Source organism: Burkholderia anthina (assembly GCF_001547525.1).
GTDB lineage: Bacteria > Pseudomonadota > Gammaproteobacteria > Burkholderiales > Burkholderiaceae > Burkholderia > Burkholderia semiarida.
Window position 1 is genome coordinate 1,025,821 of record NZ_LNJP01000003.1, and the last position, 55,508, is coordinate 1,081,328.

The window sequence follows — 55,508 nt, forward strand, 5'->3', positions numbered from 1 at the left end:
CGCGCGCGACCCGCCTTCGGGATCGTCGACCTTCTTCACGTCGAGCCGGAAATTGATCGCGCTGATGATGCCGTCGCCGAACTTCTCGTGAACGAGCGCCTTCAGCGTCGTGCCGTACACCTGCAGCATTTCGTAGAAACGGTAGATGGTCGGGTCGGTCGGCACGCGATCGTCGATGCTGCCGCGCAGCGGGATCGTCTGCAGCAGCAGCACCGCGTCGTCGTCGAGGCCGAGCTTGTCGGCGACGATGCGCGCCGCGTTGGCCGGCAGCGCATGCTGGCCGAGCAGCGCGGCCGTGACGAACGCCTCGCTCAGGCCCGTGCCTTCGGTGAGCTGCGCGAACGACAGGTTCTTGCGCGCCTTCGCGAGGACGACGGTTTCCGCCAGCGCGTGGCGCGCCGTCTGACTGTGCTGGGACTGGATCATGGCAATTCCTCGTAGTGGTGTGGGAGCAGGAGCGATTCAGGCCGCGACGGGCAGCGTCGCGGGGGTGGCGCGGACGCCGGGATGGTCCGCAAGGGACACGAACCGGCCGCTCGCGCCGTCGTAGGCGTCGATGCAGCCCGACTCGATGTCGTAGACCCAGCCGTGCAGCGCGAGACGCCCTTGCTCCAGCGCGAGCCGCACGGCGGGGTGCGTTTTCAGGTTGGCCAGTTGCGCGACGACGTTCTCGCGCACCATCGCGTCGATCCGCTCGCGCTCGCTGCGATGCGTGCGCGCCTCGTTCACGACCCGCGCCGAATCGGCATGGCGCAGCCAGTGGCCGACGGCCGGCATGTGATCCATGCACTGGCACGTCGCGATCGCGGTCATCGCGCCGCAATCGGAATGCCCGCAGATCACGACGTCGGTCACGCGCAGCGCGGCGACCGCATATTCGACCGACGCCGACACGCCGCCCGGCTCCGGGCCGTACGACGGCACGATGTTGCCCGCATTGCGGATCACGAACAGGTCGCCCGGCTCGCGCTGCGTGACGAGCTCGGGCACGAGCCGGCTGTCCGAGCAGGAGATGAACAGCGCCCGCGGGTGCTGGCTGCGCGCGAGGTCGCGGAACAGCGCGGCGCGCGCCGGATACGCGTCGCGCTGGAACTTCAGGAAACCTTCGATGATGTCCTTCATCGCGTGTTCTCCGGTGCGGGTGGAATCGATGAAGGGCAGGTTACGCCGTGCTTCCGATAACGTAAAAGACTGTTTTATGATCCACCGGATAAGCAGGACTTATAGGAACCGCCATGCTGCTGCGTCACATCCACTACTTCCTGGCCGTCGCCGAACACCGCAGCTTCACGCGCGCGGCCGCCGCGCTGCACGTGTCGCAGCCTGCGCTGTCGCAGCAGATCCGCCAGCGCGAGGACACGCTCGGCGCGCAACTGTTCGACCGCACCGGCCGCGTCACGCGGCTGACCGATGCCGGCGGCGTTTATTTCCGCTATGCGCGGCAGGCGCTGCACGATCTCGCGGAAGGCCGGCGTGCGATTCACGACGTGCAGGATCTGAGCCGCGGCTCGCTGCGCGTCGCGGTCACGCCGACCTTCACGAGCTATCTCGTCGGGCCGCTCGTCGAGGCGTTTCACGGCCGCTATCCGGACGTGTCGCTATCGGTGCGCGAGATGTCGCAGGAGCGCATCGAGGCGCAGCTCGTCGACGGCGAGCTCGATGTCGGCATTGCATTCGACGAGGTGCAGACAGCCGATATCGACGCGCAAACGCTACTGGTCGAAACGCTGGCGCTCGTCGTGAACCGCGGGCACGCGCTCGGCGGCAGACGCGAGGTCGGCCTGCGCATGCTGCACGACGCGCCGCTCGTGCTGCTCACCGCGGAATTCGCGACGCGCACGCAGATCGACCGCTATTTCCGCGCGCACGACGTGCAGCCGCGCGTGCTGATGGAAGCGAATTCTCTCGGTGCGGTGATCGAGATCGTGCGCCGCACGAACCTCGCCACGCTGCTGCCCGCGACGATCGCCGTCGAGCACGACGATCTCGTCGCGCTCGCGCTGGACCCGGCGGTATTGCGGCGCACGGCCGTGCTGTTGCAACGCAGGGGCGCGTATCGGAGTGCGGCCGCGCGCGCGTTCGTCGAGCTAGCGCTCGAGCACGCGGCGGAAAGATCGAAGGGGAAAGGCGATGCGCGTGCGACGCGCAAAAAATGACCGGTTGAATGCCGGTCATGCGGGACGAAAGACAACGCTGTCCCGCGTGACGTCGAAACGACGCGAGAAGCGCGTCAGTTGTACCCGAGGATCGCCACTGCCGCGATCTCCGGCCGATCGATCGTATTGCCGACGAGCGACATCGTCGGCTCCTGCAGCACGGACTGATACGAGGTCGCGCGCGCATCTTCCGGCATACCCGCGTCGTCGGCGGCCGGTTCGCCGAACGTGGCGTCGAAGCCGCTATCGAGCGCCGTTTGCTGTTGCGAAAAAGTCATCTCCACTCCTTTGCGTTGATGGGTCATCGATATTTCAGGGCCCGCTTCGACGCCGCCGCGCGCACGGATTCCCCGTCATGCGCCGCCTCGGACCGCGCAAGCTGTGCCCGTGTGCGCCGCGTGATGTGGATCACCGCGAACACGACCGGCGCGATCAGCAGCCCTTCCGCCAGTTCGGGATCGACCGGCAGGTTCATCACGTGCAGCGCCTTGAACGCCGCCGTCGCGAGCGACAACACGTAGTACGAAATGGCGGCCACCGACAGCCCTTCGACCGCGTGCTGCAAATGAAGCTGGTTGCGCGCGGTGCGCTCCATGCCGGCCAGCAGGCGCGTGACGTCCTTTTCCTGAGCGAGATTCACGCGGGTGCGCAGCAGGTCGACCGCACGCGCGATTCGCGCGGCGATCTGCTCGTGGCGCGCCCACACGCTGCGGCACGTTTCCATCGCCGGCGCGAAGCGCCGCTCCATGAATTCAGCGATCGTCGGCATCCCTTCGATACGCTCCTCGCGCAGCTCCTGGATGCGCGCCAGCACGAGCTTTTCGTATGCGCGCGACGCGCTGAAGCGCGCCCCCGATCCGGACAACGATTCGACGCGCACCGCGAGATGCGTGAGCCTGACGAGCAGCGCCGCGTCGTCGCCGTCGGCGCCGCTCGCGTCCATCCGCTGCATCAACGCATGCAGCGCCGCATGGATCTCGTCGAGCTCGCGGCTCATCCGGCGCGCGACGGGTAACGCGAGCAGCGCCATCATCCGGTAGGTTTCGATTTCGTACAGGCGCTGCAGCAGGCGGCCGCCCTGCTCCTCGCGGAAATCCTCGTCGACGACGAGAAAGCGCATGAAGCCGTCGTCGCGTACGTGCCAGTCGCAGAACACCTTGCCGCCGCCGAGCACGTGGCTGCCGACGAGCGCGGGCCCGTCGATCCAGCGCCGCAGGTCGCCGCACACACGCTGCGCGGCATCGCCCGACAGCAGTTCCATCCGCACCGCGACGAAGCGGATGCCCGCCAGCCGCGCGAACCACGCAGCCGGAATGCCGGTGATCGCGAGATCGTCGAAATAGCCGGCGTCGCGACGCGGCGCGACGAACGTGAAGGTCGAGAATTCGGTGTGGCGCTCCCACTTCAGGTGCCAGCCGCACGGCGACTGCACCGCGTGGTGCGTCGCGCCTTCGTGCGGCGCGTCGATGCCCGTGTCGCGGCACAGCGCGTGCAGCAGCGTTTCGTGGATGTCGGGCTGGCCGTCCGCATAGATCGCGTAATGCGTGAGCGATACGGCTTCGGCGAGCCGCAGGAACGGCCGCGCATGCAATTCCGCGGCCAGTGCGGCGCGCAACGGATGGTCCATCATCGATTCACCACGCTTCCCTGTTCGGTCCCGCACGCCGGATCGTCCGGCCCGAGCGCCGCGCCTCGTCGGGCGAAGCGCCAGCGTGATCGCACTATGGCAGACACACAGCAACAATAAAAACGCATAATGCTGATCGTTACGTTCAGTTTTCCTGATACCCCATGAAGATGCTCGATCACGACGTGCTGGCCACCGTCGTCGCCGTCGCGGAAACCGGCAACATGACCCGCGCGGCCGAGGCCGTGAACCGCTCGCAGTCGGCCGTGAGCATGCAGATCAAGAGCCTGGAGGACGCGATCGGCCGGCCGCTGTTCGTGCGCAAGCCGCGCAGCATCGTGCTGACGCGCGAAGGCGAGGTGCTGCTGGGATTCGCCAGACGAATGCTGGCGCTGCGTGACGAGGCATGGGCGGCCGTGGTGCGGCCGGAAGTGACCGGCAAGGTCGTGATCGGCGTGCCGGACGACTATGCGTCGTCGCTGCTGCCATCGGTGCTGAAGAAATTCTCCGCGACCTACCCGAAGGTCGAGATTCAGGTGATGGGGCTGCCGAGCAGCGCGCTCGCGCCGCTGATCAAGGAGGGCACCGTCGATCTCGTGTGCGGGACGCGCATCAAGGGGCTGTCGGGCGATTTCATCCGCCACGAGCCGATGGCGTGGGCCGCGATGACGAACGGGCCGCGCGTGTGGGAGGAGCGGCCGCTGCCGATCGCGGTGTTCATGCCGGGCAGCGTCGCGCGCGAGAACGCCATCCGCAGCCTCGAACGCGCGAAAGTGCCGTACCGCACGTCGTATGAAAGCCCGAGCCTGCTCGGGCTGCTCAGCATGGTGGAGGCCGGCCTCGCGGTCGCGCCGCTCGCGCGCTGCGCGATTCCCGCGCAACTGTCGATGCTCGGCCGCTCGCACGGGCTGCCCGATCTGCCGCCGCTCGAGCTGATCCTCGCGCGCAGCACCAAGTCGAAACGGCCGCCGTGCGACTTCCTCGCGGAACAGCTGATGGAAGACCTGCAACGGCAGACCGGGCAGACCGGCGACGCCTGAGCCCGCCGGCGCTCGCTCGCCGCGGGCTCAGCCGTGGCCCGTCGCGCCATGTCCGGCCGCACGCAACGCCGCGTTGACGATGCCGGCCACCGTGTCCACGAGCGCTTCGAGCGTGTCGCCGTGCACGTGCCGCCCTGCCGGCGGAACGTGCTCGCTGCGCCGGCCGCCCCACTGCGAGCCGGCCGTGACCGACAGCGTCGCGCTGAACCGCTGGCCGTGTCGCCGGCCGAAGATGCCGATGCGCCGCTCGGCCACATAAGCCTGTTCGGGAAGAAACAACCGGATCTCGACCGCGACTTGATCGGGGTCGGCCGCATTCGCATCCCCGTCCGCATCGAACGCCGGTGCGAGTGACTTGACGATGCGAAACGTCACGTGGGAATCCCACGCGGCGAGCGGCCCGCCGGCCGCATCGACGCGTTCGGCGTCGACCGACCACTGATGGCGATCGGGCACGCGAATCGCCTGGCGCAGCAGCACGTCCGCCGCGCGAACCGTCACCATCAATTGCCGGGCAAGCTGCCTGCCCGACGGCAACGCCGCAGCGTGCGCGCGACGGGCGGCCGGGCGCGCGATACGCACTTCTTCCGTAAGGTACATGGGCCCTCCCTGTTCAGGGGTAGCGCCGCGTTCGACGCAGCGCACAAACGGCCGCCGTTGCCGACCGGCGGACAGCACGCCGGCCGGCGAATCGGCGGCGGATTAACCGAGCAATCGGCGTTCCCGGCTCAGCGGGCGGCGGGCGGAACGCGCATCGAACGCGGGAAAGGGATGAATGAAGGTCATGGCGCGGACGGAAGCCGTCCCGGCTGTTCGACACGTCCCCAGCTTAGAAGCGACCGTATAAAAGCCGTGCAAAAAAACGGGGCAGTCGTGCAAAAAATGGCATGCCGCGCGACGGACGGATCCTGCTGTTTTACGAGCCGGCCTGCCGCGCGGCGCTGCCGACGTTCGACAGGGGCAAGGCGGATACGACGGGCAATCGAGTCGACATCCGATCAGCCGTTTGGCGGACTCGGCCCGCCGGGGGCGCGGCGATATGCTGGGCGCTTTCCACTCGTCGCCCGCAGCCATGACCGTTCAGCGTGTCGATCTCAGTCACGTCCTGCCATACGAGACGATGTACTTGGACGATCGGCTCACGGTCGATCGAAACGATCTGGATATCGCCGCGTGCCTCGGCGTGGACGGCGACGTGCCGGACGAACTGCTGGTTTCGCTGTGTGGTGCGCCTGCCGGGTCGGACGTTCAGGTGTATCTCGATAGCACGAATCGACTGACGTTCTCCGTGACGCATCCAGGACTCATCCGATCCGAGAACCGCGTATCCGTGCTTCAAACCCACGAAGCGTCCATACTGGAACTTGGGATCATCGATCTCGTCGATAACGCTGTCGTCGGGCTCGGCGCGGCGATGCTGTGGCGAATCGTCAGGGCATGTGATAGGTTGAAGATCGCGCGGATCAGCGCATTCGCAATAGGCGGCCGCAAAGCACCACCCGAACCCGGCGGGCCTCGGCTCTGCGGATATTACGCGTGGCCGCGGTTTGGTTTCGATGCGCCCATTCCCGGCACGCATGGCGACGAGGCTGCACTGTTCCAGTACTTCCAGGGATATCCGGTCGGCTTGGCCGACGGATCGCTTCGGTCTCTGCATGCGCTTTACGCGACGCGATCCGGACGAGACTTCTGGCGGGCGGCCGGATCGCATCGCGTGATGACATTCAACGTTGCGCCTCATGGCGCGTCAGTACTGGCACTGCAACGATACCTGATCGAAAAAGGGATATACGGATGACTCGGAAACACCGTCCAATTGCCGGCTTTCGGATTGTGAAGCCCACGGCCGGACGCGGTCGCGCGCCGAACACCCATCTTCCCATTCGCTTCTCGCAGTTCAAGCAGCTCATCCACGCGCTCATCACGCACGAACGTCATGACGGACACTCGCAGGCGTCAAATACGGCTACCGTCGCGCCCGATACACTGCCGGCCCTCCACTCGCCCGCGCCGCCGCAACGAAAAGTCTTCGACGTGGGGCCGATCGACCGGTCGAAGAGCACGCTGAGCGTCATCTCGATAGCCGACGCCGAAGCGCGTTGCCGCCGGGAAACGCTCCTGCACTTCGGGTTGGATCCGGACCTGTAACGCGTCGCAAGCCCCGGGCAGCCGCCTCCCCCTGCCACCACGCGACAACCGCGCCGGTCCGCGCGAGGTGGCTTTGTCCGCCCGCAGGCACAGGACGGCCGCGAGCCTTTCATCGGCGTGACAATGCGTGTGATCGACACGAGCCGCTGGACCCGGCGAGCGTCGCCATGCGCGCCCCGTCAACCATGACAGGTCGACAGCCGGCGATCCGCCGATACACTGTGACCCACCCCGACGGCCTCGATCGCACTCACCCATGCCGGCCGTCGGCTTCGATTGCGCACGGCCCTCCCGCTTCCCGCCCGCGCACCTTCCGCACGCTTTCCAAGGAGTTGCACTTGAAGCCCTGGCGCCATGCGCTGTTCGCCTTCGCCGGCCTCGCGGCCGCCGCGCCGTCTCACGCCCATCCCGTTTGCACCGTCGTCGCCGACGCCGACACCGGCACGGTGCTCGTGCAGCAGGGCGACTGCACGACCCGCGTGACGCCTGCATCGACGTTCAAGGTCGCAATCGGCCTGATGGGCTTCGACGCCGGCGTGCTGAAGGACGAGCACACGCCCACGCTCCACTTCCACACCGGCTACCCCGACTGGGGCGGTGCGCCGTGGCGCGAGCCGACCGACCCGGCACGCTGGATGAAGCTGTCGATCTTCTGGTATTCGGAGCAGGTCGCGCAGGCGCTCGGGCACGCACGCTTCCAGCAGTACACGAGCGCGTTCGCCTACGGCAACGCCGACGTCACCAGCAACGACGGCGAACGCCCCGGCGTGATGGGCGCGTGGGTCAATTCGTCGCTGCGCATCTCGCCGCTCGAACAGATCGCGTTCATGCGCGGGATCGCACGACGGACGCTGCCCGTCAGCGCGCACGCGTACGACATGACCGCGCGCATCACGCTGATCGACACGCAGCCGGGCGGCTGGACGGTGCACGGCAAGACCGGCACCGGCTCGCCGGGTATCGAGTACGACGCCGCGCACGCATACGGCTGGTTTGTCGGCTGGGCGACGAAGGGTGCGCGCACGCTGGTGTTCGCGAACCTGATCCAGGACGACGAGCGGCAGACGCCGAACGCCGGCCTGCGCTCGCGCGACACGTTCCTCGCGGCGCTGCCGACGCTGGCCGAACCGGCCCGGCCGCAATGAGCACCGCCCCCCGCAACGCCCGCATCGACCTGCTGCGCGGCGTCTCGATCCTGCTCGTCCTGCTGCATCACTTCAACATCGCGTATTCGCTGCGCGACACCGCACTCGCGCGCGTGCTCGGCTGGGACACGATCCATGCGATCGCGCGCAACGGCAACTACGGCGTGACGATGTTCTTCACGATCTCGGGCTACCTGATCACGTCGAACGCGCGCCGCCGCTGGGGCAGCCTCGGCGCGCTCGACGTGCGCGCGTTCTACGTGTCACGGGTCGCCCGGATCGTTCCGTGCCTGCTTCTGCTGCTCGCGCTCGTCAACGGCCTCGCGGCGGCCGGCGTGCCGATCTTCACGAACCATGCGCCGCAGGGCATCGCCGTGTCGTACTGGCTCGTGAATCTGGCGTCGCTCACGTTCTGGATGAACGTGCTGATCGGCGCGTACGGATGGGTCAACTACGCGCTCGGCGTGCTGTGGTCGCTGTCGGTCGAAGAGGTGTTCTATCTGTCGTTCCCGCTGCTGTGCATGGCGCTGCGCCGCGACACGCGGTTGTTCGCGTTCTGGCTGCTGATTGCCGCGATCGGTCCCGTGTACCGCTACACGCATCAGGGTGACGAAGCCGGCTTCCTCTATGCGTACTTCGCATGCTTCGACGGCATCGCGATCGGCTGCTGCACCGCGCTGCTGGCTGCACGCGCGCGATGGCGGTCGCTTGCGGCCGCGTCCGTGCAATGGCTCGCCGCCACACTGATGACTGCGCTCTATCTCGCGTGGCCGATCGCCGAAAGCCATGTGTTCGGCGTGTCCGCCATGGCGCTCGGCACGGCCATACTGCTGATCGGCGCGCATGCGGAACCTACATCGGCTCACGGCCGCATGCTCGCGCCGCTGCGCTGGAGCGGCCGGCTCAGCTATGAGCTGTATCTGTTCCATTTGATCGTGCTCGGCGCGCTGCGCACGTTCTGGCCGCCGTCTGCCACGCATGGCGACGGCAAGCTGGCGCTGCTCGTCGCCTATCTGGCGCTGTCGGCCGGCGTGAGCGCGGTCGTCGCACACGGCTACGCGACGCCGCTCGATCGCTTCATCAAGCGGGTCGCGTCGCGGCCCGGGGTGCAGGTAACGGACAGCGCGCGTGTCTAGCGCGTGACCATATCGCTGGTATCGCCGACACGACACCGGCGACCTGACCACAAGCACTGCTTACGACGCGTCGACCCATCCAGAGGCACGAACCGGATATGACGGCACGATGAATGGAAACTGGAAGAATCGGTATGGCCGCTGCAAGGATGCGGCGCCACGCCGCGGCCAGCTCAGCCGGCGTATTCGGCGGCGGCGCAGCGCACGGTGACGATGCGTGCCGGCGGAAGATTGGCCCAGACGATCCGGCTGTCGCACGCGACGAATCCCGGATCGCCGAGCGGATGACGGCCGGGCGGGCGCAGATCGTATGTGAACTAAATCATCACGCCGTCGGCCGACAGCGCGCGTTGACATTGACCGAGGATCGCCGCCACGTCCTCACGCGGCAGCGTGCGCAGCGGCAGGCACGACACGATCGCGTCGACCGTGGCGCCCGGCGGCAGCAGCCGCTCGAGCTGCCGCGCGTCGCCCGACACGATCGAGATGCCGGGAAAGCGGCGCCGCAGATGCTGCACGAACGCCGGCGAGCGTTCGACCACGACGAGGCGCCGTGGCGCGACGCCGCGTTCGAGCAGCGCCGCGGTGACTGCGCCAGTGCCGCCGCCGAGCTCGACGACCAGCCCGTCGCCGCCCGGCACCGCGTCGGCCATCTCGCGCGCCAGATGCCGCGAACTCGGGCACAACGCGCCCACCGAGGCCGGCCGGCCCGCCCACTCGCGCACGAACAGTGCCGAGACACGCCACGCGTTCGGCCACGTCATAGGCGCGCCTCCAGCGCTTGTGCGCTCAGCGGCGGCGTGCCGACGACTGCGCGCAACAGGGTTACGGCGACACGGGCAAGGTTCATGCGCATCCTCCTGGCGAATCGGTCCGCCGCAGGACGCGCGACGGTCAATCGATTCTAGGAAACGCAAACTTAAGGCGACGTGAAGATTGACCCTGATTCGCCTGACCCATTCGTGCCCGACCACTCGCCCGTTCCACGCGCGGCGATCGACGCGCCGCGGCAAGCGCGCGGCGCAACGCTCGCCGACGATCCACACCCGATGCCGCGTCGTCTCTCGATCGCGGCGAGATCGTCGGCCCGCGACCTCGTGGTGGCGGCCGAAATGGGGTCTGGACATTGATGCGGAGTGCCATTCGCCCGCGCCCCACCCGCCGACGGCGTCGACGGTGGTCATCGATGCCGTGTGCAAGCAGGCGGCACTGCCCGCGCTGTGCACCGCGCGCCATGCTGATTGCACGACGCGCAGCACACCGTCACCGCAAGTTGGTTCTCGCGAGTTCGACGATCTCGTCGCCGCGCCCGCTGAGGATCGCGCGCAGCATGAACAGGCTGAAGCCCTTCGCATGCGCGAGCTCGATCTTCGGCGGCATCGCGAGCTCGTACTTCGACGTGACGACGTCGACCACCGCCGGCCCGTCATGCGCGAATGCCGTACGCAACGCGTGCTCGACGTTCTCCGAATGCTCGACGCGCACGCTGAAAATGCCGGCGCCTTTCGCGATCGCCGCGAAGTCGGTCGGGCTCAGGTCGACGTTCGTGTCGAGATAGCCGGCCGCCTTCAACTCCATCGACACGAAGCCGAGCAGGCTATTGTTGTACACGACGATCTTGATCGGCAGCTTGAGCTGGCGGGCGCTCAGCAGATCGCCGAGCAGCATCGACAGCCCGCCGTCACCCGACAGCGACACGACCTGCCGCCCCGGATGCGCGCCCTGCGCGCCGAGCGCCTGCGGCATCGCATTCGCCATCGACCCGTGGTTGAACGAGCCGTGCAGTTGCCGCTTGCCGTTCATCGTCAGGTAGCGCGCCGCCCACAGCGTCGGCGTGCCGACGTCGGCCGTGAAGATCGCATCGTCGGCCGCGACTTCGTCGATGATCTTCGTCAGGTACTGCGGATGAATCGCGCGGCCCGGCGGCTCGGCCACCGCGAGATCGTCGAGCCCCTTGCGCGCGGCCGCATAGTGCTTCAGCGCATTCTCGAGGAAGCGCCGCTGCGTCTTGCGCGTCAAGCGCGGCAGCAACGCCGCGATCGTCTCCTTCACCGTGCCGACGAGCCCCAGCGCGAGCGGCGCGCGATGGCCGAGCTGCGAGCCTTTCCAGTCGATCTGCACGACCTTCGCGTTCGCCGGATAGAACGGCCGGTAAGGGAAATCCGTGCCGAGCATCAGCAGCGTGTCGCACGATTCCATCGCGTGATAGCCGGAGCTGAAACCGATCAGCCCCGTCATCCCGACGTCGAACGGGTTGTCCCATTCGACGAATTGCTTGCCGCGCAGCGCATGCACGACCGGCGCGCCGAGCGTGTCGGCCAGCGCGACCACTTCGTCGTGCGCGCCCTGCGTGCCGCTACCGCACAGCAGCGTGACGGCGTCGGACCCGTTGAGCAGCGCCGCGAGCCGGTCGAGATCGGCATCGGCCGGCACGATGGACGGCGGCGCCGATTCGCTCCAGGCAGGCGCCTCGTCCGGGCCGTCGCCGAGCGCGATGTCGCCCGGCAGCACGATCACCGCGACGCCGCGTTCCTCGATCGCGGTGCGCATCGCCCGCGCCAGCACGCGCGGAAACTGCGACGCGTTCGTCACGAGTTCGGCGAAGTGGCTGCACTCGCGAAACAGATCCTGCGGATGGGTTTCCTGGAAATAGCCGAGGCCGATCTCGGTCGACGGAATGTGCGCGGCGATCGCGAGCACCGGCTGGTGATTGCGGTGGCAATCGTACAGGCCGTTGATCAGGTGCAGGTTGCCGGGGCCGCAGCTGCCCGCGCAAACGGCGAGCCGCCCGGTCGACGCGGCATCCGCGCCGGCCGCGAACGCCGCGCTTTCCTCGTGCCGCGTGTGCATCCAGCGAATCGAGCCGATCTGGCTCAGGCTGAACGACAGGCCGTTCAGGCTGTCGCCCGTCACGCCCCAGATGCGCTCGACGCCCGCTGCCGCCAGCGTCTTCGCCAGGTATTCCGCCATCGTCTGTCTTGCCATGATGCCCTCACAGTTAGGTTATCGCGACATGCGGCATCTGCCCCGCATGGGCGCATGATAGTCAAGGACGCAAACTGACGTCTGATCGGTGCAATCGCGGCCCGTTGCGCGCGGAACACCCACGCGAAACCGGCCGTCACGCCGCGCGACAGCGGCAACGCGTGCGTGGACAGGATCTCCGCGAGCACCATGAACGAGCATCCGCTCGGCGGGCTCGGCTTCATCGGTTTCGCGGAAGAAGTGCGGGCGCAGGAGGCGCAGCCCGGCGCGGCGCCAATCGGTTCAGATGCCGGCCAATCTCGCCAGCGCGGCCTCCATCGCCGCGCGTATCTCCGGCCATTCCCGCTTGAGCGCGTCGAGACCGCCCGCAGCCAGCATGCGCTCGCCTTTCGCGCATGCTTCGCTCGACTCCGCATCGCCGGCCAGCGCGAAACCGCCTCGCATCGAATGCAGTTCGCCGCGGAGGCATGCGACGTCCCCGTGCAGCAACGCGGCATCGATCGTCGCCAGCGAGTGCAGCGTCGAGGCACGCAATTTTTCGCGTATCTCGTCCGTCATGGGCGGCACCGGCCGGGCGGCACGATCGGCCTGATGCGACGCCGCCGCGCCGCGTCCTCCGTGGCGCCGCAACACCGCGCCGAGCGCATCGATCGACAGCGGCTTGAGCACGACCTCCGCGACGCCGGTCTGCGCGCAGCGCCGCCGATCCTCCTCGGTCGCATGCGCGGTCATCGCGATCACCGGCACCTTCGCCCCCTGCTCGCGCAGGAAGTTCGCGAGCGCGAAGCCATCGAGTTCCGGCATGCCGAGATCGGTCAGCACCACGTCGAACGGATGCGCGAAGAACGCGCGCATCGCCTCGACACCGTTCGCGACGAGCATGGCGTCGCAATGCAGCGCATCGAGCTGATCGCGCAGCAGCGCGCGGCTCGCCGGATGATCCTCCGCAACGAGCACGCGCAGCGGAGTCTCGCCCGCCGCGTATGCCGGCAACGACGATGCGGCGGAATCCGTCTCGTCGAACTCGGCGCGCCATCCGGACGGGGCGTCGCGCAACGGCAGCGACACGATGAACGTCGCGCCCTGGCCCGGCCGGGTCTCGACCGCCAGGTCGCCATGCATCAGCCGCGCGAGGCGCCGGCACAACGGCAGGCCGAGCCCCGTGCCGCCGAAGCGCCGGTAGATCGACGCATCGGTCTGGACATACACGTCGAACAACGTCGGCAGACTCTCCGGCGCGATACCGATACCGGTGTCGCGTACCACCACCTCGACGCCATGCGCTCGACCGTCGGCGCCCGTCGGGCGCGCCTCGATCGTCACGCTGCCGCGCTCGGTGAACTTGATTGCGTTGCTGACGAGATTCGACACGATCTGACGCAGGCGAGTGGGGTCGCCGACATAACCGTCGGCCAGTCGCGGATCGATCCTGCATTCGAGCGCGAGGTGCCGGGCGGCGGCGAGCGGACGGAAAATCGCCGCGACGTCGCGCACAACCGCACGCAAATCGAACGGCACGGCCTCCAGCACCATCTGGTTCGATTCGACCTTCGACAGATCGAGCACGTCGTTGATCACGCGCAGCAACGCATCCGACGACGACATCACCGTCTGCAGGCGTCGCCGCTCGTCGGCCGGCAACGGCGCGCGCTCCATCAACTCCAGATTGCCGACGATCGCGTTCAGCGGCGTGCGGATCTCGTGGCTCATCGTCGCGAGGAACGTCGACTTCGCCTTGTTCGCATCGTCCGCCGCCTCCCGGGCCTCGCGCAGCATGCCCTCTACCCGCTTGTGGGCGGTGATGTCGGTCAGCGTACAGAGCAACACATCGACGCCGCGATAGCGCGTACGGACGATGTGCGCGGCGAGAAAGGCCGTCCCGTCGCCGGCGAGACGGACCGGCAATTCGTGCGTGACGACACGTGGCGTCCGCCCGCCCGCCATACTGTCGTGATAGGCCTGCCAGATGCGCTTGCCGAGCGGCGGCTCGGTTCCGGTGTCGTCAAATGCCTGCGCGGCCTCGTTGCGCACCATGGTGTCGCCGTTGGCGAGCGACAGCAGCATGAGCCCGGCCGGCGCCGTGCGAATCAGCGTGCGGTTCAGCGCCTCGCTTTCGATCAGCCGGATTGCACGACGGTTCATCGGGCGCAGCGCGCGTCGGTCGAACATCACGATCGCGAACCACACCATGCCGATCGCCAGCACCGCGAGACCGATCGCGATTCCGAGGCGGGCAGCGACGTCGTCGAACAGGCTGCGCCACGAGATGGTCGCGATCAACGCCGCGCGGAACCCCGCCATCTGGTCGCCGATGACGATATTCATGCCGACGCGATGGAGCGCCGCCCTTTCATCGTGCGCCCCTTGCGCAAAGTCGAGTGCGCGGGCAGTCAGCGCCGGATCCGCTTCGCGCCCCGTCAGGACATGCGCGCCCGGGGCAACCAGCGCGTAATCCTTGCCGACGGACGAAGAACGCAGAAAATCGTCGATCGCAGGTCGCGTGACAAGGGCAAACCAGGCGATCGGCTTGCCCTGCGCGTCGCGTACTGCCTGCACGAACCGCAGCACCGAACGTCCGACGAGCGGGTCTTGTCGCCGGTCCAGCAGGATCTTCCGGTAATCCGATTCGGCCGCCGCCGATATGAACTCGGGCGGCGGCTGCAACTGCCGGATCAATGCCTTGATGTCGAAGCCCGCGGGCAGCGCCAGCACCTGCTTGACCAACGGATACCCGGCGACAATGACGAAATTGCCTTCCGGATCGATCAGATATCCGCCCATTCCCGGATCGCCGGGCTGTTGTGCCGGCATGGTGCCCGTGACCTCGCTCTGCGCGAGCAGCCTGCCCAGCCACGGAGCATAGGCCTTTGCCGACTGCGATGACGAAGCGACCGCGAACGCGGCAAACGCCACCCGCCCCGCCTCGCCAACGACGACCAGCCTGCCGCGATCGTCGGCGAAGCGCCCGAGCGTATCGGGCGCCACGGCCGTGCGGTTCTTGGCGATCAACTCGATGTTCTCGACATAGCGGTTCTGCAGCGCCCTGACCACCTCCATCTCCGTGAGCAGGTCGGCCTTGCGCACCAGAAACTCCGAACGGTAGTGCGTAAGCGATTCCTGCAGGTCGAGTCGCACGACAAGTGCCGCGCAAACCAGCACGAACACCGTGATCGCCACACCGCTCCCGTACAGCAGCCATTGCTGCTGGCGCCGCACGCGCCCGGGCTCGAACGGCTTGCGGCCCGGGGCGGTAGCGTGCGCAATCAGCGCTTTCAGTTTGGTGGGCATAAGAGACGCTGGCAGAATGATTTTTGAAGTTGCCGCCAGCAGATGATGCAAGCGGCGATTTTCATGAACGCCTCGCGTGTGGCAGCGAGGCGTTCGAACCGGATACGCAAGCGCCTGAAGTTGCGCAGCCATGCGAAGGGGCGCTCGACGCCCCAGCGGGTTTGTCCGAGGCCACTACCGTGCGGCTCACCTCGACGGGCGATCTGCATAGCAATATTCTCGTTGGATTTTCCAGGTGTCGTGGAAGTCGCCTCGGCGCCGGTGCAGCCGCCCGCGCCGCCCGGGTCACGGTTACCGCCCGCCGGTTGCCCGTCTACGCATCGGTCGCAGGCATGTCGGGCAGATGGCCCTCGCTTGCATAGCGGATCAGGTCCGCGTCGCGGACGATGCCGAGCTTCTTCATCGCGCTCGACTTCTGCGAACTGATCGTCTGCTTGCTCCGGTGAAGCTGAATGGCGATCTCGCCGACCGTCATGCCGGCCCCGTAAAGCCGCACGACCTCGATTTCGCGTGCCGTCAGCGCACGCGTGCCCGTCGATTTCTCGGTGCCCTCGAGCAACTGCTTGACGAACGGCGACAGATAGTTCGCGCCGACATAGGCCGCGTGAACCGCGCCGACCAGATGCGAATTCGCATCGGACTTGCTGAGGATGCACCCCACGCCCTGCCGCTGGATCGCATGCAGCACACTGGGATTGTCGATCATCGTGATCGTCACGAGACGAAGCGCGGGATAGCGGCGCTGCAGAAACGACAACAACGTGAGGCCGTCGCCATACTTGCCGCCCGGCATCACGTAATCGACGACCAGCACGTCGCTCTGCTGCTCGTCGAGCATCGCCACCAGGTCGGTCGAATTCGACACAGTGCCGAGCAGCTTGATCGTGCTGCTGCCCGCGAGTGCCTGCGACATCCCGAGTGCGGACGACGGATGATCGTCCGCCACCATCACTCGCACAAAAAATTCATCCATCTTTATTCTTCTCCCGATACACGCGGCCCGACGTGCCATGTTGAGCGACGCGCCGGGATTCGAATCGATCTCGCAACGGTTGGATTGCGACGTTCAGCGAACCGGGCGGTGCGCAGCGTAATTTTAAGATAATAGACGGGTTCGGCGTCGCCGCCGAGAATCGGGACTCGCGGCGCTTCCGCTGGTCCGCGCCCCGTCGACCTTCGACGCCACCGCCGACGCGCCGGCCGCCGGCTGGAACACGGCGCCGCGACGGCACGCACGTTCGACAATCGGACGCCCACGCACACCCGATCGACGGCCCCCACACCGTCGATCCATCCCGTCCCGCAAAGCGCCTTGGGCCGTTGCCTAACGCCTGGCCACGGTCTTGTCCGGTTCATCCATCCTGTCGTCCGCAGCATGCTGCCACTCAGTGATCGCCCGCCGCTTCTGCGACGGCGACATCATCATGAACTCGTTCAGCCTCGTGAGGAAATCCCGTCTGGATTTCTCCGGTAGCGTCGCGAATCCAAGCAACAGCCCGAACACCTTCCCCATATAGCGCACGGCCTTCGCCCTCCTTGTTCAATCGAAATCACGCGGCATCCGGGCGATGCCGCGTGTCTGCCTTGCCAGTTTGGACACGGGCGTTCTACGCCGCAGTCGTATCGTTCATTTTTATCGTCCCGGCCAGTGCGCCACCGCAGTCACGACTGCGCTCGACGCCGGCCGTTCGTCCGCGGCGACGGCGGGAAACCGTATTCCGCGCTGTCGTGCGATACGGGCCAGGCTGCGACGCAGGTCGGCCAGCGTCACCGGCTTGGTCAATACGCTGTCGATGTTCGACGCCGCGTAACGACGCGCGTCCTCGGGCGTCAAATGCGATGCGACCGCGACCATGTCGCAAGGCAACGCGCGCGCATGGACGGCTTCCGCGAGTTCGCATGCCGACATGTCGGGCAGGTCGGCGCCGAGCAGCAGCACGTCCCACGCACCGCTCGCGAGCGTATCGAGCGCGGCGCCGCCGGACGACACGCACCGGACCGCGCAACCGAGCACCTCGAGCTGCTCGCGGAAAATCGACCCGTTGACCGACGCGTCGTCGGCAACCAGCACGCGAGGCACACGCGCGCCGGAAGTTCCCGCTGGCCGATCGTCACTCCCCTCCCGCGCCGGCGGCCGCCGCTGCTCGGCCGTCGCGACGCGCGCCTGCTCGATCGCCGTGTACAACCCGTTCAACGAATAGCTCGACACGCGGATCGTGCGGCCCGCGACGTTCGGCTGCAGCGGGCCGTCCGGTGTCGCGAGTACGACCGGCGTACCGCCGCCGAGACTGTCGAGCTCGTCGCGCCGCCACTGCTCCGAATCGCCGAAGAGTACGATCGCGTGAGCACGCTCGAGGCACCCGGCGGCAATCCCGATCGGACTCGGATGCATCGCGACATCGAAACCCCATGCACGCAGATGCGGAAAGGCGAACGCGCGCCACGCGTCGTCGGGAGACACGACGATCAGTGTCCGGCGCTCGCCCGTCACCGCCCGGGATTTCGGCGCAATCTCCATGCGCAACGGCAATCGAACGGTAAACAGGCTGCCGACGCCCGGCGCGCTGTCGACCGAAATCGTCCCGCCCATCGCCGCGACGAGCCGATCGCACAGCGCGAGGCCGAGCCCCGTGCCGCCATAGCGCCGGGTGATCGACGCGTCGACCTGGGAAAACGGCTTGAAAAGTCTGGCCCGCTGCGCGGGATCGATGCCGATGCCCGTGTCCTCGATGCCGATCGCGAGTTCCGGTACGCCGCCCGTGCCTCGCCCCGCCACCACACGGGCGACGACGCGGCCTTCGCGGGTGAACTTGATCGCGTTGCCCAACAGGTTGCCGACCACCTGCGCGAGCCGCGTCGGATCGCCGCGCATGCGCTGCGCGCCGCTCGCGTCGATGTCGGCGAACAGCGGCAATCCCTTCGCCTTCGCGACGGAGGAAAATGCCGCCAGTTCGCGCTCGATCACCGCGATCACGTCGAACTCGATCGACTCGACCGACATCGCGCCAGCCTCGATCTTCGAGAAATCGAGGATATCGCTGACGATCGCGAGGAGGCCCTCCGCCGATGCGCGCAACGTCTGCACGCGGCTCTGCTGCGATGCATCGAGCGCCGTGCGCTCGAGCAATTCGAGGTTGCCGAGGATCACGTTGAGCGGGGTCCGGATCTCGTGGCTCGTCGCGGCGAGAAACGACGACTTGGCGGCATTCGCCGAATCGGCCGCGCGCACGGCTTCCTCGAGCTGATGCACGAGCCGGCGCTGGGCACTCGTGTCGGCGAAGGACGCGATCATCACGTCCTCGCCCTGATAGCGCGCGCCGTGCGCGATGACCTCCAGATGCAGCGGCGCGGCGCCGGATGCGTCGAGCACGAGCTCGGTCGTCATCGTTCGGCCGGCCCCTGCGTCCGCGACGAACCCCTCGTATTGCGCGAGGACCTGCGCCGCCAGCGCCTGCGGATCGCCGCCGTACGGCACGAGCATCTGCGCCAGCACGTCGCTCGCCAGTATCACGCGGCGATCGGATCGTGACACGAGCCCGATGCCGACGGGCGCCATTCCGATCACGCTGCGGCACAGATCCTCGCTGTCGAACACGCGTGCCGAGCGCGCGTAGACGGGCACGAGCATGCGCCGGTAGAAGCGCACCAGCAGCAGCCACATCACCGCGATCGCCAGCAGCGACGTCGCGACGAGCGCCCCGGCCTGCACGCCGATCGCGGCCGCGACATCGGCCAACGACAGCGCATAGGCGATCGTCCAGCCGGTTGCGGCGAGCGGACTGCGGAACACGATCGTGCCGTCGCGGAACATCGCCTCGGCCGGCGCCGCGTACTCGTGCGCGACGTCCAGCGCGAGCAGGCGCGCGTCGAGCGCCTGCGTGCGCTCGACCCCGGGATCGATCGTGATGAGCCGGTTGTCCGCGGTCGTGATGAAGAACACGCCCGCCGCGTGGCGATCCTGCAGCCACGACAGCAGATATTCAGGCGCGTACTCCGTCACGAGCACCGCGAACGGCTGGCCGTCGGCGCGCGCCTGCGCGGCGATCCGGATGCGGGCCTGCCCCGTCACCGGGTTGACGTAGGGCGGCAACCAATGCACGTGCGGGCGACCGTCCGCGCCGACTTCGGGCGTGGGTGTGAAATCGATGCGCAACGCGTCGAGCACATGCGCGCGCGCCTCGGCCGTGGCCAGCGCCGGGTTGTCGCCCGACAGGTGCGGCACCAGACCGAACAGCCCCGTGCGCGTGCTGTAGTGGTAACCCTCCAAGGTGCGTCCGCGATTGAGCGAACTCGCCGCGCAAATACGCGACAGCATGAACGACAGCGCGAGGTAGCGCGCCACCTCGTCGCGCCGCGTCGTCTGGCCCGGCACGCCGACCACCAGCGACGGATACGGCTTGATCGCGAGTTTCTGGCCGTCGGCGAAGAATGCGTCGACGACGGACGCCGGCGCCGCATCGAGCTCCCGCCAGATCAGCTGCGTATTCGCGACGCCGTTGCGGAACGACGTCTCGCTCACCTGGATCTCGTCACCGGTTTCCTCGACGCCGTTCAGGAAATTGCGCCGCTCGCCGTCCAGATAGCCGTATACGATCGACACGATCCCGAGCCCGCAGGCGACGAGAATCAGGATCGTCACGACGATGGCGCCGCCGAACATCGAAATGCTCTGATAGCGGCGAATGGACTGAAGCGTGCTGTACGGCATGGCCTGGCGCGACGGCACGTCGGGTTCGGCGGTGAGCGGATGCTCGGCCCGGACGGACGTCACGATGGAATGAAAGGGATGGAGTTGTCCCGATCATGCCAAACGACTCGGGGGAAATCAGTCGAGTCAGGCCGTTTTAGTACTCGTCTGAATAATTCGAATAATTGTTTTGAACTTGACCGAGTCTTTGATGCGACATTTCGACCGATCCGGGCCGCGGCGTCACGCGGGGAACGGCAAAGCGCGGCGTATGCAGAAACGAAATACCGCCGGCAGGCCGGCGGCAAAAGATGCGTCCACGCATCGCGTGTCGCACCTGAGGCACTCGATGAGGCGCGCGCGGGTCATTCTCGAAGGAACGCCCCACGCGGCGCGCCCGCGCCGAACGCGCCCGCTCAGTTCTGCGTGAGCGGATTCAGCGTCGTGCACAGGAAGCCCGTGCAGTTCTTCGGCGCGAAATAGAACGACGCCATCACCGGCGGCACGGTGGTGCCGAGCGCGATGTCGCTCAGATACGCCGAGCCCTGCGCGCCGAACGTGTTCGCCTGCTGCACGAAGTTCGCGCCGGTCGACTGGATCGCGGCCGACTGGTACGTGAAGGTCGGCGACTGCGTCTGGTCCTTCACGTAGACCCACGAGATCGCCGTGCCGAACGCCATCGCGCCCTTCGCGCGGTAGCCTTTCGCGCCTTCGCTGTTGGCCTGCGCGATGAAGTCGCCGACCGTCGACGTCGGCGCCAGCGCGTCGTACGTATAGGTTGCGTTCGACGCGTTGTTCTTCATGTAGACGTTCGCCTGCACGGCCCCGACCATCAGCGGGCCGACGAACCAGTAGCCCGACTGGCCCTGGCCGTTCGCCTGTGTGAGGAACGCGTTCGCATCGGCCGGCAGCCCGGTCGTCGTGTACGTGTAGGTGGCCGACGAGCCACCGTCCTTGCGATAGAGATCGCCGTACGTGAGCGGCCCTTCGTAGCGGTAGCCGCTCGCCCCTTGCGCGTTGGCCGTATTGACGAAGGACGTCATGTCGGCCGGCGCCGTCTGCAACTGATACGTGTAGGTCTGCGCGGTGCCGTCGTTCACGAAGATCGACTGCGTTCCGCCATTGCCCGCAGCGTAGAAGTAGTCGCCCAGATAGCGATAGCCCTTCGCGCCTTCGTTGTTGACCAGCGTCAGGAAACTGGCCCGATCGGCCGCGACAGGCTGCGCCTCGTAGCGCCAGGTCAGCGTGCCGCCGCCCGAGCCGCCCGAGCCGCCGTTGCCGCCGGAACCCGCGCCGCCCGTCCCGCCGCTGCCGCCGCTGCCGCCGTTGTTGGTCGTCCCCGAACCGCCGGACGACGCGGGAGACGAATTGTCGTCGCCGCCGCAAGCGGTCAGCGCGAGGCAGGTCAATGCGATCAGTGCAACGGCTTTCATCGGAATCACCTTTCAAACGAGCGGGACGAACGACGCCCGTACGCGCGGATCACACCGCACGCACCGACCATCACGAATCAGGAATCAGGAATCGGGGCTCGACAGGCGGCCGGCGGCATCCCGCCGGCCCGTCGGCGTCAGTTGACCTGAAGCTGGCCACCGCGGCCCAGGCCGCCCTTCACGTCCTGCGCCTTGTAGCTGCGCAGCGCGACGACCATCTTGTTCCACGCGTCGATGAACGCGACGACCGTCGCCTTGCCTTCCGGCGTCGTCGAGAAACCGGCCAGCCCGCCGCCCACCCCGCCGCCGAGGCCGCCCAGCGCCGCGCCGTAGTTCGTCGCCGTCGAGCTGCCTTCCGACGCCGCGATCTGCACCGCCGAGCGCACGTCGAACAGCGTCAGCGTGACCACCGACGCCTTCGTCTGCAGGTGCCCCGCCACCGCCGCCACCGCGCTGTTGCCGATCAGCCCGCCGATCATGCTGCCGATCCCGCCGATCGGCGAATCGTTGATCACGATCTGCGGCTCCATGTAGTAGTCGGCCGCCACACGCTGGCCCTTCTGCTGCTTCGAGCCCGCGCGATATTCGCCCGAGTTGCGTTGCAGTTGCGTGATGCGCGACAGGCGCGCGTCGCTCTTCTGGTTGCCGATCGACGTGATCACGAAGCAGTTCGACTGCTGCACGGCCAGCCGCAGCAGCGGGTCGATGCTCGTCACCTTCGTCGCGCTGCCGAACGGGCCCCACCAGTCGGCGTTGCGGCCGTCGTCGACCGCGATCGTGCCCAGCGGCGACGCGCAGCGCTGCAACTGCGAATCGGCGCCGGCGCTCGCGCCGCCGGCCGCCGCGCCCGTCACCCCGGCGTTCTGCCCGCCGGGCGTCACCATGCCGCCGCACCCCGCGACGGACGCGCCAAGCGCTGCAACCAGCGCACCTTGAATCAGACGTTGGGAAAGGTTGGTCTTCATGTCGTTGTCGATCGATTAGAGTCGTTGTTCGGCTTATGGGTCCGTGCGAACTTAGATAAGCCCCCCGGCGTGGCGCGCGATGGTGGTCTCCCCGCGGCTGCCCCCGTTGCTTCAGGCCCGATGCCCGGTCAGTAGTACCAGTACGTCTGCTGCCAGACGCCGTAGTACGGATAGCCCGAGTACCAGTAGCCGTAATAGACGTCACGCCACTGCGTGCGCCATTTCCAGTCTTCTTCGTCTTCCTTCTTCGCCTTGCGCGCGAGATCGAGCAGCTTTTTCGATTCCTTGTCGCCGCGGCCGGCCGCGATCGACAGCCACTTCTCCGCTTCGCGCGCATCGGAGCCCATTTCCTCGAGGCCGAACAGGTAGAAACTGCCGAGCGCCTTCTGCGCGTTCAGGTCGCCGCGTTCGGCGGCCTCGCGCATCCACTTGAGGGCCTGGTAGCTGTCCTGGCGCACGCCGTCGCCGCGGAAATAGCGCAGGCCGAGGTCGTAGGCGGCCTTCGGCTGGGTCTTCGCGGTTTGCTTGAGCGCGGCGATGCGCGGATCTTCCCGGTCGTCCGCATCGTCCCTTTTTTGATAGGAGACCTGATCTTTAGGGCGATCGGAACACCCCGTGTCGTCGCAGATCCGTACCGTGCTGCTGGTGATGGACGGATCCTGCGCGCAGGCGGCCAACAGCAACAGCAGCCCCGGTGCGAGTAAACGGCGATACATGGGTACTATCCTCAGGTTCTTATTGGCACCGCAATGCTTCGAGCTATCCACCCCGCGAGCTCGTACCCGGTTGCGTGCGGCGCACCGGATACAATTCCATCCGCCAACGCCGACACGCATCCCAAGGCTCTCTCAGGTTCTCTCTTCGAATCGTTCCGTCACTGTTTATTGCCGCCGCTTTTCGCCGCCCGACCATGGCCGGCTTCGACCTCCAAACATGACGCGACAAACAATAGTGACGTGGTGAGCAATAATAATGGAGAAAAATGGCATGTCAAGTTCCATCGCGCGTTTAAAGTTTGCGTGACGCGTCAGCTTTGATATGCTCTTCCTCGCCAAAACCCTTGGAGACCCCCTCGAGATGTCCACCACCGAGCAGGCCAACGTCGATCTCATCACCGCCAACAAGGTGCGCGATCTCCTGAACCGGAACGGCATTCCGCCGCGAAGTCACAACACGACGATCGCGAACGTGCTCGGCCTGAGCTTCTCGGTCGTCACGCGCAAGATGAAAGGCCTGATCCCGTGGAACCTGTCGCAGTTGCAGGACATCGCGACGCACTTCGGCGTGCCGCCCGCGATCCTGCTCGACGACAAGGGCATGCAGCCGGCCGCGCCCGAGATGATCGACGCGACGTTCGTGATCGAATCGAAGCGCTTGCGCTGCCGCGCCGCGATCTCGACGAAGGCCACCAGCCAGATCGAAACGGATTTCGTCGCGCTGCAGTGGCAGGGCGAATGGATCGTCACCGAGCGCGCGCACGCGCGCGAGGGCCGCACGTATCCGGTCGACGTGATCGAGCTGCGCTCGGCGCAGCCGAACGTGTATGCCGCGCGGATCGCCGTGGTCGACGATTCGCACGACGTCGCCGAAACGGTCTGTGAATATTTCATCGAGAAAGGCGTGAACGCGATCCCGTACTTCGACGGCGCGAGCTTCCGCAAGGCGCTGGAAGTCGAGGATTTCGACGGCTACATCCTCGACTGGATGCTCGGCGACCAGACGGCCGCCGAACTCGTGCGCGGCATCCGCTCGAGCGAGAACAGCGGCGCGCCGATCTTCCTGCTGACCGGCAAGATCTCGACCGGCGAAGCGAGCGAGGACGAGATCGCGCACATCGTGTCGCACTACAACGCGCGCTGCGAGGAAAAGCCGGTGCGCCTGCCGATCCTGTTCGCGGAAGTCGCGCGCGAACTGAAGCTCACGCTGCCGGGCGCGGCCGCCGCGAACTGAAGCCGGAGCGACACACCACCACACGAACCACCAGACCGAGGGAAAGACATGCGCGTTTCAACCATCTGGATCAAGACCGTGCTCGCCGCCTGCGTGCTCGGAATGGCCGCCGCGGCATGGGCCGCGTCGTCGTTCACGTTCACCGTCGACGGCAAGATCAGCAAGAGCAATCAGCAGGGGAAAACGGCCTACGTCTTTTCCGAGCCGGCGCTGATGGCGCTGCCGCAGCATACGATCGTCACGTCGACGAGCTGGACGCCGAAGGCGACCTTCACCGGCCCGCGCCTGTCCGACGTGCTGAAGACGGTCGGCGCGCAGGGTACGCAGATCGAATTCCACTGCATCGACGAATACACGTTCACGATTCCCGTTTCCGATGCCGACAAGTACGGCGTGATCCTCGCGCGGACGATGAACGGCAAGGTGCTCGGCAACGACAACTACGGCCCGCTGTGGATCATGTATCCGCGCGATCAGTATCCCGACGAGTTGAAGACGCCGCTCGGCGAAGCCAAATTCGCGTGGCAGATCATCGGCCTGACCGTGAAGTGACATGACGCGGCGGCGCTGGAGAAACAGAAAGATCATCCTGATCCTCGGCTCGCTGTGGATCGCGGGGTTCACCGCATGGGCGTTCCTGCTGTGGGATCTCCTCGCCACCTCGGTCAACGAGGGCGTGCTCGAGGGGCCGCGCGAAGGCGTGTTCTGGACCGCCGCGCAATACCGCAACGTCTATACGCGCTTCGACCGGCAGCTGATTCTCTACGCGACGCGCGAGGACGACGATTTCGATCACGTGCAGATGCAGCTCGACAGCCTGTCGGTGTCGTTCGGGTTCCTGCAGCGGCCGTCGGAAGTGTCCCGATACTGGCTGCGCATCCCGCGCGCGCGCAACGAGATCGACGCGCTCGGCGAATTCATGACGCGCCTGAAGCGCGAGGTGCCGCTGCTGCGCGACGCGCCGAAGCAGGCGCATCAGGTGATCGACGAAGTCAATGCGTACTGGCCGAAGGTCAACGGCCTCGCGAACTACTTCCGCGCGATCGAAATGGCGCAGCGCGACTTCACGTTCCATCAATTGAAGGAAAAGCAGCGCGCGATCCTGATCCTCGGCATCGTGCTCGGCGTGATCCTGTGCGCGCTGTTCCTGCTGCTGTTCTATACGATGCGTACGCGCGACGACCTGCTGGCGCGGCAAAACGCGGCGCTCGATGCGGAACGCAAGGCGTCCGACCGCGCGTTCGAGATGATCGAAGCGAAGAACGCGTTCCTCGGGATGGTCAGCCACGAACTGCGCACGCCGCTGCAGGCGATCTGCGGATCGATCGAGATCCTGCTGGCACGCCCGCAGTCCGACGCGAACCTGAAGACGATCCGGCGGCTGCAGAATTCCGCACTGTCGCTGGAAGCGCTCGTCAAGGACCTCACCGACTACATCAAGCTGCGCTCGACGAAACGCGTCGCCGAACTGGATACCGTCGGCATCGCGCCGCTGCTCGCCGAAGTGCTCGAACCGCTGCGCGGGAAGATCGCGGCCAAGCGGATCGCGGTCACGCAGCTCGTCGAGCCGCCCGGCCTCGCGATCCGCTCCGATCGCAAGCTGCTGCGGCAGGTGCTGTCGAACCTGATCGAGAACTCGGTCAAGTACACGGTCGGCGGCTCGATCACGGTGGCGATCACGCTCGCGGACGCGCCGGCCGGCGAGCAGGTGCGGATCGCCGTGCGCGACACCGGCGCCGGCATCGCGAAGCAGCATCTGCCGAAGATCTTCGAGCCGTTCTATCGCGCGAACGACGCGGTCGGGCTGCACGTGGACGGGATCGGCATGGGGCTCGCGGTCGTGCGCGAAATCGTGACGACGCTGCGCGGGCATGTGGACGTGCGCAGCGTGGTCGGCGAAGGCAGCGAGTTCGTCGTGACGCTGCCGGTCGAAGCACCCGGCGTCGAACCGGCCGGCAACGCAGCCGGGGACGCGCCCGCGCTGCCGCCCGTGCTACCGCACCGCGACTGGCGCGCGCTGGTGGTCGACGACAACGACAACGCGCGCGAAACGCTCGGCGCGATGCTGTCCGCGCTCGGTATCGAGGCCGACCTGTGCGGCACCGGGCAGGAGGGCGTCGCGCGCTTCGGTACGGGGCGCTACGATCTCGTCGTGCTCGATCTCGAACTGCCGGACCTGAGCGGATTCGACGTGGCGCGGCGCATTCGCGCGGTGGCGCAACCCGACGGCGACGGCCGGCATCCGGCGATCCTCGGCGTCAGCGCGTATGAATCGGCCGCGTTGCGCGAGAACAAGCGGGTGTTCGACGCGTTCCTGCCGAAGCCCGTCCACCTGCGCGAACTCGGCGCGCTCGTCGAGAAGCTGCTCGCCTGAGCCGCGCGCCGGCGCGGCATCGCGCGCTTCCCGCTTGCCCGGCCACTCGCCTGCTCGCCTGCTCGCCTACTCGCCGATCAGATGCAGCACGATGTCGCGCCGGTGCGCCGCGCGGCGATGCTCGAACACGTAAATCCCCTGCCACGTGCCGAGCACCATGCGCCCATGCTCGACCGGAATCGACAGCTGCACCTGCGTCAGCGCCGTGCGCAGATGCGCGGGCATGTCGTCGGTGCCTTCGGTATCGTGCTCGTAACGCGTGTCGTCCTCGGGCGCGAGCGTCGCGAAATAGCGTTCGATATCGCGCTGCACCGACGGATCCGCGTTCTCCTGGATCAGCAGCGACGCCGACGTATGGCGGCAGAACACGGTGAGCAGGCCGGTGCGGATCGCCTGCTGATCGACGAACGCGCGTACCTGCGGCGTGACTTCGACGAGGCCGCTGCCGCGCGTATCGACGCCGATGTGCGTGATGGCCTGTTGCATCGCCGTGACCTCAGGCCAGCGCGGCGAAGCCGTCGGCTTCGATCTGCTTCGCGTCGGTGGGGCGAACGACGCGCGCGACTTCGACCCCGTCGCGCAGGAATACCAGCGTCGGCCACAGCTTCACGCCGAACGAACGGCCGAGCGGACGGCCGGGGCCGTCCTCGATCTTCAGGTGCCGCACGGCAGGATGCGCGGCGAACGACGCCGTGATCGCGGGCTGCGCGCCTGCGCAGATCCCGCACCAGTTCGCGCCGAATTCGATGACGGTTGCGCCGCCCAGTGCGTCGACTTCCGCGCGGGTCGGCGCGTTGGCGGTGTAGCGTTGCTCGGTGTCCATCGGGCCCTCGTGTACGTTGGCGAAACGTGACCGCGCGCGCCGGCGTGAGGCAGGCGCGCGCGGCCTTCGATTTCCTACTGTAGCGGAAAAGCCCGGCCGCTGCCGGTGTCGGCCCGGCGCGGTACCCGTGCCCCTTTGCGCACCCTTCGGAATGACACGACAAGAATCGGAGCGCCGCGCCGCCGCGACAGGATCAGCATGCGGACTAATCCCGTCACCGAAGGACTCGACCATGAACGCGCCGCATTGCGTCACCGAACCGAACATCCTCTACTTCGGCACGCCCGTCGTGCTGGTCAGCACGCTCAACGAAAACGGCACGGCCAATCTCGCGCCGATCTCGTCCGCGTTCTGGCTCGGCTGGCGCGGCGTGCTCGGCATCGCCGCCAGTTCGCAGACAACACGCAACCTGCTGCGCACCGGCGAATGCGTGCTGAACCTGCCGTCGTCGGCGCAGGCGGACGCCGTGGACCGGATCGCGCGCACGACGGGCACGTATCCGGTGCCCGACGGCAAGCGCGCGAAAGGCTACGCATTCGAACCCGACAAGTTCGGCACGGCCGGGCTCACCGAGGCCGCGTCGCAAACCGTCGCGCCGCCACGCGCGCTCGAATGCCCGGTGCATCTGGAAGCGGTCGTCGCGGCCACGCACGGGATCGGCGACGACATGCCCGACCTGCGCGGCCGCATTCGTGTGTTCGAGGTGCGCATCCAGCGTGTGCACGTGCATCCCGACCTGCTGATGGACGGTCATCCGGACCGCATCGATCCCGACAAGTGGTCGCCGCTGATCATGAGCTTCCAAAAGTTCTACGGGCTCGCGCCCCGGCAGGTGCATGCGTCGCGGCTCGCCGAGATTCCCGAGCATGCGTATCGCAGCCCCGATATCGAGCGCTCGCGCGAGGCGGGCGTACTGACCGATACCGTGCGGTCATGACGCCGCACGCGCCGGCACGGCGGCATCGCTGATGAACGTGACGCGGATGACCGGCGCGGTATTCGGCGTGGCGATGCCGAGCGCGCTGTACGACGCGTGCGGCGGTGGTGCGACCGGGCTGCGAGTCGCGATGCTGACGGGCGGCACGCTGCAGCTCGCGGGCGCGGCGCTCGCGTGGCGCACGGCCGGCACCGGCGCGCGGGCCGGCGCGCCGGCGCCGATCGGATAAGATACGGCCGGCCACGCATCTGGGCCCATGACCGAACCGACGGAGTGTTTTCAGTGATTCAACCGACCGCAGTATTCAAGGACAACCTCGCGCAACTGCCGGCCATCGACGGCATCGCGCGCATCGATCTCGTCGGCGCGAACGGCGACGTGGTCGCGACCATCGAGAATCAGCCCGGCAAGCAGGGCTCGCTCGCGGTGTACCACTATCTGAAGCAGGCGTTCGGCACGCTCGACGCGAAAGCGGCCGAGCACGGCCTCGCGGTGTTCGCCGAGCATACGGCCGACGCGCGCAATCGTCCGGGCGCGCATCCGAACGTCGATCGCCTGCTGGCGATCGTCGCGGGCGGCGATGCGCTGCGCATCGACGTGGTCGCGAAGGGCTGAGCCCTTGGCGACGCGCGCGTGCCGCCTGGCGGTGCGCGCAACCGTGATGGACGGGCGGAAAAACGCGATTGCCGCGCCCGCCCCACGTTCCCCGGAGCCAGCCCGCATGTTCCTTTCCGTTGCCTCACCGCTCGCCCGCAATCTTGCTTCGATCGTTTCGATCGCGGTATTTGCCGGCGCCACGTTCGGCGGCACGGCATCGGCCGAGCCGCTGCGCACGGGCTCCGATATCGCCGGCGCGTCGCTCGTGCCGCTCGGCACGCTGCCGCACTCGCCTGAAAGCGGTGCGCTCGATCCGTTCTGCACGCAATATCGCGCGAAAACGACCACGGCCGCCGGCCGCGAAGTCGCGCAGCGCGACTGGATCGTGACGTCCGAGGCACCGCTCGGGCGCTACACGGTCGTGACCTTCGCAAGCGGATTCAACGCCGGCACGAGCGCGATCTGCTTCGCGCGCAACGGCAATATCGGCGTCTTCGACGGCACGACGCTCGTCGCGCTCGGCTACACCGCGCGCAAGGCCGGCTGGCAACTCGGCTCGGTCGATCGTCTGGAAAACGGCGCGCTGCTCGTCTGGGGCGGCGACGGCCCCGGCGCGCCCGTCGGCGAGTTGCACGCGGAAAGCGGCGGCCTGCGGCTGACCCGCGTCGCCGCCGAAAGTACGCACTGCAACGGCCGCGCGGTCGTGCCGAACGTGTATGGCAAGCCGCTCGACGCGGCACGCAAGATGCTGATCGCGCATGGCTGGCAGCCGCTGCGTCCGCGCGAAAAGCCGGATGCGGCGGATGGCGCTGCAACGCTCGCGAAGCACGGCATCGTCGAAGCCGAAGCGTGCTCGGGCACCGGCGTCGGGTATTGCGCGCTGCGCTACCGGAACGCGGCCGGCGTGCTCGGCGTGACCACGGTGGGTGGCGCGCCGGACAAGCCTTCCGAGAACACCGTGATCGACTATCAGGTTGCCTGCCGCAAACAGTGAGTGGCGTGCAGGCCGCGCACGCGCGATGCGTGCCGTCTGGCCATCGGGCCATCGTCCGTTCGCTCGATTGACCGGCCTCGGGCGCCCTCCTAAACTGACTTCCCTTCAACGCCGCACCGGCAAAAGGGGCCGCCATGATCGATCTCTCCACGCTCGCGCTGTTCTCCGGCGCGTGTCTCGCGCTCACCGCCACGCCCGGCCCGGACATGTTGCTGATCGCGTCCCGCAGCGTGAGCCAGGGCCGGCGCGCCGGCTTCGCGACGCTCGCGGGCATTCAGGCCGGCACCTACTGCCATGCGCTCGCCGCGGCGCTCGGGTTGTCGCAGCTCTTCGTCGCGGTGCCGCTCGCGTACGACGTCGTGCGCTTCGCTGGCGCCGCGTATCTGCTGTATCTCGCGTGGAAAACCTTCCGTTCGGATGCGACCGCGCTGTCGCCCGTCGCGTCGCAACGTCGCCACTCGACCGCGACGATCTTCCGCCAAGGGCTGACGACGAACCTGCTGAACCCGAAGATGGCGCTGTTCGTGCTCGCGCTGTTCCCGCAGTTCGTGCGGCCCGAACATGGCTCGATCGCCGTGCAGATTCTCGTGCTGGCGACGGTGCTCAACCTGATCGGGATCGTCGTGAACGGCGCGGTGATTCTCTCCGCGAGCCGGCTGAGCCAGCGGATCGGCGCACGCCGCCGGCCGTCGAAGGTGCCGCAGTATCTGCTCGGGTCGGTGTTCGTGGGGCTGGCGGCGCGGCTCGCGGTGGCGGGGCGGAACTAACCCCGTCGCGAATCCGTAGTACCCCACTCCACGCTGACACCGAGTCGCGCTGCTTCCCGGGCCCGAATTCCCGAGCGCGCTCGGTTCCGTGCATCGTCATCGATATCTCCGACCCAAGAAATACGGTCGCGAGCTCCCTCACGTGTGACCAACCGCCTGTGCCCGCCTCTGCGGCCGGTCACCGTTCTTGCCGTCACATAACATATTTGTTACGTTATCGACTCATGGTTACGAGATCCAGTTCTTCAACGACCGTGTAGCGGCGGGAGTCGCGTCGTTGCCGACAACGCTGCTTGCCCGGTACTTTGCACTCGCTGACCGGATGGAGCGGTACGGTCCGAATCTCGGGGAGCCTCACTCCCGAGCGATGGGAAACGGCCTGTACGAAATGCGATTGAAGGGCGCGGAAGGTATTGCCCGAGTGTTTTACTGCGCGATCGTCGAGCGGCGTATCGTCATGCTGCACTGTTTCGTGAAGAACACGCCAAGGGCACCTCTGAAGGAACTGGAAATCGCGCGTCGTCGATTGAAGGAGGTTCGAGATGGCAACGTATAGGGAACTACGTGAGCGGGCATTGGCCGACCCCGCGGTGCGCACGGAATACGAACGATTGAATCGCGAGGAATTCGCGCTGCTCGACGCGATGCTGGCTGCGCGGCGAGAGGCTGGCTTGTCGCAAGCCGACGTGGCGGAACGGATGGGCACGAAAGCGCCCGCCATTACGCGACTCGAGCGTGCGCTCGCAACGGGGCAGCATTCCCCGTCCGTCGATACACTGCGCAAGTATGCGGCGGCTTGCGGCAAGAGGCTCGTGATCTCGTTCGCCTGAATCACGCACGCTCAAAACGGTCGGCTTCCATGACGGATTCAATACCGGCATGGCGCGCGAGCGCCGACCCCGTCAGCGCGTCGCGCCCAGCGCCACGCGCAGCCGCTCCATCAACTGCGTGTAATGCTTCAGCACGTCGTCCTTCGGCACGACGTTCGCGGTCGCGAAACGCTCCGACCACGCCGGCTTCCATTCATACGAACCGTGCACGCTGCGGTCGCCGTCGGGCGCCTGGATCAGCGAGCGGATCCGCGCGTCGCGGCCCGGCCCCGTATGCATCTCGAACAGCGCATGGATGAACGTGTGATATGCGTCGTACACGTCGTCGTCGAACAGGTAGCGATAGATGTGGAACGTGCGGTCGAGGTCGCGCTTCGCGCGGATCACGTCGTCCGGCGAGATGTCCTTCCAGTAGCCGATCCACGTGTAGAAGCACAGCAGTGCATTGAGCTGCGGCGCGACCGTGTCGTACAGCGCCAGCCGCTTCTCGATCAGCCGCTGGTTGGTCCACTGCACGAGTTCGAGCCGCTTCAGCCGGCGCGCGACGAGCCAGCCGAGGCACGCGACCGACAACGGCGTCAGCACGCCGAGCACGAGCTTGACGATTTCCAGTGAATTCCACGGCGTATTGAATGGCTGCATGCAGGACTCGACAGGAAAAAACGCATCCGCACCGACGCACGACCCGGCGCGCCACGCCGCGCCGCTGGGCCGACTGCATCGGCATTGACCGTTAGTTGCTTGCACATCGAACAGTGCGCGATCGCACGGCTCATCCTGTGCGACGCGACCCACCCCATCAGTTTATCGGGCGATTGTCACCGCGCGATGACCGCGCATCGATGCGCCGCCACGCGCCCACTCCTTGCTAGGTCGGCAGCGCCGACGTGAGCTTGACCTTCTGCATCGGAATGTCGGTCTTCACGCTCAGCACGCCGGGAATGCGCGTCAGGTATTCCATCTGGAAGCGCCGGTAATCGTCGATGTCGGCCGCGACGACGCGCAGCAGGAAATCGCAGTCGCCGGCCATCAGGTGGCATTCGACGACTTCCGGCATTTGCTGGACGGCCTCGGCGAAACGGTTCACCGACTCCGCGTCCTGGCCCTTCAGCCATACGCGCGTGAAGATCGTCAGCCCCTTGCCGACCTTCGCGGGATTCAGCACGGCCACGTATTTCTCGATCACGCCTGCTTCCTCGAGGAGCCGCACGCGCCGCAGGCACGGCGACGGCGACAGCCCGACCTCGTGCGCGAGTTCCACGTTCTGCATGCGGCCGTCGCGCTGCAGCGCGCTCAGGATCCGGCGGTCGATAGCGTCAAGCTTCATTTGGCATCCAATTCCAAAAAATTCTCGCATTGCGCGTTCAATGCCAAATTCTGGGAAAAATCTGGCCACAACGCAACCCGATTCGAGTCAAAAAAGCAGACAATCCCTCCCCCGAAGGAGGAGTAATGAGCAGTAGCGTTTCAACGTCGTCCGGGCTTCGCGACAGGCCCGCCCATGTCGCCGAGATGGGTCGCGGTTTGCGCGCGGCGCTGCCCGTCATGCTTGGTTTCGTGCCGTTCGCGCTGGTGCTGGGCGCGCAGGCCGCGCAGAAAGGGCTGAGCCTGTTCGAGGTGCCGATGATGACGGGCCTGAACTTCGGCGGCGGCTCCGAATTCGCGGCGATCCATCTGTGGACGTCGCCGCCGCATATCGCGCTGATCGTCGCGATGTCGTTTCTCGTGAATTCGCGCCACATCCTGATGGGCGCCGCGTTCGAGCCTTATATCCGGCGCCTGCCGCGCCGCCGCGCGTTCGTCGCGCTGTTCTTCATGTGCGACGAGAGCTGGGCGATGTCGCTCGCCGACGCGCGCGAGCGCTCGGCCACCCACATCAGCGTGCCCTATTACGCGGGCATCTGCATGGGGCTCTATCTGACGTGGATCTCGATGACGACGCTCGGCGCGGCGGTCGGCCCGACGATCGGCAACGTCGAACAGTACGGCTTCGACATGGCGTTCACGGCCGTGTTTCTGGTGCTGCTGCGCGGGATGTGGAAAGGCGTGCGCGCCAGCCGCCCGTGGTTCGTGAGCCTCGTCGTCGCGGCAGCCACCCACCTCGCGCTGCCCGGTGCGTGGTATGTCGCGGCCGGCGCCTGCGCGGGGCTGATCGCCGCGCTGCTCTGGGAGCCGCGCGATGCCTGAGCTCCCGGATTTCAGCACGGTCGCGACGATCGTGCTAATGGCGTCTACCACCTACCTGTCGCGCATTCTCGGCTATGTGCTGCTGCGCAACCGCACGCTGAGCCCGCGGATGGCTTCGGTGATGGAGAACGTGCCCGGCTGCGTGCTGATTTCGGTGATCGCGCCGGCCTTCGTGTCGACGCGCCCCGCCGACCTGCTCGCGCTCGCGATCACGCTGCTCGCGGCGACGCGCCTGTCGATCCTGCCGACCGTCATCGTCGGCGTCGTGTCGGCCGGCCTGCTGCGCTACCTGCTCGGCTGAGCGGGGCCGGCCGGCCGCACCGGCAAGCGGGAGTCATACCAGCCTTGTTGCTTGCGCCCCGCCGCACTTCCCCTCTCATTGCCCTCCGCGAGGATCGTCTCGACGCGAGAAATCCGCCCGCTGTTCGACCGCGAGGAGTTCGGCGGCGCGGCCTGGAAGCACCGGAAGGCTGCGGTTTTGCTGATGTTGCGCCCGATGATCTGCACGCCGTAAGGATGGTGCATCACCATGATGCCGCCATTGCCGATCAGAGACATCACTCGTCGAATCGCACTTGGGCGAACTGACCGCCGCGCGGCTCAAGGACATCCTCAAGGACACAATCATGCAGCGCTTCGGGCAGTGATCCGCTTCAGGAATCCTGAACCGATATTCGCGCATTCGCGTTTCACCGCCACGACTTACTGGTAGCTCATCGTGAACGTTGCCCGCGCATCCGCACTTCCGGGCGCAATTTGTGAGCCGGTTTGCACGTAGCCGCGGTCAGCGGTACCGTCAAATTCGCTTGCCCTTGCGCAACCGTGCCCATTGGCCATTGATTGGCGTTGCCGACCGCGGCGGAATCCGGCCCGAAAGCCACCAGTGCGTCGCCCCTCATGATCTGGACACCAATCCCGGACGCCGTCGACTGCGGCGTCAACGATAGTGTCGTCGACGTATTGCTCGGCATGGTCGCATCGGTCAGCGTCATATAGGCATTGGTCACCGTCCCCGCGCGCCTCCCCGACCTAGACAGCGAGATCGCGAATGGACACGAGCCTACCGTCGCGCCGATGGCGTTGAAAGAACTCGCGCCGAACTTGCCCATCGGCATCGTGATCAACGGTGTCGCGGCCTTGCATGTCGGAACGCGGGGCGGGACCACGACAGGGGACGCGAATTGATACTCGACGAGTACCTGTCCGCTTACGTCATTCGCGCGGTACTGAGCGTACGCGCCGCTCAATACTCCGCCGGCAGTGACGGGTCCGGTTTTGACGAGTTCAACAGCCCCCATGACCGCTCTCCTTGTCGCAATCCTTGCCTGGATCATCGTTCGCGCCGGGAACGGCGCCGACGGATCGGGTTTCGCGCCGAAACGGTTGCCCGGCGCGGCGCCCCGGATTTAACAATTCATGCCGTTCACCTGAAGATTCCACTTGCATTCCACGAATTTGGTACTCGTACTATTTTGTTTTTCGTGATTTTGAACATCGTCCTATTCCGCGCCATGACCCGTATCCGGAAAATTTGTCACGAAATGTGCACACCGAGATTCATCGCAACGCACCCCGCGACGGCTCTCAAGTTCGCCTTTCATCATCACATCTCAATCACCGTTTGGAATTCGATTTATGAAAATCACGAAAAGCACTCATGCTCTTTCCTTGATCCTGGCTGCCGCCGGTCTCGCTGCCGCTTCGGCCGCGCACGCATCCGACGGCACGATCACGTTCACGGGCAGCGTCATTGCGTCGACCTGCAAGGTGACGAACGGCTCGGGCGGCAGCATTCCCGTGGCGCTGCCGAAAATCGGCTCGAACACGCTGGCCGAGGCAGGTAAAACGGCGGGCCGCACGCCGTTCTCCGTGACGCTGGAAGGCTGCACCGCCGGCGGCGCGAACCCGACGAAGGTCGGCGTGGTCTTCGAATCCGGCGCAAACGTCAACCAGACGACCGGCCGCCTGACGCTCGACGGTGGCGCGGACGCTGCGAAGAATGTCGAAATCAGCGTGCTGAACGACAAGCAAACGCCGATCAAGATCGGCGCGATGGGCGATCAGGGTGGTCAACTCGTCGATATCTCGGCAGACGGCAAGGCAACGCTGAACTACTTCGCCGAATACTACGCAACGGCCGCGGCCACCGCCGGCCAAGCCAACTCGAAGGTTCAGTACTCGCTGACTTACCAGTAATCCATCGCAACGGAACCCGAGGAGCTTTTCAAAAAAAATTCCCGGCCGGACTTCTTCCGGCTCCTCGGTGTTCCATCTGATAAGAACTACTACATATTTTTTCGGAGTTGCCCATGTTGTCCGCAAAGTATTTTTCGACGCTCGCACTATTTTCCTCCCTCGTCGCGTCCCCCGCCTGGGCCGACGTGGTGATTTCCGGGACGCGCGTGGTCTTTCCGGGCAATGACCGCGAGGTCACGGTCAAGCTGACGAACGAAGGCAAGGCGCCCGCCCTCGTGCAGGCGTGGCTCGACAAGGGCGACCCGAATGCGTCTCCCGACAATATCGACGTCCCGTTCACGCTGACGCCCGCGATGTTCCGGATGGAACCCGGCAAAGGACAGACGCTGCGCATGATCTATACGCGCGAACCGCTTCCGGCCGACAAGGAATCGCTGTTCTGGCTCAACGTGCTCGAAATCCCGCCCAAAGCGGCGACCGGAGACGACCGGAACCAGCTTCAGATCGCCTTCCGCTCGCGCATCAAGGTGATGTTCCGCCCGGAAGGCCTGACCGGCAACGCCAGCGCCGCGCCGAAGCAACTGAACTGGAGCCTCGTCAAGGCTGGCGAAGGGTATGCGCTGCAGGCCAGCAATCCGACGCCCTACGTCGTCAATCTGGGCAGCGTGTCGCTGAAGGCAGCCGGCCACAAATACGACGCGGGAATGGGATACGTGCTGCCCGGCGCGACGCAGCAGTTCCCGGTCAAGCAACTCGGTGCGCTTCCGTCGAGCGGCGCAACGGCCTCGTTCGGCAGTATCGACGACTGGGGTTCGTCGTCGGACAACGAGAGCCCCGTTTCGATCTCGCACTGACGCAATAACCGGCCGCACCGCGCGTTGCGGGTTCGACATCCGCAATCGCATCGCGCACTGCCGCGTCCCATCTTCGTCGGAGGCCCTGCCTCTCGAACGATACCGATTTCTCAGTTTGTAACGAACGCCGAGCGACGCCGCGACACGCGCAGCCCGAAATTGGCCGTGCGCGTGGCGCCGTGCGCCCGATCACGACAGGAGTAGCGGGGAATGACTTCGAATCGACATGTACGCGCGAACGTGCCCGACATGCCGCACCTCAAGCCGATCTACGTGCTGGTTCTGTCCTGCATTGGCGCGTGGTCGCAAAGCGCGCGTGCGGAAACGCCTCCGCAATCTCTGCCCGCGCCGATCCAGGTCGCGCAGACGGAGTTCGCCCAGGTCGAATTCGATCCCGGCTTCCTGAGCAACGGCGGCGGAACGCAGGTCGACCTGTCGCGCTATGCGCGCGGCAACGTCGCGCTGCCGGGCGAATATAGCGTCGACCTCTACGTCGGCACCGACTGGATCGGCCGGTACGACATCCCGTTCAAGGCCGCGCCCGGCACGCCGGACGCGCAGCCTTGCTTCGACGAAAAGATGCTGAAGCGCATCGGCGTCGACTTCCGCAAACTGTCGCCCGAACTCGTCGCGCAACTCGCCGTCGCGGGCGAATGCCGCCGCATCGGTCAAGTCATTCCGGAAGCGAGCGCCGCGTTCGATTTCAGCGAGCAGACGCTGACGTTGAGCATCCCGCAAGCGTCGCTCGCGCACCAGGCGCGCGGCTACGTGAGCCCCGACCAGTGGAGTTCGGGCGTGCCGGTCGCGATGCTCGGCTACAACTTCAACCTCTACGGCTCGAAGAACCGCGGCACCTCGACGCAGACGCAAGGGTATCTCGGCCTGAACGGCGGCGTGAACATCGGTAACTGGCACTTCCGCCACGACGGCTCGTATAGCTGGTCGTCGCAGGGGAGCAGCCAGTACAACGACATTTCCACCTACGCTCAGCGCGACCTCCCGTCGCTGTCGTCGCAGCTCGTGATCGGCGAAACCTATACGTCCGGCGACCTGTTCGACTCGACGCAGTTCCGCGGCGTGAGACTGTCGTCGGACGATCGCATGCTGCCCGATTCGCTGCGCGGGTACGCGCCGGTGGTGCGCGGTATCGCCAACACCAACGCGAAGGTCACGATTCGCCAGAACGGCGTGACGCTTTACGAGACGACCGTCGCGCCCGGTGCGTTCGAGATCAACGATCTCTATCCGACCGGCTATGGCGGCGACCTGCAGGTGTCCGTCACCGAAGCCGACGGCTCCGTGCATACGTTCTCGGTACCGTACGCGGCCGTTCCGATGTCGCTGCGGCCCGGCATCAGCCGTTACAGCTTTTCCGTCGGCTCGTTGCGCAATCCGCAGGGCAGCAGCCATCCGTTGTTCGCGCAGGCCACGTACCAGCGCGGCCTGACGAACCTCATCACGGGCTATGGCGGCGTGACGGCCGCGACCGGCTATGTGTCCGCGATGGTCGGCGCCGCGCTCAATACGTCGATCGGCGCGTTCGGTGCGGACATCACGCATGCGACCACATCGATCCCGGGCGTGAAGCGCTTCAACGGCTCGAGCATGCGGGTCAGCTATTCGAAGTCGATCGCGCAGACGAATACCGATATCGCGATCGCGGCGTACCGCTACTCGACGAGCGGCTACTTCGGCCTGAACGACGCGATGCGCACACGCGACACCGTGCGCGAGGGCGGGTTTATCGACTCGATCTGGCGTCAGCGCAATCGCGCGTCGCTGACCCTCAGTCAACGCCTCGGCGACAAGGGCGGCCAACTCAGCGTCACCGCATCGGCCTCCGATTACTGGAATCGCCAGGGCTCCGACACCAGCTATTCGGTCGGCTACAACAACGCGTACCGCAACATTTCGTACAACCTGTCGGCCGCGCGGCAGCGCAGCCAGGGCGGCGAAATGAGCACGCTGTACTACGTGAGCGTCACGATTCCGCTGGGCCGATCGCGGCCCACGACGGTGTCGGGCAGCGTCACGCACGATACCCGCGGCCGTACGCAGGTTCAGACGACGCTGTCGGATTCGCTCGGCGTCGACAATGCGCTGTCGTACAGCGTCAACGTGAACCACGCGTCCGATACCGGCAGTTCGAGCACCGACGGCGGCGGCAGCGCCACGTACCGTGCCCGCTTCGCGGAACTCAGCGCAAGCGCGAGCGCGAGCGGCGATTATCAGCAGGGGTCGATCGGCATCCGGGGCGCGGCGGTCGCGCATGGCGGCGGCATCACGCTGTCGCAGCCGCTGTCCGAAACGTTCGGCATCGTCGAAGCGCCGGGCGCTGCCGGCGCGCGCATCACGAATTCGTCGGGCGTGCGTGTCGACGGTCGCGGTTATGCGATCGTGCCGTATCTGACGCCTTACAACCTGAACACCGTCGAGCTCGACCCGAAGGGCATCTCGATGGATGTCGAGCTGAAGGAGACAAGCCAGCAGGTCGCGCCGCGCGCCGGCGCCGTGCCGCTGCTGAAGTTCGCGACCGACACGGGGCGCGCGATCGTCATCAAGGCGGGGCAGGCGAACGGCACGCCGCTGCCGTTCGGCGCGACCGTGTACGACCAGTCGGGCAAGGAACTCGGCGTGGTCGGCCAGGCAAGCAAGATCTTTGCGCGCGGGCTCGACGCCCACGGCGAACTCACCGTCAAGTGGGGCGACGATGCGAATTCGTCGTGCCGCATCTCCTACGATCTTCCGGTTCGACAGGGCAAGCACGGTGCGAACGGATATAGCCAGATCGCCGGCGTCTGCGCGAAACCTTGACCTGCGTGGTGCGGCCGCGTGCATTGCCCGGCGTGCAGTTCGTCCGCGATGCAGGCAGCGCCCGGCATGGACTGCGGGATCCGTGGTCACAAGGTGCGGCAACGTCCGGTACTGCCCTCCGTTGCATGCGCGGTTATCGCGATCACGGACATCCCTGCACCCTGTTCTCGCAGGAAATTCGTCAGCGCGTAGCCGTCGAGCTCCGGCATGCCCAAATTGGTCAACACGACATCGAACGAATGCTCGAAGAACGCCCCGCTTCGCCTTCACGCCGTTGCTGACGATTATCGCGTGGTACCCCAGCGCATCGAGCTGGCCGCGCAGCAACACGCGGCTCGCCGGATGGTACGCGGCAACGAGCGCCCACAACGACGCGCGGGCTTGACCATCCGCTTCCGGCCTGGCATCGGCCGCCGCGTCCTGCTCGCGCGTATCCGCACGCCATCCAGCGGGCGTGTCGCCGGCCTCCTGCCCGATCAATTGCGGGTTCGCGACGCCGTTATGGAACGAAATTTCGCTAACCTGGATTTCATCGAGCGTCCGCTCGACGCCGTTCAGATAGTTGCGCCGCTGTCCCTCGACATAGCCAGAGACGGTCGACGCCATCCCGAGGCCGCCTGGCGCTATCGGCGGCGCATGTGAGCCCCGAGACTCAGCGCCGCCATGAAGGCATCCAAAACCGATTGTGGACCGCGTCGGGACGCACAGGTGCGATTGTGTCAGCGCTTTCGCTAGCTCGTCGCGCGCGGCAAGCGGAGGAACAGCGCGGTCGTCGCGGTCGCCCGCGGATCCGCGGGCTTCATTCGGGATATGAGTCCGCTCGCGATGTCGCTTGCCATCGCGCACGGAAGACCAACAGCATGACGCGACGCCCGGGCGACCCTTGCCCCTAAATCTGATGAATGAAGAAGAGTTTCCCGAAGGCGACATTGCCCTGCATACGAGTCACCCACGACGAGGCCACGCAACGAATTGCATTCGATTTGCGGCCCAGGATAGCGGCAGTCTCGTTGAGCAGACCTGTCATGCGATACCCAACCCGCCGGTATCGGCTTGATCCACCGTCGAGATGTACCGCGACGTCGCCCCTCGGGAAATTCTGGCAACATGACTCGAGAAACCGATCCCGGTCGACACCGGGAGTCATATCAGCCTCGTGGCTTGCGCCACGCCGCCCTTCCCCTCTCATTGCCCTTCCGCGAGGATCGTCCCGATGCAAGAAACCCGCCCGCTGTTCGATCGCGTCCTGCTCACCAACGACGACGGATTCGACGCTCCCGGCCTTGAAATACTCGAACAGGTCGCCACGCAACTCGCCCGCGAAGTGTGGATCGTCGCGCCCGCCGAAGACCAGAGCGGCACGTCGCATTCGCTGAGCCTGCACGAACCGCTGCGCGTGCATCGCAAGGGCGAACGCCGCTTCGCGGTGCGCGGCACCCCCGGCGACTGCGTCGCGATCGCGGTCAGCCACCTGATGAAGGGCGCGCGGCCGGACGTCGTGCTGTCGGGCGTGAATCGCGGCGCGAACCTCGGCACCGAAACGGTGTTTTCCGGTACGGTCGGCGCCGCGATGACGAGCATGCTGGTCGGCGTGCCGGCCATCGCGCTGAGCCAGGCGTTCACCGATCGCAACGCGGTGCCGTGGGGCACCGCGCTCGCGCACGCGCCGGACGTCATTCGCCGGCTCGCCGCCGCCGGCTGGGACAGCGATGCGTGCCTCAACGTGAATTTCCCGCCGCGGCCGGCCGACGACGTGCGCGGCCTGAAAGTGACGAACCAGGGCGCCGGCACGCTGCAGGGCGTCGAGATCGTGTCGGGACGCGATCCGCGCGAGATCGACTATCACTGGCTGAAGCTCGCGCGTGCGCCGCGCGATGACGATGCGGATTCGGAAACGGTCGCGCTCGGCGAAGGGTATATCGCGGTCACGCCGCTGAAGTTCGAACGCACGCACGATCAGGCGCTCGCGCGGCTGCGGTCGAACCTCGGCTGATCGCAAGCGCCGGCGGCGCCGCACGCGATGCCGGCGCGCCGCCGCCCCGCCGCATCACGTCAGGTTCAACCCGCCATCGAGCATCACGATCTCGCCCGTCACGTAATCGGACGCGACGAGCATCGCGACCGTCTGCGCGATGTCGTCCGGCGTGGCCGCGCGACGCATCGGCGTATGCTCGCGCCACAGCTGCTGCGCTTGCGTCCAGTCGGCGGTCAACGGCGTATCGACGAGCCCCGGCGCGACCGCATTGACGCGAATCGCCGGCGCAAGCGTGCGCGCGAGCAGCCGCGTCGTGTGATTGAGCGCGGCCTTCGCGGCCGCATACGGAATCGACGCGCCCTTCGGCCGCACGCCCGCATGCGAACTGACGTTCACGACGCACCCGGCACGCCCGTGCGACGCCGCCTCGCGCAGCGCGGCCTGCGCTTCGGCGACGAGCCGGAACGGCGCGATCACGTTGATCTCGTGCAGTTCACGCCACACGTCGGGCGTAGCCGCCGCGAGGTCGTCGTGCGCAATCACGCGGCTGACGCCCGCGTTGTTGACGAGCACGTCGAGCCGCCCGTGTACGGCGAGTGCGTCGCGGATCAATCTCACGCGCTCGGCGTCGTCGGCGAGATCGGCCTGCACATAGGCGCCGCCGAGTTCGCGCGCCATCGCACGCCCGGCGTCGGCCGAGGTGCGCGAATGCAGGATCACCGCGTAGCCGTCGGCCGCGAGGCGCCGCGCGACGGCCGCCCCGATTCCCGACGTCGAGCCGGTCACGAGCGCGACCGGCCGATGCACGCGCGACGCGCGCGGCTCGCCGGCGGCTTCGGCTTCGGTTTCAGGAGCCGTTTCGGAAATCGGGGCAGACATCGGCGGGAGCGGCGCGTCCATGGCGTGGAACCTTTCAGTGGCGTTCCCGCATCATAAGCGCGACACGGTCGCGAGAAGCGAATTCATCGTGATTGACCGAACGGCCCGCTCCGTCGATGACGTTCGATCCGCCGTCACGGCGCCTTCGGCAGCTCGACATACTCCTCGAGCTGGCCGGCGATATACAGCCGCTTGCCGATACGCGGGTATTCGCACACGTCGTGTTCGAGCCGCTGCCCGCCGACAAGCAGCTGCAGCGGCGCCTCGCCGGTGTTCTGCACCGTATGCGCGTCGCCGCCGCGCGGAAAACCCAGAAAATCGCCGGGCCCGATTTCGCTGGCGTGCCCGCCGATCGTCACCGTGCCGGTGCCGGACAATACGTACACGAATTCCTCTTCGTACAGATGGCGGTGATATTCGGCCGATTCGTGACCGGGCATCAGCGTGAGCAGATGAACGCCGAATTGCGTCAGCCCGGTCAGGTCGCCGAGTTGCCGCTTCAGACGAACGGCATTGGGATTGAGCGAATGCACCTCGCGCGTCGGTTCCATCTTCGCGATATCGGCGGCCTTCAGCAGTTCCCGGGGAAAGGAAATCGACATGGGGATCTCGCAAGCGTGAATGCTTCGGTTGAACGCGCGGTGCCGGAGCGGCCCGCGCGATGACTATTGTCCGACATTTTCACGCTTGCGGATGTGTCGCGCGCCCCGCATGCCGCGCGGCACTTCATCGAACGCCAGAAAGTTGCGTACGCAACCATGACGACACCGGACGACGCGTGACGCTCAGCCCGCGTGCACGCCGCGCAGCCTCGTCAGCAATGCGACGAGCCGATCGATGTGCGCATCCTCCGTGCGCCACGACGACACGCTGATCCGGAACGCCGGCCGCCCCTGCCATACGGTCGCGCCGAACCACACGTCGCCCGACGCCTGCGCGGCTTCGAGAATCGCCGCCGTTTCCTCGTCGGTGCCGGCGCGCACGAGCACCTGGTTCAGCACGACGCGGTTGATCACGTCGTAGCCGGCCGCACGCAAGCCGTCCGCGACGCGCGCCGCCTGCGCGCAATGCCGCTCGACCATCGTCGCCACGCCGGCGCGGCCGAGCGAGCGCAGCGCGGCCCACACGGGAATGCCGCGCGCACGCCGCGAGAATTCGAGGTTCAGGTTCTTCTGCGCATCCTGCGCGCCGCTCAGGTACACGGCGTCGCTGTTCATCGCGGTGGCGAGCGCGGCCGCGTCGCGGCAGATCACCATCGCGCCGTCGTACGGCGTGTTGAGCCACTTGTGACCATCGGTCGTCCAGCTGTCCGCGCCGTCGACGCCGTCCGTCAATGCTCGCTTCGACGAGGCCCGCGCCCACAGGCCGAACGCGCCGTCCACGTGGACCCACGCGCCGGCCGCCTTCGCGGGCGGAATCAGCGCCGCGAACGGATCGAATTCGCCGGTGTTCACTTCGCCGGCCTGCACGCAGAAGATCGTCATGTCGTCGAGCGGCGGCAACTGCGCGGGGTCGATCCGGCCGTGCGTATCGACCGGCGCGACGACGATGCGCTTCATCCCGAAGCCGAGCACGCGCAGCGCCTTCCTCACCGTGATGTGCGCGAGCGCGGAGATCACGACTTTCACCTCGGGTGCGCCGATCAGGCCGTCTTCGTCGATATCCCAGCCCTTGCGCGCGAGCAGCGCGCGCCGCGCGGCCACCAGCGCGACGAGCGTGCAGGCCGTCGCGCTCGTGCCGAAACCGACCGCGCTGCCTTCGGGCAACCCGAGCGCCTCGACGACCCAGCGCGCGGCCTGGCGCTCGAGCGTCGCGGCCACCGGCGAATTCGCATACGACGACGCGCACTGGTCCCACGCGAGCATCAGCCGCTCGGCCGCCGCCGCGGCCGGCAGCGTCGCGCCGATCACGAAGCCGAAGTAGTTCGGGCCGTTCGATGCGACCGTCGCGGGCGTGCCGCGCTCGTCGAGCAGGCGCATCACGTCGTCGGCCGGGCGGCCCGTATCGGGCAGCGGCTCGTCGAACGCCGCAAGGCCGGCGAGTGCGGCCGCATCGGGAAACGCGCGCCGTTCGTTCGTCGTGGCCAGATACGCGTGCGCGCGCCGGTCGGCATCGGCCAGCAGTGCAAGTTCGTCCATGTCGGTTGCCTCGGTCGGAGTCAGAGTTGCGAGAGATCGCGGCCGAGCTGCCGCAGCGCGCCGTCGATCCGCTTGTAGTACGTGAACTTGCCGACGCGGGTCGCCTGCACGAGCCCGGCATCCGCGAGGATGCGCATGTGGCGCGTGGTCGTGGCCGGCGCGATGCCCAGTTTCTCGGTGATGTACGTGCAGCACACGCCGAGCGCGTCGACGTCGCCGTGCGGCTGCGGCGGGAAATGCTGGCGCGGCTGCTTGAGCCAGCGCATCACGGCCAGACGGCTTTCGTTGGCCAGGGCGCTGAGGCGGGTGACGTCGTCCATGGGGTTCGGCTTCGTTTGACGTTTTGTATATTAGCTAAATGACGAAATGTGGGCAATGAATCCGGGGCGCGCTTTTGGCACGTGGTGTGGCTCGCCACGCGCCGACATCGGGCGCCGGCGCCGATGCAATCGCAGCGATATCGTCGCCACAACCGCTCGCCGCTCGTCCGCGGCGCAAGCAACGTGCCGCTACGCCAGCGCCTGCGCGAGCCTGTCGATCAACGCCCGCACGCGCCGCGGCTGCGCGACGCCGCCCGGATAGACGATCTGCAGATCCACGTCGCCCGGCGAGAACGCGCCCAGCACCTCGACGAGCGCGCCCGACGCCAGATCCCGCTCGATATCGACCAGCGACTTCAGCGCGATACCGTGCCCCGCGATGCACCACGCGCGTACGAGCGCGCCGTCGTTGGCGACGCGCCGGCCGCGCACCACCACGCGCTTCAATGTGCCATCGATGCTGAACGGCCATTCGGCATACAGATCCTGGCCGAAGCGCATCACGATGCAGTCGTGTTCGGCGAGTTCGTCCGGATGCCGTGGCGTGCCATGTGCGGCGAGATACGCGGGCGACGCGCACACCACGCGCCGCGCCCGGCCGAGCGAGCGGCTGCGCAACGAGCTGTCGGCCAGCGTGCCGCGGCGGATCGCGAAATCGAGCCCCAACCCGACGAGATCGACATATCCGTCGCCGAGATGCAGGTCGACCGTCACGCCCGGATACTCGGCCAGGAACGCGTCGACGACCGGCACGACCCGCTCGCGCCCGAGATCGGCCGGCGCGCTGAGCCGCACGGGCCCCGACAGCGTCTGCATGCCCAGCCGCACACGGCTTTCCAGTTCGTCGGCCTCGGCCAGCAGGCGTCGCGCGCCGTCCACCAGCGTGCGCCCCTCGTCGGTCAGGCTGATCGCGCGTGTCGTGCGCGTGAGCAGCGCCGCGCCGTAGTGGCGCTCGAGCGCCGTCAGCCGTTCGGACACCGTGGCCGGCGACAGGCCGACCTCGCGGCCGGCCGCGGCCAGCCCGCCCTTCTCCACGATGCGCAGGAACAGCGCGAGGTTGTCGAGCAGCATTGTTCGCTCCATCCGAAGGATATTTTCGCCATCTTCCGGATTATCTGGAAAAGCCGCAAACGGTACAGTGGTCGCGTGACGATCGACGCGCGGCCGCGCCGCGCTCCCACGACGAAAGGAAACGCACATGGAATACCGTACGCTCGGCCGCTCCGGCCTCAAGGTCCCCGCCCTGAGCTTCGGCGCCGGCACCTTCGGCGGCACCGGCCCGCTGTTCAGCGCATGGGGCAATACCGGCGTCGACGAAGCGCGCCGCCTGATCGACATCTGCCTCGAAGCCGGCGTCAACCTGTTCGACACGGCCGACGTGTATTCCGACGGCGCGTCCGAACGCGTGCTCGGCGCCGCGCTCAAGGGGCGCCGCGACCAGGCGCTGATCTCGACCAAGACGGGCCTGCCGACCGGCGACGGCCCGAACGACGCAGGCACGTCGCGCGCACGGCTGGTGCGCGCCGTCGACGACGCGCTGCGCCGCCTCGACACCGACTACATCGACCTGCTGCAACTGCACGCGTTCGATGCGAGCACGCCGGTCGAGGAAGTGATGTCGACGCTCGACGATCTCGTGCGCGCAGGCAAGCTCCGTTATATCGGCGTGTCGAACTTCGCCGGCTGGCAGATCATGAAGTCGCTCGCGGCGGCCGACCGGCACGGCTGGTCGCGCTACGTGGCGAACCAGGTGTACTACTCGCTCGTCGGCCGCGACTACGAGTGGGACCTGATGCCGCTCGGCGCCGATCAGGGCCTCGGCGCGCTGGTGTGGAGCCCGCTGGGCTGGGGCCGGCTCACCGGCAAGATCCGGCGCAACGCGCCGCTGCCCGAACGCAGCCGCCTGCATGAAACGGCCAGCTACGGGCCGCCGGTCGACGACGCACGCCTGTACGACGTGGTCGACGCGCTCGATGCGATCGCGGAGGAAACCGGCAAGACGGTGCCGCAGATCGCGCTGAACTGGCTGCTGCAGCGGCCGACCGTGTCGTCGGTGATCGTCGGCGCGCGCGACGAGGAACAGTTGCGGCAGAACCTCGGCGCGGTCGGCTGGGCGCTGACCGATGCGCAGATGGCGACGCTCGATGCGGCGAGCGCGGTGGAAGCGCCGTATCCGCATTTCCCGTATCGCCGGCAGGCGGCGTTCGCGCGGCTCGATCCGCCGATGCGCGGGTAAAGGGCAACGCTGACGCGGCGGCGCGGCTCGTCGGTCGCGCCGATGTTCGATGCCCGCGAAGACGACTGCGACCAGCGGCAGAATCCGATTTCGCCTCGGGAGCAAGTTGATCTATTCGCTCAATCCCACGGATTCAGAATCGCGACACCGGTTTCAACAAAATCGGCAACGTTGCGCGTCACGACCGTCATGCCATGCACGATCGCCGTCGCAGCAATGAGCGCGTCCCGCTCGGATCGCCGGTCCGGCACATGGAGCCGTGCGTATCGTTGGGCGACGGCGGTATCGACCGGTAACACGCGCCCAGCGAACTCGGGCAGCACGTGCCCGTCAAGCCATGCCCTGAGAAGCGCCCCCTGTTCCGTGTCTCTGCGCTCGGCCTGCAAGACACCCGTCTCCAGCTCCATGATCGTGATGGCCGAGACAAACAGCACCGACGCATCGACGGTCGAACACCAGGCCGCCACGTTCCTGTCCGCCTTGCCCGCCCGCACTTTCCGGAGTTCCGAAACCACATTGGTATCAAGAACGAACATCATCAGAAGCCGACCTCCTTGATTTTGACGTTTGCGCGCGGCGGGTCGAACTCAATGTCCTCGACACCCGGCATAGCGAGCGAGTCGGCAATGTTGCGCCGCTGCCGGGTGAGACGCTGGTATTCCTCGAAACTCAGCAGCACATGGGCCGGCCTGCCGCGGTCGGTGATGAACACGGGGCCATCCTTCGTCGCCTTCTTTGCCTTGGTCACGTCCTGGTTGAGCTCACGACTCGAGAGGGTGGTGATGGTCACGATGGACTCCTGGAAGCCATATATGTAGGTATGTTGCTACAAAATGTGAATCCGTGTCACTCCTCGCCCTGTGCGCCGGGATTCCTCGCGATATCTGTAGCAACGTCCTACAGTTACGAGAAACAACCGCACCGCATCCCCCGCTCGACGATGCGCACCCGAATCCGAGGACTGCCCATGCCGAGTCTCTTCGCCGCACCCGCCAATGCCCCGCCAGGCCCCGTCGCGGCGGAAACGCGCATGGTGCACGACGTGGCGACGCTGAAGCCGTCCGACTACCGCTCGGCGGACGGCGCGGCGTGGGTCATCTCGACCATCACGCCGGCCGCTGACAGCGGCGCGAACGTCACGGGCAACACGTATTTCGACACCGCGAAAGGACGCACCGTCCCGGTACCCGACGCGCGCCGCCGCTATGCGAATCGCGGCACGTGGCAGGTCGTCGCGAGCGCGGGCCCCGTCGTGCCCGCGACGGGCCGCTACGACTGGCTCACGCTCGCGTGGCTGCCGATCAACCGGCGGCCGCTGCCGCAAACGCCCGAGCACCTGTATTCGCCGTTCATTCGTGGCGGCACGATCGTCTATCAGTGGAATCCGGCCGCGGAAGGCGGCGAGCAGTTCGGCAACGTGCGGATGATCTTTCCGGAGTGGGCGCGGCAGGTGGCCGACGCGTTGCGGTCCGCACCGGCCGCGACGCAAGACGGTGTGTCGTCGGCGTCGCAACCGGCGCTCGAGCGCCTGAAAGCGGACACGAATCCGATGACCGCCGTGCTCGACTTCGGCGATGCGCTGCGCGAGGAACCCGCGGAGCGGATCGTTGCCCGGCTGCCTGCGCTGCTGAGGGTCGAAGACCGGCGTGAACTATCGGCGATCGTGTTCCTGTGCCTGTCCGCCGCGCGCGATGAAGACCGGCCGCGCTTCGTCGACACGATCAACGCGACGATCGCGGGAACCGACGACGGCGCGCGCCTGCTGGCGATCGCGTACGGCGCGTTCGCCGCAGGACGAACGCAACCGGTTCCATTCGGCGACAAAGCGCTGAATGCGCTCGTCAACGATGTGTTCGGTGCGCTGAAACAGCGGACGGCGGCGCTCGGCATACCGGTCGCGCAAGGGTCGCCGTGGTACGCGTTCTTTACCGCGTATCGGCTCGGTGAGGCGGAATCGGGCAACGGCTCCCGACGCTGACGGCATCACGCTTCGCACTTCCCGCTTCCCGCAAGCCTGCCTGTCTATAAAAAAGCCGCCGCTGCTTGCGGCCGCAACGACGTCCGGCGCTTACGCCGCCTTTCGCTTGCGCGTGTCTCCTGCGTTCGATAAGACCCGCCTCACGGGAATTCCCGCCTGAATCAGCCGGGACCGAGTGATCGATGCGCGCCCGTTTTTTATCCTTGCATGACGCACCGACGGACAGACCAAGGGCCTGTCATTCGCACAACGCATCGCCAGGCCGCGGTCCCGCGCGATTCGTTCGCCGTCCGCACAGGTGATGTTTTCCCGGCGGTGGCGCGTATTCGCGGCGACGTCCCTATAGTTCGAGGCACTCGACATTTCCACAGGAGCCCCGTCATGTTTGCATTCTCGATCCGCAACCTCGCCCGCTACGCCGTCCTCGCGTCCGCCGCCACCATGCTGCCGACCGCCGAGGCCGCATCCAGCCTGCCCGCCACGCCGACGATTCGCGCGATGGCCGGCGCGCAACCGATCGACCATCTCGACCCGAAGACGACCGCGCTCGTCGTCATCGACTTCCAGAACGAATACCTGAACGGCAGGATGCCGATCGCCGACGTCCAACAGGCGATGGCCAACGCGAAGCGCCTGATCGACTTCGCGGACCGCAACGGCATGCGCGTCTACCAGGTCCAGCACGTCGCGCCGGCAGGCTCGGCGTTGTTCGCGCTCGGCGGCAAGACCGTCGAGTTCATTCCGGAAATGAAGCCGCGCGCGCAGGACACCGTCGTGCGGAAGGAAACGGTCAGCGTGTTCGCGAGCACCGATATCGACAAGCGCCTGAAAGCGGACGGTATCAAGACGCTGGTGATCGCGGGCCTGATGACGCACGCATGCGTCGCCGGCGCCGCCCGGGATGCCGCGCCGCTCGGCTACGGCGTCGTGGTAGCATCGGACGCCTCTGCGACGCGCGCCATCGCACGCGCGAACGGCCAGTCGATCGACAAGGACACGCTGCACCGCGCCGCGCTCGCCGAGATCGAGGATACGTTCGGCGACGTGAAGACGACGGCCGACATCCTCGCCCTGCCGCTGCGCTGATCGTTCGCCGCACCGCACCCGCCGAAGCGGGTGCGGCGGCCCGATCATCGTTTCTTCCGCGAACTGGAGCCCGACATGGATCAACTGCTCGCGATGCGCGTCTATCGGAGCCTCGTCGAAGCAAAAGGATTCTCGGCCGCGGCCGATCGCCTCGACACGACCCATTCGACCGTATCGCGCCAGTTGAAGCTGCTCGAAGCCAGCCTGGGCGTGCAGCTCGTCAACCGCAACACGCGCCATTTCTCGCTGACACCCGCCGGCGAGCGCTATTACGACGCGTGCGTCGAGATTCTCGAGCGCGTCGCGGCGGCGGCGGAGGACGTGACCGATACGCCCGGCCAGCCGTCGGGTGTGTTGCGCGTCAGCATGCCGCTGTCGGTCGGCACGCTGGAAATGCCGGCATGGCTGCCCGCGTTCCGCACTGCCTACCCCGACATTCGCCTCGACGTGTCGTGCAGCGACCGCTTCGTCAATCTGATCGGCGAAGGGTTCGACGTCGCGCTGCGCATCAGCAGCGAACTGCCGGACTCCGATCTCGTCGCGAAAACCCTGGCGATCTCCGACGAAATTCTCGTCGCGGCGCCGGACTATGTCGCGCGCCGCGGCCTGCCGCGCACACCCGCTGAACTGGCAAAACACGATCTGCTCGCCTACAGCGGCGGCGACGACCGGATCAGTTGGCGCGTCGCACCGCCGAACGGCGCACCCGTCACGGTGCGGCTCGACGGCCCGCTGCGCATCGACGCGATCACCGCGTTGCATGCGGCCGCGCTCGGCGGCCTCGGCATCGGCGCCTTCACGCACCACACGGTAAGCAACGACATCGCGCACGGGCGGCTCGTCCCGATCCTGCCCGGCCATACGCTGGCGAAGCGCCGCTACTACGCGCTGTATCCGAAATCCCGGCACGTGCCGCCGAAGGTGCGTGCGTTTGTCGACTTCGTCGCCGCGCTTTACGGCACGCATGCCGGCGGCGACGGCCAGTGAGCAAGCGATCGACCGCTACCTGCGGATGCGACCGGGCAGCCGAGACGGGCGTCATGTCGCGAACGCGTGAATGCCCTATGCTCGCATCTGGCAGCGTTCCTATTCCGTTAAACCAGCCGATATACACCGGAGTGCGGCCGCGCCCACCGACCGCCACAAGGCATTCACGCGTGCACGCACGACGCTAAAAAAAGCGGCCGCTCGCGAGCGGAGCGGCCGTCAAGGAGAGATCCCTGTGCGGGATACCGGCGGACACCACACCAGACCGGCCTGCATATTGTTGATGAACGGCATGCCGATGACCATCGGACCCGTCTGATTCGCTGCACGCTGGCGTGAACGGCGGGCAATCCCGGGCTACCGCGCCCGGCGCCTGTCGCGATCCGCAACACGCCGTTACGTTCCGGAAAGGAACCCCATACGCGGCAACCGGTCGAAACGCCGCATGACCGCCGACGGCTCGATCGCCGCGGCGGCCATCCGCCTTTCAGCCCCGCTCGATCACGTCCATCATTCTTCCTGCCTCATGCTGAGCATCGGTCCCTTCTCGATCCGCGTCGTCGCGGTAGCCGTCGCCGCGCTGTTGGCGTGGCTCGTCGCGCGCTTCATCCAGCGCCGTCCGCCGGACGGGCATCACAAGAGCGCGTCGAGCCTGATCCTCGACGTGCTGCTGCTCGGGCTGATCGCCGCACGGGTCGGTTACGTCGCGCAATGGTGGCCGGACTATGCGGCGACGCCTCGCGCGATCGTCGCGCTCGGCGACGGCGGCTTCGACGCGCGCATCGGTATCGCGGCCGCGCTGGTGTTCGCCGGCTGGCGCCTGCGCCGCCTGCCCGCGCTGCGTCGGCCGGTGCTCGCGGGCATCGTCGCGGGCCTCGGTGCGTGGGGTATCGCGCAAGGCACGCTCGCGACGTTGCAGCGCGGCGCGCCGCCGCTTGCCGCGATGCCGCTCCAGGCGCTCGATTCGACGCCCGTGTTGCCGGCAGGCTTCGTCGGCAAGCCGGTCGTCGTGAACCTGTGGGCGACGTGGTGCGCGCCGTGCCGCCGCGAGATGCCGATCCTCGAACAGGCGCAGCGCGACCATCCGGGCATCACGGTGCTGATGCTCAACGAGGGAGAAAGCGCGCAAGCGGTGCGCGCGTTCCTCGAACAGCAGCACCTGCGCTTCGATCACGTGCTGCTCGACCCTTCGCTGCACGCAATGCATGCGTATGGCTCGCGGGGGCTGCCGACCACGTTGTTCTTCGACGCGAAAGGCCAACTCGTGGAATCGCACATGGGCGAGCTGACCGCCGCGCGGTTGAAGGACACCGTTACGCAGCGCTTCGAGCAGTAGCCCGCAACGCAGGAATCAGACCTGTCCGATAGGCCGGGCGATACACGGCCCGTACACTCGGGCCCATGATTTCGCTGATCCAGTCCACCTTCGATACGGCGCGCGATGCGGTCGCGCACGTCGCGCGCCGCCCTTCGTTCCTGCGCAAGCTCGACATCGCCGTGCTCGCGCTGATCGTCGCGAGCGTGCTCGTCGTGATGGCCGACAGCGTGCAGGAGTTGCACCAGCAATACGGCCACGCGCTCTACGCGGCCGAATGGGCGTTCACGCTGCTGTTTTCCGCCGAGTACCTGCTGCGCCTCTGCACCGCGAAGAAGCCGGCCGCGTATGCGCGCAGCTTCTTCGGCATCGTCGATCTCGTGTCGGTGCTGCCGACCTATCTCGCGTTCTTCTTCCCGGGCCTGCACGCGCTGATCGACGTGCGGCTGCTGCGGCTGCTGCGCGTGTTCCGCATCCTCGGGCTGTCGATCTATCTCGAGGAAGGGCAGATGTTGATCCGCGCGCTCACGCGTGCGCGGCGCAAGATCTTCGTGTTCATCGGCGGGATGTTCGTGCTCGTCGTGATTCTCGGCACCGTGATCTTTCTCGTGGAAGGGCCGGAGCACGGAATCACGAGCATTCCGGTGGGCGTCTACTGGGCGGCCGTGACGATGAGCACGACCGGATACGGCGACCTGACGCCCGTCACGCCGCTCGGCCGGTTGATCACGTCGTGCGCGATCCTGCTGGGCTACGGGATCATCGCGTTCCCGACCGGGATCATGGGCGCGGAGCTGGTCGCGTCGGCGCTGGAGCACAAGCGGGCCGGCAAGGGCGACATATCCTGTTGCCCGCATTGCGGCGCCACGCTCCCGTCGCATGAGGAAACCGATGCGGCACCGCGCGGGCGCGCGGATGTGCATCGAAACGACACGTAGCCGACATTGCCGCCGGCCTCGAAAGCCAGCCTTCTCGTGCCGGGCGGCGGCGTGCCGGTCGAGGCCGGCATTGAAGCGATCGGCGCCGTGGGCGGCGGCGCGCCCGGCGGGCATCTCGATGAAGCGTGTGCACGGCAGGCGGTTACCCGCGTTCAGTCGACACTGCTGGAATGTCGCGGTTCGGATCGCGGCGACGCAAACCCACGACGACGCCCCTTCATCGCGCCTACCCGCCCAGCGTCTGCACGAACGCGGCCACTCCCGTCAGCATGATCTGCACGCCCACGCACAGCAGCAGGAATGCGGAGACGCGCATCGCGACCTTCGTCCCTTCGCTGCCGAGATAGCGCGCGAGCGTCGTCGCGCGGCTGTAGATCTGCCAGATCGCGAACGCGACGAGCGCCGCGACCGCCGCCGATACGACCCCCGACAACAGATAGTCGCTCGCCGTATGCGCGCGGTTCGCATGCAGTGCGATGCCGGCCGCGATCGAGCCCGGGCCGATCGTCAGCGGCACGGTCAGCGGAAAGAACGCGCGCGACATCAGCTTGTGCAGGTCGTCGCCGTGCGCGGCGGCGTCGCCGCCGGCCGGTACGTCTGGCGCGTTCAGCATCGACCAGCCGGCCACGGCCACCGCGAAGCCGCCACCGATACGCAGCGCCTCCATCGATATTCCGAAGAAATTCAGCACCGGCGCGCCGGCGAAGAAAATCACGAGCAGCGTGACGAAGACGTTCGTCGCGAGCCGCTTCGACAGAATCGCGCGCTCGGCTTCGGTCAGCGATTGCGTGCGCTCGAGAAACACGAATGCCATACCGACCGGATTGATGATGCCGATCAGGCCGGTGAAGCCGAACAGGATTTCAGGGATCAGACGGTCGAGCTGCATCGATCGTACTCTCCGGTAACGAACAGGAATAAAAAAGCGGCCAGTCGGGAAGACCAGCCGCGAAGAGGAGATATCTCCATGATCCGGCACACGGGGGTGTGCCGGGCCGCAGAACCTGAATTGTCGGAAATATCAACCGGGAAGGAAATCAGTCGAGTCTGATTCTGCAGCCGCGACAATGCGAGTCGCGCACACGTACGTGTTCATGCACCGAAGGGTGCCGCCGCGATTTGCCGCGTCCGCGGCTTCAGATGCCGCGCTGATTGACGCGCTTCGACAGTTCCTCCGCGCTTTCCTTGCGCTCGCTGTACCGGTCGACCAGATAGGGGCCGACGTCGCGCGTGAGCAGCGTGAACTTCACCAGTTCCTCCATCACGTCCACCACGCGATCGAAATACGCGGACGGCTTCATCCGCCCCGCTTCGTCGAACTCCATGAACGCCTTGGCCACCGACGACTGGTTCGGGATGGTCAGCATGCGCATCCAGCGCCCGAGCACGCGCATCTGGTTCACCGCGTTGAACGACTGCGAGCCGCCGCTCACCTGCATCACCGCGAGCGTCTTGCCCTGCGTCGGCCGCACGGCGCCCGTCGACAGCGGAATCCAGTCGATCTGCGCTTTCATGATGCCGGTCATCGCGCCGTGCCGTTCCGGCGAGCACCACACCATGCCTTCGGACCACATCACGTGCTCGCGCAGCTCGACCACTTTCGGGTGACTCTCCGGTGCATCGTCCGGCAGCGGCAATCCGCTCGGATTGAACATGCGCACCTCGGCGCCCATCGCCGTGAGCAACCGCGCGGCTTCCTCGGTCAGCAGACGGCTGAACGAAC

General features: G+C 66.8%; 55 protein-coding genes and 5 pseudogenes (2 of these 60 only partly in view). 29 read left to right on the forward strand and 31 right to left on the reverse strand.

From position 1 onward, the window contains the following. Both cynS and WS64_RS24810 read right to left on the reverse strand, forming a co-directional pair. Positions 1 to 426, reverse strand: partial view of a cyanase gene (gene cynS, locus WS64_RS24805; protein WP_060968009.1) — the 5' portion only. Its footprint begins 45 nt before the window's first position; 426 of the gene's 471 nt are visible here — the first part of the coding sequence; it begins with the start codon at positions 424 to 426; the stop codon falls past the left edge of the window. Positions 427 to 462: 36 nt separating this feature from the next. Next, positions 463 to 1,122: a carbonic anhydrase gene (locus WS64_RS24810; protein WP_060968010.1), complete on the reverse strand. Its 660-nt coding sequence runs from the start codon at positions 1,120 to 1,122 to the stop codon at positions 463 to 465. Positions 1,123 to 1,235: 113 nt separating this feature from the next. On the opposite strand from WS64_RS24810, the gene cynR reads away from it, so the two are divergent. After that, positions 1,236 to 2,156, forward strand: coding sequence for a transcriptional regulator CynR (gene cynR, locus WS64_RS24815; protein ID WP_060968011.1), 921 nt, complete (start codon positions 1,236 to 1,238; stop codon positions 2,154 to 2,156). Positions 2,157 to 2,230: 74 nt separating this feature from the next. Here cynR and WS64_RS24820 read toward each other — a convergent pair whose 3' ends face one another. Further along, positions 2,231 to 2,434 carry a hypothetical protein gene (locus tag WS64_RS24820; RefSeq protein ID WP_060968012.1) on the reverse strand — a complete coding sequence of 68 codons (204 nt, stop codon included), beginning with the start codon at positions 2,432 to 2,434 and terminating at the stop codon, positions 2,231 to 2,233. A 23-nt stretch (positions 2,435 to 2,457) separates the two neighbouring features. Next, the gene (locus WS64_RS24825) at positions 2,458 to 3,786 is read right to left on the reverse strand and encodes a DUF3422 family protein (RefSeq protein ID WP_060968013.1); all 1,329 of its coding nucleotides are present in this window, start codon (positions 3,784 to 3,786) and stop codon (positions 2,458 to 2,460) included. Between the two features lie 161 nt (positions 3,787 to 3,947). On the opposite strand from WS64_RS24825, the gene WS64_RS24830 reads away from it, so the two are divergent. Continuing rightward, complete coding sequence (locus WS64_RS24830) at positions 3,948 to 4,823, forward strand: LysR family transcriptional regulator (protein ID WP_006485479.1); 876 nt, start codon at positions 3,948 to 3,950, stop codon at positions 4,821 to 4,823. A gap of 27 nt (positions 4,824 to 4,850) precedes the next feature. On the opposite strand, the gene WS64_RS24835 is transcribed toward WS64_RS24830, so the two are convergent. Continuing rightward, positions 4,851 to 5,423, reverse strand: coding sequence for a hypothetical protein (locus WS64_RS24835; RefSeq protein WP_059640534.1), 573 nt, complete (start codon positions 5,421 to 5,423; stop codon positions 4,851 to 4,853). Between the two features lie 520 nt (positions 5,424 to 5,943). Here WS64_RS24835 and WS64_RS24840 point away from each other — a divergent pair. From WS64_RS24840 to WS64_RS24855, 4 genes are all read left to right on the forward strand, one after another. Continuing rightward, complete coding sequence (locus tag WS64_RS24840; RefSeq protein ID WP_244166678.1) at positions 5,944 to 6,621, forward strand: hypothetical protein; 678 nt, start codon at positions 5,944 to 5,946, stop codon at positions 6,619 to 6,621. Next, a complete protein-coding gene (locus tag WS64_RS24845) occupies positions 6,618 to 6,971 on the forward strand; it encodes a hypothetical protein (RefSeq protein ID WP_060968014.1) in 354 nt (117 codons plus the stop codon). The genes WS64_RS24840 and WS64_RS24845 overlap by 4 nt, the downstream gene beginning before the upstream one ends. A gap of 338 nt (positions 6,972 to 7,309) precedes the next feature. After that, positions 7,310 to 8,116: an OXA-1043 family class D beta-lactamase gene (blaOXA, locus tag WS64_RS24850; protein ID WP_060968015.1), complete on the forward strand. Its 807-nt coding sequence runs from the start codon at positions 7,310 to 7,312 to the stop codon at positions 8,114 to 8,116. Continuing rightward, complete coding sequence (locus tag WS64_RS24855; protein ID WP_060968016.1) at positions 8,113 to 9,252, forward strand: acyltransferase family protein; 1,140 nt, start codon at positions 8,113 to 8,115, stop codon at positions 9,250 to 9,252. The genes blaOXA and WS64_RS24855 overlap by 4 nt, the downstream gene beginning before the upstream one ends. Positions 9,253 to 9,425: 173 nt before the next feature. On the opposite strand, the pseudogene WS64_RS24860 reads toward WS64_RS24855, so the two are convergent. The 10 genes and pseudogenes from WS64_RS24860 to WS64_RS24900 all read right to left on the reverse strand — a co-directional run bounded on the left by WS64_RS24860 (position 9,426) and on the right by WS64_RS24900 (position 23,326). Then, positions 9,426 to 10,016: pseudogene (locus tag WS64_RS24860) on the reverse strand (class I SAM-dependent methyltransferase). A 499-nt stretch (positions 10,017 to 10,515) separates the two neighbouring features. After that, positions 10,516 to 12,237: a ubiquinone-dependent pyruvate dehydrogenase gene (gene poxB / locus WS64_RS24865; protein ID WP_059579660.1), complete on the reverse strand. Its 1,722-nt coding sequence runs from the start codon at positions 12,235 to 12,237 to the stop codon at positions 10,516 to 10,518. Between the two features lie 282 nt (positions 12,238 to 12,519). Continuing rightward, a complete protein-coding gene (locus tag WS64_RS24870; protein WP_060968017.1) occupies positions 12,520 to 15,525 on the reverse strand; it encodes an ATP-binding protein in 3,006 nt (1,001 codons plus the stop codon). Then, positions 15,510 to 15,728, reverse strand: a pseudogene (locus WS64_RS33490) (transposase); the annotation flags it as partial. The gene WS64_RS24870 and the pseudogene WS64_RS33490, both read right to left, overlap by 16 nt. Before the next feature lie 110 nt (positions 15,729 to 15,838). Continuing rightward, entirely contained in the window at positions 15,839 to 16,498 is a 660-nt protein-coding gene (locus tag WS64_RS24875) for a response regulator (protein ID WP_059640548.1), read from the reverse strand. Positions 16,499 to 16,849: 351 nt separating this feature from the next. Next, positions 16,850 to 17,038, reverse strand: coding sequence for a hypothetical protein (locus tag WS64_RS35365; protein ID WP_081059181.1), 189 nt, complete (start codon positions 17,036 to 17,038; stop codon positions 16,850 to 16,852). Positions 17,039 to 17,158: 120 nt separating this feature from the next. Next, entirely contained in the window at positions 17,159 to 20,233 is a 3,075-nt protein-coding gene (locus WS64_RS24885; protein ID WP_060968583.1) for an ATP-binding protein, read from the reverse strand. Between the two features lie 395 nt (positions 20,234 to 20,628). Next, positions 20,629 to 21,645 (reverse strand): hypothetical protein, encoded by a 1,017-nt coding sequence (locus WS64_RS24890; RefSeq protein ID WP_060968584.1) that lies wholly within the window; start codon positions 21,643 to 21,645, stop codon positions 20,629 to 20,631. 137 nt (positions 21,646 to 21,782) lie between these two features. Continuing rightward, complete coding sequence (locus tag WS64_RS24895; RefSeq protein WP_059581218.1) at positions 21,783 to 22,610, reverse strand: hypothetical protein; 828 nt, start codon at positions 22,608 to 22,610, stop codon at positions 21,783 to 21,785. A 128-nt stretch (positions 22,611 to 22,738) separates the two neighbouring features. Then, the gene (locus WS64_RS24900) at positions 22,739 to 23,326 is read right to left on the reverse strand and encodes a tetratricopeptide repeat protein (RefSeq protein WP_059644760.1); all 588 of its coding nucleotides are present in this window, start codon (positions 23,324 to 23,326) and stop codon (positions 22,739 to 22,741) included. A gap of 361 nt (positions 23,327 to 23,687) precedes the next feature. Between WS64_RS24900 and WS64_RS24905 the strand changes: the two genes are divergently transcribed. The 3 genes from WS64_RS24905 to atsR are packed head-to-tail and all read left to right on the forward strand — an operon-like array spanning position 23,688 to position 26,934. After that, positions 23,688 to 24,560, forward strand: a complete 873-nt coding sequence (locus tag WS64_RS24905; RefSeq protein ID WP_059576173.1) for a response regulator — start codon at positions 23,688 to 23,690, stop codon at positions 24,558 to 24,560. Positions 24,561 to 24,608: 48 nt separating this feature from the next. Then, positions 24,609 to 25,112 (forward strand): putative pterin-binding protein, encoded by a 504-nt coding sequence (locus WS64_RS24910; RefSeq protein ID WP_060968018.1) that lies wholly within the window; start codon positions 24,609 to 24,611, stop codon positions 25,110 to 25,112. 1 nt (position 25,113) lies between these two features. After that, entirely contained in the window at positions 25,114 to 26,934 is a 1,821-nt protein-coding gene (atsR, locus tag WS64_RS24915; protein ID WP_060968019.1) for a hybrid sensor histidine kinase/response regulator AtsR, read from the forward strand. A 66-nt stretch (positions 26,935 to 27,000) separates the two neighbouring features. On the opposite strand, the gene WS64_RS24920 is transcribed toward atsR, so the two are convergent. Beyond that, a complete protein-coding gene (locus WS64_RS24920) occupies positions 27,001 to 27,420 on the reverse strand; it encodes a secondary thiamine-phosphate synthase enzyme YjbQ (protein WP_059638867.1) in 420 nt (139 codons plus the stop codon). Between the two features lie 10 nt (positions 27,421 to 27,430). Further along, positions 27,431 to 27,757 (reverse strand): thioredoxin family protein, encoded by a 327-nt coding sequence (locus WS64_RS24925; protein ID WP_059576186.1) that lies wholly within the window; start codon positions 27,755 to 27,757, stop codon positions 27,431 to 27,433. A gap of 232 nt (positions 27,758 to 27,989) precedes the next feature. Between WS64_RS24925 and WS64_RS24930 the strand changes: the two genes are divergently transcribed. The 7 genes and pseudogenes from WS64_RS24930 to WS64_RS24955 all read left to right on the forward strand — a co-directional run bounded on the left by WS64_RS24930 (position 27,990) and on the right by WS64_RS24955 (position 31,882). Then, positions 27,990 to 28,694 (forward strand): flavin reductase family protein, encoded by a 705-nt coding sequence (locus tag WS64_RS24930; RefSeq protein ID WP_060968020.1) that lies wholly within the window; start codon positions 27,990 to 27,992, stop codon positions 28,692 to 28,694. After that, positions 28,693 to 28,923, forward strand: a pseudogene (locus tag WS64_RS24935) (MFS transporter); the annotation flags it as partial. The gene WS64_RS24930 and the pseudogene WS64_RS24935, both read left to right, overlap by 2 nt. A gap of 53 nt (positions 28,924 to 28,976) precedes the next feature. Continuing rightward, positions 28,977 to 29,309 carry a DUF2322 family protein gene (locus tag WS64_RS24940; RefSeq protein WP_059576195.1) on the forward strand — a complete coding sequence of 111 codons (333 nt, stop codon included), beginning with the start codon at positions 28,977 to 28,979 and terminating at the stop codon, positions 29,307 to 29,309. A gap of 106 nt (positions 29,310 to 29,415) precedes the next feature. Continuing rightward, positions 29,416 to 30,285: a PASTA domain-containing protein gene (locus WS64_RS24945; RefSeq protein ID WP_060968022.1), complete on the forward strand. Its 870-nt coding sequence runs from the start codon at positions 29,416 to 29,418 to the stop codon at positions 30,283 to 30,285. Positions 30,286 to 30,419: 134 nt separating this feature from the next. Next, positions 30,420 to 31,052 (forward strand): LysE family translocator, encoded by a 633-nt coding sequence (locus WS64_RS24950; RefSeq protein WP_059576201.1) that lies wholly within the window; start codon positions 30,420 to 30,422, stop codon positions 31,050 to 31,052. Between the two features lie 277 nt (positions 31,053 to 31,329). After that, positions 31,330 to 31,608, forward strand: a complete 279-nt coding sequence (locus tag WS64_RS33495) for a type II toxin-antitoxin system RelE/ParE family toxin (RefSeq protein WP_322111790.1) — start codon at positions 31,330 to 31,332, stop codon at positions 31,606 to 31,608. Continuing rightward, positions 31,595 to 31,882 carry a helix-turn-helix domain-containing protein gene (locus tag WS64_RS24955; RefSeq protein ID WP_060314794.1) on the forward strand — a complete coding sequence of 96 codons (288 nt, stop codon included), beginning with the start codon at positions 31,595 to 31,597 and terminating at the stop codon, positions 31,880 to 31,882. Before WS64_RS33495 ends, WS64_RS24955 begins: the two co-directional genes overlap by 14 nt. 72 nt (positions 31,883 to 31,954) lie before the next feature. On the opposite strand, the gene WS64_RS24960 is transcribed toward WS64_RS24955, so the two are convergent. Both WS64_RS24960 and WS64_RS24965 read right to left on the reverse strand, forming a co-directional pair. Beyond that, the gene (locus tag WS64_RS24960; RefSeq protein ID WP_059576210.1) at positions 31,955 to 32,524 is read right to left on the reverse strand and encodes a hypothetical protein; all 570 of its coding nucleotides are present in this window, start codon (positions 32,522 to 32,524) and stop codon (positions 31,955 to 31,957) included. A 226-nt stretch (positions 32,525 to 32,750) separates the two neighbouring features. Continuing rightward, positions 32,751 to 33,209: an Lrp/AsnC family transcriptional regulator gene (locus WS64_RS24965; protein WP_006486309.1), complete on the reverse strand. Its 459-nt coding sequence runs from the start codon at positions 33,207 to 33,209 to the stop codon at positions 32,751 to 32,753. A 125-nt stretch (positions 33,210 to 33,334) separates the two neighbouring features. Between WS64_RS24965 and WS64_RS24970 the strand changes: the two genes are divergently transcribed. Together WS64_RS24970 and WS64_RS24975 are read left to right on the forward strand one after the other, a co-directional pair. Continuing rightward, positions 33,335 to 34,069: an AzlC family ABC transporter permease gene (locus WS64_RS24970; RefSeq protein ID WP_059576213.1), complete on the forward strand. Its 735-nt coding sequence runs from the start codon at positions 33,335 to 33,337 to the stop codon at positions 34,067 to 34,069. Then, a complete protein-coding gene (locus tag WS64_RS24975) occupies positions 34,062 to 34,370 on the forward strand; it encodes an AzlD family protein (RefSeq protein ID WP_059237885.1) in 309 nt (102 codons plus the stop codon). The genes WS64_RS24970 and WS64_RS24975 overlap by 8 nt, the downstream gene beginning before the upstream one ends. Here the strand turns inward: WS64_RS24975 and WS64_RS24980 are convergent. Further along, the gene (locus tag WS64_RS24980) at positions 34,355 to 34,627 is read right to left on the reverse strand and encodes a hypothetical protein (RefSeq protein WP_060968023.1); all 273 of its coding nucleotides are present in this window, start codon (positions 34,625 to 34,627) and stop codon (positions 34,355 to 34,357) included. The two genes, WS64_RS24975 and WS64_RS24980, sit on opposite strands and share 16 nt — an antisense overlap. Before the next feature lie 155 nt (positions 34,628 to 34,782). Further along, the gene (locus WS64_RS33500) at positions 34,783 to 35,367 is read right to left on the reverse strand and encodes a fimbrial protein (RefSeq protein ID WP_155720471.1); all 585 of its coding nucleotides are present in this window, start codon (positions 35,365 to 35,367) and stop codon (positions 34,783 to 34,785) included. A 337-nt stretch (positions 35,368 to 35,704) separates the two neighbouring features. Between WS64_RS33500 and WS64_RS24990 the strand changes: the two genes are divergently transcribed. The 3 genes from WS64_RS24990 (at position 35,705) to WS64_RS25000 (ending at position 39,933) form a co-directional block, all read left to right on the forward strand. Continuing rightward, positions 35,705 to 36,265, forward strand: coding sequence for a fimbrial protein (locus WS64_RS24990; protein WP_060968025.1), 561 nt, complete (start codon positions 35,705 to 35,707; stop codon positions 36,263 to 36,265). 113 nt (positions 36,266 to 36,378) lie between these two features. After that, entirely contained in the window at positions 36,379 to 37,119 is a 741-nt protein-coding gene (locus WS64_RS24995) for a fimbrial biogenesis chaperone (RefSeq protein ID WP_059638857.1), read from the forward strand. A gap of 210 nt (positions 37,120 to 37,329) precedes the next feature. After that, complete coding sequence (locus tag WS64_RS25000) at positions 37,330 to 39,933, forward strand: fimbria/pilus outer membrane usher protein (protein WP_060968026.1); 2,604 nt, start codon at positions 37,330 to 37,332, stop codon at positions 39,931 to 39,933. A 98-nt stretch (positions 39,934 to 40,031) separates the two neighbouring features. Here the strand turns inward: WS64_RS25000 and WS64_RS35370 are convergent. After that, a pseudogene (locus tag WS64_RS35370) lies at positions 40,032 to 40,392 on the reverse strand (response regulator); the annotation flags it as partial. A gap of 173 nt (positions 40,393 to 40,565) precedes the next feature. Between WS64_RS35370 and WS64_RS35375 the strand changes: the two are divergent. Both WS64_RS35375 and surE read left to right on the forward strand, forming a co-directional pair. Continuing rightward, positions 40,566 to 40,797 (forward strand): annotated as a pseudogene (locus tag WS64_RS35375) (IS110 family transposase); the annotation flags it as partial. Positions 40,798 to 41,146: 349 nt separating this feature from the next. After that, on the forward strand, positions 41,147 to 41,926 hold the full coding sequence (gene surE, locus WS64_RS25010) for a 5'/3'-nucleotidase SurE (RefSeq protein ID WP_059576257.1): 780 nt from the start codon (positions 41,147 to 41,149) through the stop codon (positions 41,924 to 41,926). Between the two features lie 54 nt (positions 41,927 to 41,980). Here the strand turns inward: surE and WS64_RS25015 are convergent, their stop codons facing one another. From WS64_RS25015 to WS64_RS25035, 5 genes are all read right to left on the reverse strand, one after another. Further along, positions 41,981 to 42,808, reverse strand: coding sequence for an SDR family NAD(P)-dependent oxidoreductase (locus WS64_RS25015; protein WP_060968028.1), 828 nt, complete (start codon positions 42,806 to 42,808; stop codon positions 41,981 to 41,983). Between the two features lie 113 nt (positions 42,809 to 42,921). Next, the gene (locus WS64_RS25020) at positions 42,922 to 43,389 is read right to left on the reverse strand and encodes a cupin domain-containing protein (RefSeq protein ID WP_060968029.1); all 468 of its coding nucleotides are present in this window, start codon (positions 43,387 to 43,389) and stop codon (positions 42,922 to 42,924) included. Positions 43,390 to 43,572: 183 nt separating this feature from the next. Then, positions 43,573 to 44,925, reverse strand: coding sequence for a pyridoxal phosphate-dependent decarboxylase family protein (locus WS64_RS25025; protein ID WP_060968030.1), 1,353 nt, complete (start codon positions 44,923 to 44,925; stop codon positions 43,573 to 43,575). Positions 44,926 to 44,945: 20 nt separating this feature from the next. Further along, the gene (locus WS64_RS25030; protein ID WP_060968031.1) at positions 44,946 to 45,245 is read right to left on the reverse strand and encodes an ArsR/SmtB family transcription factor; all 300 of its coding nucleotides are present in this window, start codon (positions 45,243 to 45,245) and stop codon (positions 44,946 to 44,948) included. Positions 45,246 to 45,434: 189 nt separating this feature from the next. After that, the gene (locus WS64_RS25035; protein WP_060968032.1) at positions 45,435 to 46,316 is read right to left on the reverse strand and encodes a LysR family transcriptional regulator; all 882 of its coding nucleotides are present in this window, start codon (positions 46,314 to 46,316) and stop codon (positions 45,435 to 45,437) included. Positions 46,317 to 46,443: 127 nt separating this feature from the next. Here WS64_RS25035 and WS64_RS25040 point away from each other — a divergent pair, with 127 nt between their 5' ends. Next, positions 46,444 to 47,481, forward strand: coding sequence for an aldo/keto reductase (locus WS64_RS25040; protein ID WP_060968033.1), 1,038 nt, complete (start codon positions 46,444 to 46,446; stop codon positions 47,479 to 47,481). A 119-nt stretch (positions 47,482 to 47,600) separates the two neighbouring features. On the opposite strand, the gene WS64_RS25045 is transcribed toward WS64_RS25040, so the two are convergent. Both WS64_RS25045 and WS64_RS25050 read right to left on the reverse strand, forming a co-directional pair. Further along, complete coding sequence (locus WS64_RS25045; protein WP_208606868.1) at positions 47,601 to 48,020, reverse strand: type II toxin-antitoxin system VapC family toxin; 420 nt, start codon at positions 48,018 to 48,020, stop codon at positions 47,601 to 47,603. Further along, entirely contained in the window at positions 48,020 to 48,271 is a 252-nt protein-coding gene (locus tag WS64_RS25050) for a type II toxin-antitoxin system Phd/YefM family antitoxin (protein ID WP_059638851.1), read from the reverse strand. Before WS64_RS25050 ends, WS64_RS25045 begins: the two co-directional genes overlap by 1 nt. Positions 48,272 to 48,448: 177 nt before the next feature. Between WS64_RS25050 and WS64_RS25055 the strand changes: the two genes are divergently transcribed. From WS64_RS25055 to WS64_RS25075, 5 genes are all read left to right on the forward strand, one after another. After that, the gene (locus WS64_RS25055; RefSeq protein ID WP_060968034.1) at positions 48,449 to 49,459 is read left to right on the forward strand and encodes a hypothetical protein; all 1,011 of its coding nucleotides are present in this window, start codon (positions 48,449 to 48,451) and stop codon (positions 49,457 to 49,459) included. A 381-nt stretch (positions 49,460 to 49,840) separates the two neighbouring features. After that, positions 49,841 to 50,545 (forward strand): cysteine hydrolase family protein, encoded by a 705-nt coding sequence (locus WS64_RS25060; protein ID WP_081059096.1) that lies wholly within the window; start codon positions 49,841 to 49,843, stop codon positions 50,543 to 50,545. A gap of 75 nt (positions 50,546 to 50,620) precedes the next feature. Further along, positions 50,621 to 51,532 carry a LysR family transcriptional regulator gene (locus tag WS64_RS25065; protein ID WP_060968035.1) on the forward strand — a complete coding sequence of 304 codons (912 nt, stop codon included), beginning with the start codon at positions 50,621 to 50,623 and terminating at the stop codon, positions 51,530 to 51,532. Between the two features lie 526 nt (positions 51,533 to 52,058). Continuing rightward, entirely contained in the window at positions 52,059 to 52,868 is an 810-nt protein-coding gene (locus WS64_RS25070) for a TlpA family protein disulfide reductase (protein WP_060968036.1), read from the forward strand. A 65-nt stretch (positions 52,869 to 52,933) separates the two neighbouring features. Further along, complete coding sequence (locus WS64_RS25075) at positions 52,934 to 53,785, forward strand: ion transporter (protein WP_060968037.1); 852 nt, start codon at positions 52,934 to 52,936, stop codon at positions 53,783 to 53,785. A 226-nt stretch (positions 53,786 to 54,011) separates the two neighbouring features. On the opposite strand, the gene WS64_RS25080 is transcribed toward WS64_RS25075, so the two are convergent. Then, positions 54,012 to 54,674, reverse strand: coding sequence for a MarC family protein (locus tag WS64_RS25080; protein WP_059638847.1), 663 nt, complete (start codon positions 54,672 to 54,674; stop codon positions 54,012 to 54,014). 247 nt (positions 54,675 to 54,921) lie between these two features. Continuing rightward, a protein-coding gene (gene arsH, locus WS64_RS25085) for an arsenical resistance protein ArsH (protein ID WP_060968038.1) crosses the window boundary here: on the reverse strand, positions 54,922 to 55,508 show its 3' portion. 136 nt of this gene lie beyond the right edge of the window; the window shows 587 of its 723 coding nt (coding positions 137–723); its start codon lies beyond the right edge, outside the window; its stop codon occupies positions 54,922 to 54,924.

Excerpts from the sequence above, each read along its gene's own strand:
- WS64_RS24855 (WP_060968016.1), top strand. The coding sequence starts at position 8,113 with ATGAGCACCGCCCCCCGCAACGCCCGCATCGACCTGCTGCGCGGCGTC.
- WS64_RS24955 (WP_060314794.1), top strand. The coding sequence starts at position 31,595 with ATGGCAACGTATAGGGAACTACGTGAGCGGGCATTGGCCGACCCCGCG.
- WS64_RS24980 (WP_060968023.1), bottom strand. The coding sequence starts at position 34,627 with ATGTCTCTGATCGGCAATGGCGGCATCATGGTGATGCACCATCCTTAC.
- WS64_RS24870 (WP_060968017.1), bottom strand. The coding sequence starts at position 15,525 with ATGCCCACCAAACTGAAAGCGCTGATTGCGCACGCTACCGCCCCGGGC.
- WS64_RS24885 (WP_060968583.1), bottom strand. The coding sequence starts at position 20,233 with ATGCCGTACAGCACGCTTCAGTCCATTCGCCGCTATCAGAGCATTTCG.
- WS64_RS24905 (WP_059576173.1), top strand. The coding sequence starts at position 23,688 with ATGTCCACCACCGAGCAGGCCAACGTCGATCTCATCACCGCCAACAAG.
- WS64_RS24810 (WP_060968010.1), bottom strand. The coding sequence starts at position 1,122 with ATGAAGGACATCATCGAAGGTTTCCTGAAGTTCCAGCGCGACGCGTAT.
- WS64_RS24820 (WP_060968012.1), bottom strand. The coding sequence starts at position 2,434 with ATGACTTTTTCGCAACAGCAAACGGCGCTCGATAGCGGCTTCGACGCC.
- WS64_RS25025 (WP_060968030.1), bottom strand. The coding sequence starts at position 44,925 with ATGGACGAACTTGCACTGCTGGCCGATGCCGACCGGCGCGCGCACGCG.
- WS64_RS24830 (WP_006485479.1), top strand. The coding sequence starts at position 3,948 with ATGAAGATGCTCGATCACGACGTGCTGGCCACCGTCGTCGCCGTCGCG.
- WS64_RS24835 (WP_059640534.1), bottom strand. The coding sequence starts at position 5,423 with ATGTACCTTACGGAAGAAGTGCGTATCGCGCGCCCGGCCGCCCGTCGC.
- atsR (WP_060968019.1), top strand. The coding sequence starts at position 25,114 with ATGACGCGGCGGCGCTGGAGAAACAGAAAGATCATCCTGATCCTCGGC.
- WS64_RS25015 (WP_060968028.1), bottom strand. The coding sequence starts at position 42,808 with ATGGACGCGCCGCTCCCGCCGATGTCTGCCCCGATTTCCGAAACGGCT.
- WS64_RS24990 (WP_060968025.1), top strand. The coding sequence starts at position 35,705 with ATGAAAATCACGAAAAGCACTCATGCTCTTTCCTTGATCCTGGCTGCC.
- WS64_RS25000 (WP_060968026.1), top strand. The coding sequence starts at position 37,330 with ATGACTTCGAATCGACATGTACGCGCGAACGTGCCCGACATGCCGCAC.
- WS64_RS24975 (WP_059237885.1), top strand. The coding sequence starts at position 34,062 with ATGCCTGAGCTCCCGGATTTCAGCACGGTCGCGACGATCGTGCTAATG.
- WS64_RS35365 (WP_081059181.1), bottom strand. The coding sequence starts at position 17,038 with ATGGGGAAGGTGTTCGGGCTGTTGCTTGGATTCGCGACGCTACCGGAG.
- WS64_RS25020 (WP_060968029.1), bottom strand. The coding sequence starts at position 43,389 with ATGTCGATTTCCTTTCCCCGGGAACTGCTGAAGGCCGCCGATATCGCG.
- WS64_RS25045 (WP_208606868.1), bottom strand. The coding sequence starts at position 48,020 with ATGATGTTCGTTCTTGATACCAATGTGGTTTCGGAACTCCGGAAAGTG.
- WS64_RS25035 (WP_060968032.1), bottom strand. The coding sequence starts at position 46,316 with ATGCTGCTCGACAACCTCGCGCTGTTCCTGCGCATCGTGGAGAAGGGC.
- WS64_RS24910 (WP_060968018.1), top strand. The coding sequence starts at position 24,609 with ATGCGCGTTTCAACCATCTGGATCAAGACCGTGCTCGCCGCCTGCGTG.
- cynR (WP_060968011.1), top strand. The coding sequence starts at position 1,236 with ATGCTGCTGCGTCACATCCACTACTTCCTGGCCGTCGCCGAACACCGC.
- WS64_RS24845 (WP_060968014.1), top strand. The coding sequence starts at position 6,618 with ATGACTCGGAAACACCGTCCAATTGCCGGCTTTCGGATTGTGAAGCCC.
- WS64_RS24925 (WP_059576186.1), bottom strand. The coding sequence starts at position 27,757 with ATGGACACCGAGCAACGCTACACCGCCAACGCGCCGACCCGCGCGGAA.
- WS64_RS24825 (WP_060968013.1), bottom strand. The coding sequence starts at position 3,786 with ATGATGGACCATCCGTTGCGCGCCGCACTGGCCGCGGAATTGCATGCG.
- WS64_RS24890 (WP_060968584.1), bottom strand. The coding sequence starts at position 21,645 with ATGAAAGCCGTTGCACTGATCGCATTGACCTGCCTCGCGCTGACCGCT.
- WS64_RS24930 (WP_060968020.1), top strand. The coding sequence starts at position 27,990 with ATGAACGCGCCGCATTGCGTCACCGAACCGAACATCCTCTACTTCGGC.
- WS64_RS25060 (WP_081059096.1), top strand. The coding sequence starts at position 49,841 with ATGTTTGCATTCTCGATCCGCAACCTCGCCCGCTACGCCGTCCTCGCG.
- surE (WP_059576257.1), top strand. The coding sequence starts at position 41,147 with ATGCAAGAAACCCGCCCGCTGTTCGATCGCGTCCTGCTCACCAACGAC.
- poxB (WP_059579660.1), bottom strand. The coding sequence starts at position 12,237 with ATGGCAAGACAGACGATGGCGGAATACCTGGCGAAGACGCTGGCGGCA.
- WS64_RS25065 (WP_060968035.1), top strand. The coding sequence starts at position 50,621 with ATGGATCAACTGCTCGCGATGCGCGTCTATCGGAGCCTCGTCGAAGCA.
- WS64_RS24965 (WP_006486309.1), bottom strand. The coding sequence starts at position 33,209 with ATGAAGCTTGACGCTATCGACCGCCGGATCCTGAGCGCGCTGCAGCGC.
- WS64_RS24840 (WP_244166678.1), top strand. The coding sequence starts at position 5,944 with ATGTACTTGGACGATCGGCTCACGGTCGATCGAAACGATCTGGATATC.
- WS64_RS24970 (WP_059576213.1), top strand. The coding sequence starts at position 33,335 with ATGAGCAGTAGCGTTTCAACGTCGTCCGGGCTTCGCGACAGGCCCGCC.
- WS64_RS25040 (WP_060968033.1), top strand. The coding sequence starts at position 46,444 with ATGGAATACCGTACGCTCGGCCGCTCCGGCCTCAAGGTCCCCGCCCTG.
- WS64_RS24920 (WP_059638867.1), bottom strand. The coding sequence starts at position 27,420 with ATGCAACAGGCCATCACGCACATCGGCGTCGATACGCGCGGCAGCGGC.
- WS64_RS25075 (WP_060968037.1), top strand. The coding sequence starts at position 52,934 with ATGATTTCGCTGATCCAGTCCACCTTCGATACGGCGCGCGATGCGGTC.
- WS64_RS25070 (WP_060968036.1), top strand. The coding sequence starts at position 52,059 with ATGCTGAGCATCGGTCCCTTCTCGATCCGCGTCGTCGCGGTAGCCGTC.
- WS64_RS25055 (WP_060968034.1), top strand. The coding sequence starts at position 48,449 with ATGCCGAGTCTCTTCGCCGCACCCGCCAATGCCCCGCCAGGCCCCGTC.
- WS64_RS24950 (WP_059576201.1), top strand. The coding sequence starts at position 30,420 with ATGATCGATCTCTCCACGCTCGCGCTGTTCTCCGGCGCGTGTCTCGCG.
- WS64_RS24900 (WP_059644760.1), bottom strand. The coding sequence starts at position 23,326 with ATGTATCGCCGTTTACTCGCACCGGGGCTGCTGTTGCTGTTGGCCGCC.
- WS64_RS24875 (WP_059640548.1), bottom strand. The coding sequence starts at position 16,498 with ATGGATGAATTTTTTGTGCGAGTGATGGTGGCGGACGATCATCCGTCG.
- WS64_RS33500 (WP_155720471.1), bottom strand. The coding sequence starts at position 35,367 with ATGGGGGCTGTTGAACTCGTCAAAACCGGACCCGTCACTGCCGGCGGA.
- WS64_RS24945 (WP_060968022.1), top strand. The coding sequence starts at position 29,416 with ATGTTCCTTTCCGTTGCCTCACCGCTCGCCCGCAATCTTGCTTCGATC.
- WS64_RS24960 (WP_059576210.1), bottom strand. The coding sequence starts at position 32,524 with ATGCAGCCATTCAATACGCCGTGGAATTCACTGGAAATCGTCAAGCTC.
- WS64_RS24995 (WP_059638857.1), top strand. The coding sequence starts at position 36,379 with ATGTTGTCCGCAAAGTATTTTTCGACGCTCGCACTATTTTCCTCCCTC.
- WS64_RS25030 (WP_060968031.1), bottom strand. The coding sequence starts at position 45,245 with ATGGACGACGTCACCCGCCTCAGCGCCCTGGCCAACGAAAGCCGTCTG.
- WS64_RS25080 (WP_059638847.1), bottom strand. The coding sequence starts at position 54,674 with ATGCAGCTCGACCGTCTGATCCCTGAAATCCTGTTCGGCTTCACCGGC.
- WS64_RS24895 (WP_059581218.1), bottom strand. The coding sequence starts at position 22,610 with ATGAAGACCAACCTTTCCCAACGTCTGATTCAAGGTGCGCTGGTTGCA.